Origin of the sequence: Paenibacillus ehimensis NBRC 15659 (assembly GCF_004000785.1) — a bacterium.
Lineage (GTDB): Bacteria > Bacillota > Bacilli > Paenibacillales > NBRC-103111 > Paenibacillus_G > Paenibacillus_G ehimensis.
On the sequence record NZ_BILX01000007.1, the window covers coordinates 55,851 to 113,521 of the forward strand.

Consider the following 57,671-nt stretch of genomic DNA (forward strand, 5'->3'; position numbering starts at 1 on the left):
TCCAATGCGCTTCTTCCCTTTGACAATTTTTTTAGTGTTTTATTTGCATTTTTGGATAATATAATCAATAACTTGATCGCGAGGTATACGATGTATTCTTCCCATTTTGATAGATTTTATATGTCCGTCTTTAAGCAGCCGATACACACTGTTACGGCCTAATTGCAACATTTCCATTAAATCATCAACCGTTAAAATATCACCATATTCATGAAACATATTCTTACACCAGCCTTTCTTTATATTACATTATTGTTGCTTTTGTTTCACCATTATTGATTATATTTGGTTATCTATATTCGGTATAAATTTAAAGAAAACATATGAATTAAGTTGCATATAGCGATATTTGAATAAAATTTTTGTCCGGGATTTGAGCGAATTTGGAATCGAACAAAAAAAGAGAGAGGTACTACCTCTCCCAGATAGACGTTCCGAAATTTCAGATCGTTTGCATTTTTATGCTTTTGTTGAACTGGAGCCTCTTGTTATATAACGAATGAATTTGAAGACATATGAAATCAAATAGAAGGGCATAACGGCCCATCCAGTAAATAAAGCTAGGATTGCTTTGACCACTATGTAATTTGAGATCGTGGTGAAGATGACAATGTTTCTTTGCAACTTCGATATAAACATCCAGCCAAATATAGCTGAAATTACGACATATAATTCCAAATCGGCATCTCCTCACTTAAATATGGGTTCAGTTATTTTCTGTTATGATGCTGTTGCCGTTTTAGCTTCCGAATTGTTTATCGCATCATAAATAAGTGGAATAATTGTTCTTGCTTCGTTAGCAAGGATAATTGGAGGAGCTGGCCGAAACAGGAATTTATACATAACCATCTTAGCAGATTGTAATTCCTCATAAATCGTAAGTTCTGAATCAGAAATGGTTAATCTGTATTTACATTTTTTCGTACGAACTACTACGCTTCCAGACTCAATATTAGCTCCAACAAAATACTTATGCTTAAGGTTCGTGTTAATCCGGTCAAGCATCTTATCAAGACTAATCGGTTCAGATAAAGCATACTTTTGATTTCGTCTTTTGTTTGTTTCAAATTTTGATTTAGTCGAAACAATTGTTGCGGATAATAACGCGCCTACTACTAATCCAAGAAGTAAAGTTGCGCCAGTTAATGAACCGGCAACTACGGAGAAAAAGATAATTGCAATTAATGAGCAAATAAAGAACCACTTTTTATACACTTTCTAGTCCCTCCTGATATTTATTATTCTACAATTTTCCACATATTTTGATTATATGGAGGCTAAGTTAGTGTGTCAATTACAATAGTACATATTTAAATGAGTAACTATAGTGCGTTGTTGGCATTCCTTTATAGTTTTATCGTTGTCTTAGAGGTGAGGGGATGTGAGCAAAGTTGCACAAAAGGTCGGTGAACGAATCCGGATTATTCGGCAACAGAGGGATATCAGTCAGGAACAACTTGCATTTAGAGCGGGTCTAACCCCATCATATGTTGGGCAACTGGAGCGAGGGCAGAAAAGCCCTACAGTTGACACTCTTGACAAGATATCATCTGCTTTAAATGTTACATTGGAGGATCTATTTAGCTTCGATTACCCTAATTTGGTCAATATTAATCAAAAAGTAATCGAGAAAATCGCCTTTCAACTAAGTGGTCGTACCGAGTCGGAACAAGAGGCTGTATACAATCTCATCAAACAAATTCTTATTTTTCGTGATAAAGGGAAATAAATTCTTAAAAATAGTGTTCTATGATCCGGGAACTATGTTCCCTCCCTCCTCCCGAAGACCGTTATCTAGCATAACGTCTATAGGAATAATATATAATTTCATCTCGTAATCCTGCGCATTCTGACCGTCCATTAATATTCGTCTGCTAGGAGCATTGTACAGTGGGTTTTGTCATCGATTACATAAATCTTGGTTGTAACGATTTGTTTGGTGCAAATGGCATACTCCTTCCGATAAGGAGGCTGTTCTTGGGTATGTACGATCTTCTGCTTAATTACGCCTTCCTCGAAAGTATCGCTTAACTGAAAAACCTGAAGGTAGTCTTTTTCTGAGACTTCCATCGTTTCGATCATGTACCATAGGATGTTTTGTAAAAATGCAGGAATTTCAGCGTTTATTCCTTGAGTAATGTATTTTGTTCCCGTAAACATCGTCTATCCCCTTTTCCTCAAAATAAAAACAATCAACGGCCAGATTAATTCCAGCCGTTGATTGTTTTTTATCATGCAAACCATTATGCGCTCGCCGCACTGTTCCTCTCATGTAGTTTCTTTTGCAATATAGACAGCATTTGCTGATCGGTTACGCGCTCTTGTTGCTTTTTCTGATACCATTCATCCAGTCCTTCCAAATTGCCGGCCAACTGTTTCCATATGTTTTGAATCTGTGACTGTAGGGAAGAGGGTTTATTCTTCAATTTTTGGGTCAATTCTGTTTTCTTGCGATTCGTTGCAGGATTTTTGTCAGTGGATAGCTGAGGGATTGAATCGGTTGATTTCGGAACCCATCCTTTTTCTTGATAATATCGTTGATAATGATCTGGAACTACAATCATCTGTCGTTGCTTGTCCCAAGTAATCATCCCTTTATAAAGGTCGCTCCCCACACCAATGCGGCTAGCACATTTTTTCATGGCATCAGTCAGCGCACTCTTTGTGGCATCACCCTCGTTCATGCCTGGCTTGATTTGTTCGCTACCTACATCGATAAAGGTAATCCATTCTTTTAACTCCGAATTATAAAAGCTAAATTCCACATAGATTTTTACCCGTGGATTTTTACCATTTGGTTCTTGAACGATCTTCTCGGTTTCATAGAGCCCTTGATATTTCCAAAAGCCTACTCCCAACACTTCGTTTAAGCGTTCTGTTACTGATTGGCCGGAAATGTAGCAGCGATCTCCGAAACTATCGTACTGATATTCAGAGTAGGGGAAAGGGGCGTTCAAGCGTTCGAATAAACTCATTGCTTCATCCGCCATGGTTTACTGTCTCCTTTTTGATGCTAAATTGTCGGAAATGCGTTTGTTTAGAACATTCTTCATGGATAGAAGGATAGCGTTCTTTCAGTTGTTTGCTGTCCACGCTGGTCCGATTGCGATTCTCCCACTTTATCTTGTACGTTCCGGCAATTCCGATTTCATGATTGCCAAGTAGGGATTTGAAATGATTTTCAATCCCTGTAATATGTTCTTCTAACTGCTTCAATTGAATTTTGAGCGATAAATATGTCTCCACCCGATCAGTTTCTTCTGATGGAAGAATAATACTGTTTCGCCCTTCGGGATAAAGGCGATTCAATAATGTTTTACAGGCTTCCGAACCATCTACAGGAGGGCATTTTCTTTCAAGTACGTAATGATGCCAAAAGTCACCGGCTAGCCGCACAAGCTGACCGATCAATTCATCATCTCGAAATACTTCATACTCCCGATACTTATTGCCGCCAATGAGTGTAGCGAAATAGCCCCAATCCAATCCACAGACATAGAGATACCATTGCAGTTGTACGTAATAATAGTCAGGAATTTGGAAATCTTCCCAATCATGACGGAGATATTCGCTTGCGGTTTTAATCTCCAAGATGCCGCGGCCGCGTTTGGGGCAAATAATCATGCGGTCAAGATTGCCTAATGCCCAGCGATGCTCGGGGTGGCAGTATATCACTTTTTTCTCCGTAATCGCCCATTCAGGATGTTCACTAGCAAACTTTTCGGCAATAAGCGGTTCAAGTCGAGTTCCCCATTCCGCGGCTTCGCTCTTTTGGTTTTCCGGTGCTTCTCCCAACTTTTCCAAGTAAACGTGAAGCGGAGTACGCCATTTAGAGAGACCGCAGATCGCCGCGATATCTGAACCGCCAATACCTTGGCGACGAAAGTCGATCCATTGCTCATAAGTTAAATTGTCGGTTTCAATAAAAACGTCTGCATGAAATTTCATAGCTGTTGCCATCTGTATTCCTCCCTAAAATAATGAGGGCTGATGAATGCATCACATCAACCCATGTTCTTTTAAACTGATGGATTTGTAATCACCGAATATGACATGATCAAGCACATCAATACCAATAATGATTCCTGCCTCAACCAAACGCTTCGTAATATCAATATCTTCGGGACTGGGCTCTGGATTGCCGCTAGGATGATTATGAGCGCAAATAATGGACGCACAGCTTCGTTTGATGGCAGGGCGAAAGACTTCTCTTGGGTGAACGATACTAGCGTTTAGAGAGCCTATTGAAATGATTTCTTTTCCGATCACACCATTCTTCGTATTAAGAAACAGACAAACGAACTGCTCTTGTTTTAGATGCCTAAAGTCTGGTTCCAACAGTTTGTATACGTCCATCGGAGAACGAATGGTTTTAATGGATGGTGTTGGGGCAGAGATGATTTGGGAGAGTTTGAGTGTAGCCACGATTTGTCTAGCCTTTGCTTTTCCTATTCCTTCTATAGCAAGCAACTCCTGTTCGGTCACATCGACAAGATCAGAAAATGTAGGAAATCGCTGAAAAATTTCCTCAACGATATAGCTTCCTGGCTTTTCACGAAGCGAATAGGCTAACAGTGATTTTAGATCAGCAGGACGATTTTTCATCTTGGGATCATATCTCCTTTGTGGCTTTAAAATAAATGGTTTTTAGCAAACAAAAAGAGCCAATCCTGTTGTGAGGTTGGCTCATTAAAAAACTAGCCTCTGTAATCGATAACGATTAGGCAGAGGCTAAAACGAGTTCGTATGCTTTGTCGATCAAAGGGTTTCCTTCCATTGTACGCATGAACAGATTTTCTTTGAATGACGCAGTTTCTCTCAGCGGCTTAGCGTGTGTGGCAAAATCTGATACAGCATTGATGAAGCGGTATCCATTCTTACCAACATGAGCAAGATCGGGAGCATCAAAATATCTGAGTTTCATATCGGATCGTAGATGTTGTATATTCTTTTCTTGAATCTTTGTTGCATTGTCTGGCATGGGGATAAGCATATCGATGTATTCCATAACTTTGTGATCGGGAATCTTGATCCGATTTAACCGATCCACTTCTGCTCCTAATTTGTCCATATAGAATTCAGCCAGCAGGAGCGTTTTCTTGGCTTCATCCAGCTTGGATTTGATATCTCCGGTATGAATCGTTGTCCAGATTCTTTTCGCATTGCTTAAGGCAAGATTAAGGGTGTTTTGGCACACCACTCGAATCGGAGTCATAGCGACTTTGATGCTGCCCGTTCCGTCATGGCTATTGGAGAAAACGAGATACGGACTGATGCGGTCTCCTGAAATAATGTAGTTATCCGGCAATTTTGCAAGCAGCCACACTTTTTTACCATTCTGTAGGCTTCCGGCTGTTTCGTACCGGACTCCTTCACCTAACAGGTCATCAGTAAAGGCAAAAGCCTCATGATTTTGTACGATCTTATAACGGTCGGTAACAACACCCAGTATTTGGTTATCTGATGCCCGGATGTTTGCTTTGTACCCTGTAATCTCCAATTGGTCTTCAGTCTGAATTGGCTTCTGAATTACCCTCCAATCTAACCCAGCTTCCCGTAAAGCCTCCTCGGAACAAAGTGCTTCTTCCACACGTCTTCCAAGTCCGTGCCATGGGGCTTGTCTCACATAGAACATACTTTCAACATTTGCTGTCATTTGAATCATCTCCTCATTAGTTTGAAAAACAATAAGCCGATGACGTGGGCAATACGTCATCGGCTTATTTATCTAAATATATAATATAGAATTATTATTACAAAAATTGCGAAAAGATTAATCAAGAAACATACTTTCCTTAGCTAATTGGGCTCTTTTAAGACCGTAATCCGTTTCTGTTGCATGCTTCCATTGAGCCTCAAGTATCAATTCTGACCACTGATCAATAGGCACGTTGTATTTTTTGTAAGCCCTTTTTAGAAGGAACTTGAGTTGACGCTCTGAATACAGGCCATCATAATAGTCGATGTATAGGGCCTCTAAATTTCTTTTTATCTCATCAACGTTCAATCGAATCAACACCTTTTTGTTAATAGTTCTTATATTATGCAGGGAATATATGTAACATCGGCGAATAAATCAATAGAGAACATATCTATTTATTTATAAAATTTTGGTTTAAGGAGGCTGCGAAATGAGCCGCCAAGTTCATTCGAACTGCTTAGTCAGTATATTGAAAAAGTGTAAGCAATCTTCGAAGGAAGCCGTAGATAATTTAGAATCGTTTGATTCCTTTAAACAATATATGCATATTCCTAGACCTGTAGAGTCTGAGTTAGAAAAAATAATTTTGAAATCCAGGCAGTCTGAAAGATCGCAATTAATATTAGTTTGTGGCGGTGTTGGTGATGGAAAATCACATACACTTTCTTTTCTTAAGAATAAATACACGTTTCTAAGTTCAGAATTTTACTTACATAATGATGCTACCGAGAGCTTTGATCCCCAAAAGACTTCAATTGAGACTTTAGCTGAGTGCTTCGATCATTTCTCAGATGAGGGGCTTGAAAGTAATAATGAAGTAAAAAAAGCAATCCTTGCCATAAACTTAGGGGCATTAAATAACTTTATTGATTCAGAACAGGGCAAAAGATTTTCAAGGCTAAATAAATACGTAGAATCTAAAAAAATACTTGAATCATCCAATGTTTCGAGTGAATATGATCCGAATAGTAATTTTCAGTTCGTTAATTTCAGCGATTATCATATGTTCGAATTAACTGAAAACGGAACTAAATCCGATTATTTATCAGGCTTGATTAACAAGCTGACCTCTCCTGAGGTTGATAATCCATTTTTTAAAAGTTATGAAGAGAATTGTTTAAAAAATTGTCCCGTATCAAGGCAGTGTCCAATTAAACAAAATTACGAGTTGCTTTCTCGAACGGATATAAAGAAGAAAATTGTTGATTTAATAATTAAAGCTATTGTTAGGGAGAAAATTATTGTATCAACTAGGGCATTTTTGGATTTCCTTTATGGTATTATTGTTTCTCCTACTTATGAAACATTATCAGATGAGTCTATTAAGGCAAAAATAGAACAAATACATTTTGATGAATATACTGAGAACTTACTTCCATACCTAGTATTTTCTCAACCTGATAGTTCATACATACAAAATACGTTAGTTAAACTCAGTCCAAGTTTATTGCGAAGCGAGCTCATAGATCAAGTATTAATTGATTTTAAAACAGTTCAAAGCAAAATGGAAGTTTTTTCACGCTATATCAATATTGATGCATTGCCATATTTTCAAGAAAAAATTGATGAGTTACAGAAGATTGAGCAAAGTAAACCTGAATTGAATGTACATTTAGGAAAGATATTCATCCTTTTGTCTTATTTTATGTCTAAGAATGAATGGGATTTTTATGAAGATCCGATTTTCGATGATTTTATACAATATCTTTATTGGTCAAATCAGGGGAATATCAGCCAGTTAGCAAAATTATATAATACAGAAATGCGTGAAGCCATATATAAATGGGACGGCGGTGGTTACGGTAATCTTATAAGTATTAATATCGGACAACCACAAAACCATTTTAAAACATTGCAAAAACTTGAAATTGAACCGTATCTTATTAAGTCAGTAACCGAACAACATAAAAAAGAATTGTCCAAATTCTTATTAAATATAAGTATCAGTTTTAAAGTGAAAAATTCTGACAATTATGCACAAGTTGATTTAGATTATGCCCTTTATGATCTTATTTCGAGAATAAGACAAGGTTACCGTCCAAATAAAAATGATAAATTGCAGTTCATTAAATTTGTTGATTTTATCAATAAATTAGGATGCTTAGGGAACCAATTAGAAGAAATTTTTGTTGAAGAGATACATTCATTGAATCGAGAAAAGTATGTATTAAATTATGATAAATTTTTCGAAAAATATAAATTTACGGTGGTATGAATATGGCTTATCAGTTGGATCTTTCTGAAATTAGAATTAATTTTAAATTCACAGAAAGTAGTGTTAGACATAATCCAAATAAAAGGACAAGATTTTTACCTTATACATCAAAGTTTAATGAAAATAAACTGAAAGATTTTTCCCAAGTAATCGGTGAATTTTTTCGACTTATTGAAGCTAAGAAACCAATTTCACAGATTGATCTCGATGAAACTCTAAAAAAGGTGTTAATGAGGGTTTCATTTGATAATGAAGTTCACAAAGATTATTTTGTAAGAATTGTAAGATCATGTTTTTTAACAGATGATAACCAGCTTTATCATTTTCACCCTTATATTTTCTTATACTTAAATTCAGATCCAGATAATAAAAAATTAGCTAACTTTCTTTACGATGTACTTTTTCATAATACTAATAAGAATGATAACAAATTTTGCATGAATTTTGAGCCGAATGATGTTCTATCAAAACTAATTTTTGAGGCTTTACCGAAATTAGATGAATACCGGATTAATGATGGACAAACTTTTAGCTCTGTGTTACCTCAAATATCTATGCTCTTTATGAAAGATTTCGTCTGGTTATTGAGTAATTCAAGTTTGTTTGTTGATCATATTGAAAAGTTATTAAAGTATTATTATTTTTTTTATGTTTCTCAATTCTCTTTAATGTGTCAAAGATTTTTGAATGATGAAGATCAAAAGATAGTACCTGTATTCTTTAATCTAGAGTGGGAAAGTATTTCTCACAATAGAATTAGCTATGAAAAGGGTTGGAAGATTCTTGAAACGCCAATATCAACTTTATTCTCGCATATTAACTGTTTAGAGTTTTTAAATCATCATAACCAAGGAAGTAAAGTCTATTTTTATAACGATATTAGTAGATTGATAAGGGATATTAATTCACTTGAACGTGAGCAGCTAGAAGGACAATTAAACAAATTGATGGACGAATATTCTAGCGCGTTAAAAGACGTGAATTGGGATGGATTTAAATATAAAAATATTTACAACGATTCGATCAAAGATCAAATTTATAAATTTTATAAAATGATAGATTTTCAGTTTAATCAAGTTAATTCTCGTAAAAGTCAATACAATCGGTATCAGGAGTGGTTTGTTTCCTTCTGTCAACGTAACTTTATTAAATTAAGAGGACGTCTAGGGCGTACATTAAATATGAATGCGGAGTATTTATTGTTTTTTACAAAGATGATAATTAAGAATGAACCCAAAATAAGACTTAAAAGTCTTTTCGAGGGTTTTGCACAAAGAGGAGTGCTCTTCGATAGGGATACGCAAAATTATATCGTAAAGTACTTTGAAGCGATCAACATTATTGAGAAAAAAAGTGATAGTGGGGATGCAATTTATGTTAAATCCTTTTTATGAATACTTGGCGAAGAAAATAGATGGTTATTTCTCTGGTTCGCTTTTATTACCCGGGGATAAATACCATGTTCCGTTCGATCGTGAAGAACAAGTTTTTGAACTGTTAAGACATTTAAAGAATCTCGATAATTCTGAGCCTTTTGAGATTGTAGACGATAATATTAATAGTATTAACTACAAAACATTCTGTTTGAACTATTATGGTGTAAAGCTGATCGTAGGTTCTACTATTGATGCTACCCCTGATTATTTAACTCGTGTGCGGAATAGTGTTGGTAATGGAACCTCTGGTATGCAGAACACCGCGTTTTTACTTTTACATAATTCCAGTTTGGATAGTCTAATCCATGGAATGGATTCTTTTTATAAAGAAGGTATGCCACTACACTTAAAGATAATTGAAAATGATATTAGAATTTTGTTAAAGAATACTTCATTAAGTGAAGTTGAAAAAAAGACGCTTGATTTTGTTATTACAAATAGAAAATCTCAAAAGACTTACTATGAACAAGCCTCTATATTCGATTTTGAGGATATTTTATGTGTTTTAAACCGTTCACAAATTATTAATAGTGACTACAATGCTTTCGGTCTTTTTAGGGACAATGATATGCTAGTCGCTGCCTTAAATGATAAGCAATTTAAGGAAAGATTAAACTTAAACCATGAATTGTTTAATAAAGTTGAGACTAGTCATAAAAATGGAAGTCTGGATTCTGAGCTTGAAAAATACTTTGATGATGAAGGGGTTGAAATTCTTTCATCTTCAACTTGGTCGGAGTCTGAATTTAGTGATGTTTTAACCTCTTATCAAAACAAGCAAAATGATAAGGGACTTGAATATATTGAAAGCACCAAAAAAAGAACACAGGAAGGGCTAATTTATTGGGAGCGTCCAGAAGGAGAGAGTAAATCTAAGCAAAAGATTAGAAATATCATAGTCTTTAACCCGGAAAAAAAAGCGGAAATAAGTCTTGAATTTCATTTTAATGATAATTTGAATAATAAATACACTCAATTGGTCAATAAGGTAATTGGAGTATCGACCGAAACTTACGGAAAAAAATTAAAAGTAAAGCTAAAGACAGAGCAAGGTTCAAGTAAATTTTGTAGGTTAACCTATAAAACAGACACTTCAAGTAAATTCGATTTTCGTATAGCAGTAGTTGAGGTGGACGAGCATTTCTTAAAAGGTATCCAAACGAAATACTCTGTAGCTGCAGGAAAAGATTCTTATTTATTAATCAATACGGAAGAAAATGAAATCGTTATAAATCCATCAGAAGACCATGATGGAATTTATGTAAACATAGATGGTAAAACGATACCGGTAATTGCCGCGGCCGAAGGTGAGCAAATCACAATCAACAAAGCGTTAGAAAATGATAATGAGGAAGAAATACTTCGTTTTGATATTATCAAAAACGACTCAAGGATACCCTTTGCATTACAAGATATAATTGAACGCCCTGCACCAATTACTGGGTATAATGTGTGGAAAACTAAAATACATAGGCAAGAACATTTTTATTATAAACTTGATAACGATAAGATGAAGATCGTTCTTGGAACAAGGGAAACATTTGCACAAGGGGACTTTAAGAAGAACCTTGAACGTGAATACCAAATTATTAATTCAGATGGTTTTTATTTTAAAGAATCAGTAGATGGACTATACAGTGAAGATATTGATGTCCCCGATACTATTAAAGAAGCGTATAACAAACTAAAGTATTACTTTAAAAATAATAACTTGTTACCGAGCTTGGCTTATCTTGAAGCAGAATATAAAGAACTTGCTGAAAGTTATATTCTCAGTTTTATAAGCGAATTGAGTAAATTAGAAAATGGTCAGCTGAGCGAATCTTATCGTAATATTGGTCTTGTCGGAACTATTGATAGATTAGGTGGAGAAAGAGAGTGGTTATTTAGTCCATTGCATCCTGTCAATTTGGCATATCAATTAGAAGTTAATAAATTTCTAAAGGGTAATGAAATTCCTGACGAATTACTAAAAACATTACGAGGGACATTCTTGGTTCCGCATGTTCGATTTGAAAACAATAAGCTTTATAAAGCGATTGAACAGGCAGATTCCCTAGAGTGGAATACTTATGTTGACTATAATTTACCTAGATATGAAGGCAATAGAATATTCGTGAATAAATTAGTATATGAAAAAGTTGAAGAATTCTTCGATCATTTCAAATACTTGTTTGATACTGACAAAAGATCTCCATTAAAACTTAATGTAGTAAACATGGGTGATTGTCGTGAGGTTTTACAAGGCATATTTGAATTTTATAAAAGGCAACTAAGAAAGAAAGTGAGTAAAGACGATCTAACTCCAATTACTATTAATATTTATTCTGAAGCCCAGACCCGAAATGCTTTTGAAGAGATTGCAGAAACTTATAATGTAGATGATATTGAAAATAGGTTTGATTTAAGGTTATCTGTAGATGATTATTTACCGGAAGAGATTTTAAATATATTTCTTGAGAAAGTATCTTTCTTTTCGAAGGATGTTAATTTAGAACGGTATGAATATAGTCACTTAACTTTCTACCAAATGAAAAAAATAGAGCAAATTGCTGATTGTAAGATGGCAGATATTCCAACTGGGGTATCTCTCATGGGCCTTAGTTCAGGCATACCCTCTGTTTTCATTAATGGTAATTATTTGACTGGGTTCGGTACAAAATCTTTCCCTAGTGAATATAGCTTACTTCATAGACTGATTCCAAAGATGAATGCTTTGTTAAGAATATCACGAAATTTATACAGTTATCAGGAAGATACAGCAATTGTGACCGCAATCTCTTCGAAAGAGAAACAAGTATTAGATCGAGTGTATGAGTCCACCCATTGGGTTACATTTGTAGAGCCGCGCGTTGATTTAAGTTTTTTTAAAAATGATTCAAAAAATAAAGACCTATTGGTTATTCACTATAGTGATCAATATACAACATCGAATGGCTTAGATGCTATAACTGTTACAAGACGATCTAAACAATACCAAGTATTAATACAAGAATTTTTAAAATTTCAAGGTGTAACTATTACGGAAGATTCAACAACAGATATTATTAACCTTTTTAATGCACTTAATGGAAATTGGTTGCTTAGATTGTTGGCCCAAAATAATTATTTTCCTAAAGAAAAAATTAGCATCCTTTCTGCAGTAAAGTTAGGACTTGCATTCCTTTGGCATTCAGCTATTCTTTGGGTACCTATTTCGATGGAGGAAGTATTGAGAATTTCTGGTGGTACCGGTCTAAAACAAGCTGAAGGTTTATTCTCTGCTAAAAACTTAAGGCAGTATGGTTCCTATAGCGATGATTTGCTATTTATTGGCATAGAAGTGAACGAAGATAAAATAAAAGTGCATTACTGTCCGATTGAAGTAAAAATCGGTATGAATAATGGAGCAGTGCAAGTTAAAGCTATCTCTCAAGTGAAAGAAACTTACCGACTCTTATATGAATTTTTAAGTGAAGCTACTACTCCTGCTGCAAAGATATACCGTAATTTTTTCATGCAACTAGCTTTGTCGAGTATTGAAAAAATGAAAATATATAATGTATGGCCAGAACAAGAATGGGAAAGTGTAATTAATCATGTAACTCAAGAAAAGCTTCTAAATGATGATTATGTTGTATCGAGCGATTTAAAGGATGTAATTGGCACGGGAATGGTTATTTCTTTTAAACAGGATGTCTTTTTTGCTGAAGCAAAGAAGATTGATAATGTAATGTATATTAACTATCCTGAAAAAAGCGGATATGATTTTTTAGCAATGCCAATAGAGGGATTGAAGCAAGCGTTGCATTTTGGAAATAGTAGTATTGATAAAAATTTACTCTTAACAAAAAGTTACCAACCGGTTGGGGGAGGAAAAATTGAACCGACTGAACTTGGCAAGAAATATGAATACCAACCTACACAAAATAACGAAATTCCAAAGGTGGCTGAAGGGTCAATCCCATTAGAAATAGTCTTCGGGACGAATAATGTCAACGGTAGTGAAGTTAAGTGGATGCCTACTTCAACAGATAAAGTTATGCATACTAATACTGGCATTATAGGAACGATGGGGACCGGGAAAACTCAGTTTACTAAATCTTTAGTGACCCAATTGAAAAATAACTCAAAATACAATCTGTATGGAACACCTATTAAAATACTGATTTTTGACTATAAAGGCGATTATATTAAAGATGATTTTGTTCAAGCAACAGGAGCAAATGTATATGAACTATATCATTTACCATATAATCCCTTGTCTTTGTTTGTAACCCAACCTATTAAACCATTATTACCAATGCATACCAGCAGCACTCTTACAGATACAATTAGCACAGCATTTAATTTAGGAACCGTGCAAACCATAACCTTAAAAGATTTAATAATGGAAGCTTACGTCAATAAGGGTATCTTAAAGGCTGATTCAAGTACTTGGAATAAACAAGCTCCTACCTTCTCAGATTTATTTGAACTTTTTGTACAGAAAGACGGATTAAAAATAGATAGTTTATACGCGGCGCTTAAAGAACTTTATGATACAGAAGTGTTTGAGCCGGATGCTTCAAAAACAATTCCATTATTCGATTTAATTGAGGGAATAACTGTAATTAATCTTTCCGGTTACAACGAAAGTATTCAGAATCTAGTAGTAGCCATTACGTTGGACGTCTTTTATAGTCAGATGCAAATGTCAGGACACAGTAGAATACAAGGTAATATTAGAGAAATTACCCGGATGATCTTAGTTGATGAAGCTGATAATTTCTTAAGCAAGGATTTTAAATCGATTAAAAAAATCCTAAAAGAGGGAAGAGAATTTGGTGTTGGAACTATTCTATCTACACAATTCCTAAGTCACTTCTCAACAAGTGACAATGACTATGCTAATTATATTTTAACCTGGGTTATTCACAATGTTTCGGAATTAAGTAGCAAAGAGATTAAAATGATTTTCAACACACAGTCAAAATCAGAAGAAGACAATATTATGGGACAAATAAAAAAATTAGAAAAGCATCACAGCGTAGTGAAGGGAATTGGCAATCAACCGATCTTAATGAGGGATAAAGCTTTTTGGGAATTATTCATCAATAATTAAATAATGCTCAAAAGATGCTCTCGATGGGCATCTTTTTATTTGTTGACCGCTTTTAGACATTTAAGGTACAATTAAAAAAACAAACTTCCAAACCAGTGAAACAAACTTCCAAACGCGGAGGCATAGACATGCAACAGCATCTCCCAATGTTTTATACGTTTCCAACTATTCGTGGTATTCAAGCCGGACGTGAATATTACATAACTATGTGTCCTTTAAAACTTATACCAAGAATATTCCTCTTTGACGAGGAAGATATTGAGCCAACTGTAAGATCACAACGAGTTCTAAACAAATCCCGAGTACCAGAAATAGCAGAATATCTTGTTAATAATTCTTCTGATTATGTATTTTCAGCACTTACGGCTTCAATAGATGGTCTTGTTGATTTTGTGCCTATTTCTGATGATCCTACAAATTACAACATTGGATTTATAAAAATCCCTATGTCATCAAAGATAGTAATAAACGACGGACAGCATAGACGAGCTGCCATCGAAGTGGCTTTAAGAAAAAAACCAGAACTTGGTGATGAAACAATTTCTGTTGTTTTCTTTCTTGACGAGGGATTGAAAAGATCACAACAGATGTTTGCAGATCTCAATCGGTATGCAATACGACCTTCTGGTTCTCTTAATATTCTCTATGATTATAGAGATCCAATTGCAGAAATTGCTAGGCAACTATCAATTGAACTTGATCTGTTTGAGGGACTTACGGAATTAGAGAAAACAACGATATCTAATCGTTCGACAAAACTCTTTACGTTAAGTGGCATTTATCGTGCGACAAGTGAGCTAATCAATAATCGTCTTGAAAAGCCCTATGATGATCTTAAAGAAATATCTTTCAGATATTGGAATGAAGTCGGTAAACATATTAAAGAATGGATTAATGTAAAAGAGGGAACAATCAAAGCCTTTGAATTAAGAAAAGACTATATCAATGCTCATGCTATTACGTTAGTGGCATTGGGCAAGGTAGGAAATTCTCTTTTGGAACAGTACCCTGAGACCTGGATAGATAAACTAATTAAACTACAATCAGTTGATTGGTACCGAGGCAATAAACAATGGGAAGGACGTGTTACCATAGGTGGTAAGATCTCTTTCTCGCGAAATAATTTAGTTTTATTAACCAGTGCGCTAAAGAACATTATTGGACTTTCACTATCTCCTGAGGAAGAAGAAGCAGAAAGGTCAATTATGATGTAGCGGATTATTGGAGGTATTACTATGGCAACTAGAATAAAAATTAATAAAGAATACTTACAGGAAATAAACGAACGAATTCAAGATCTGTATTTATCTGATCAAATTCCTTGGATAGTTGGTTACAGTGGAGGAAAGGATTCTACTGCAACTTTGCAACTGGTTTGGAATGCAGTTAAATCATTACCGGAAGAAAAAAGAAACCACAAGGCTATACATGTAATAAGTACAGACACTCTAGTTGAACAGCCAATTGTTGCGGCCTGGGTTAACAATTCTCTAAAACAAATGAAAAAAAGCGCTATTGAGAATGGGTTACCTATCACTCCTCATAGATTAACCCCTGATGTATCAGATTCTTTCTGGGTTAATCTTATTGGCAAGGGATATCCTGCACCACGTCCATCATTCAGATGGTGCACTAGCCGACTAAAAATTGATCCTTCTAACAAATTTACAACTGATATTGTAAAGGATTTTGGTGAAACAATATTGGTATTAGGAACTCGTAAAGCGGAAAGTACAAGAAGAGCTGGTACAATGAATAAATATGAAAAACATAGAATAAGAGAATGGTTGAGTCCAAATGGTAGTTTGCAAAATTCATGGGTATTCTCCCCCATTGAGGATTGGACGAGTGATGACGTCTGGTTATATCTCATGCAACATTCTAATCCTTGGGGTATCTCCAATAAAGATCTAATGGCTATGTATAGAGAAGCAACGAGTGATAATGAATGTCCATTGGTGGTTGATACATCTACTCCAAGCTGTGGTAACAGCAGGTTTGGCTGTTGGGTTTGTACGTTAGTTTCCTCTGATAAGTCTATGGAGGCAATGATTCAGAACGATGATGAAAAAGCATGGATGGAACCCCTGCTAAAATTTCGAAATGAGGAAATTGGAAAATTAGATGAAAACGGTAGAATAGATGACCATGATAAGAGAGATTTTAGAAGAAAGGGCGGAGCTATTACTCTAAAGAAAAGCGGAACAGATGTTACTCCTGGTCCCTACATAAAAAAACACCGAGAGCATTTGTTAAGACGGTTACTTGAAGTTCAACAAGAAGTTCGTCGTTTGATGCCCCCGGAAATGGAGGGGCTTGAGCTAATATCAATCGAGGAACTAAAACATATTCAAAGGATATGGGTTAAGGATAAAGCGGAATTTGATGACACATTACCCAGGATTTATGAAGAAGTTACAGGTGAACAATGGACTTTTAGTGAAAAATACAGTTCGTTTGGAAAAGAAGAGTGGAATATTCTTGAGGAAATAACCCAAGGGAATCATGTGGCTATGGATTTACATTCGTCACTTTTACTGATGGAAGAGCAACATACCACTTTAAGGGGACGAAAGGCAGTACTTAATGAAATCGAAAAACATATTAAGAGATGTTTTTATGAGGATGCTCAAGATGCATTAGCCTATAAATTAAGTCAAGTTGGTCTTCGAGAGAATGATGATCCAGATGACCTAGCTAGTTACTTGGAAACGGAGCCAGAAGATGATTATTAAGTCGATAAAATTATACAATTTTGGGGTATATGCTGGAGAGCAGAAAATCATCCTAGCCCATAAGAATATCAGTGGAGAGGGTGAAGTAATAACATTAATTGGGGGACTCAATGGTAGAGGTAAGACAAGTATCCTTGAAGCCCTATTGCTGGCCTTCTACGGAAGTCGATCTCCAAAAGTAAGAGAAAGTGGTAGGAGTTATTCCAATTACTTAGCGGAAATAATTCATGGTCGGGGCATTAGTCAGACAGAAAGTTGGGTAGAACTTGAAATCGAGATTCCTTTGGATAATTCGACGACCATTATTAAGTTAAGGCGTTCTTGGGGCAAAAAAAATGTTCGAGTAGTAGATTTTTTTCAGGTATGGCTCAATGAACGAGAGGATCCTTATTTAGCTGAGAATTGGGATAGCTATGTAGAGGAACTCGTGCCATCAGCAATTGCGGAACTTTTCTTCTTTGATGGTGAACGAATTAGTACCTTGGCGGAATCTGACGAAACAGTTGAATCATTGAAGAAAGCTATACAATCACTCCTTGGTATAGAAACAATTGATAGGCTTATAAAAGATTTAGATCTTATGATTAAAAGGAAAAAAACTTCGTTAGAAAATATTGACCTTAAGAATGAGTTGCTTCAAGTAAATGATTACTTACAATCGTTAGAAATTAAGTATAATAATTTAATTCAAGAGAAGAGCAGTTTTAATTCAAAAGTTCATTACCTCAAGCAACAATTAGAACAATTAAAAAGAACTTATTTTGAAGCGGGTGGGGGGTATTATGAGAATCAAGAAAAGCTCTACATCCGCCGCGGCGAATTAAATAAAGAATTGGATGAAATTAAAATCAGTATTGGTTCAATAATTGCCGGAGCTTTCCCCTTAACGCTTGTAGAAGAACAACTCAGAAAAGTTCGTGAGACTGCAAAACGAGATTTGATAAATAATCAAGCGAAAACATCGTTATCCTTGTTAAAGGAAATCTCAGAAGAGATTATGTCAGGTATTAATGAGCTAAGAATCGATAACGAAGATAAGGTTAAAATGCAGCAATTAATCTTTTCGAAAATAGGTGGAGTTGAGAAAAGAGCAAGTGAACCTCCATTATTCCCAGTTGGACTAACCATGTCAAATCAATTTGCTAACATATTTGACATACTTGAATCCGACAAAGAACAAGTAATGAATATCATAAGAGAGTATGAAGATATAGAATATGAACTTTTTCAAATAGAAGAAAATACTCCATCCGATCCTGATATCGATGTTCTTAAGGATTTATTAACCCAACAAAAAGATATTGAGCTAAAGATTAATGAATTTACTAAGGCGATATCTGATATAGATGAGGAACTGAAGCGCCTGAAATTGGAACAAGATAAAGCAAGAACTAAAGTGATTAAGCTGAGTACACTAAAGGCTGAAGCGGACGAGTCTGAACGCATAATTAAATATGCTATCCACACTCAGTTGAACATGAGGGTTTTTCGAGATCGAATAACTGAGCAGAAGGTAGAAAGATTAGCTAATTATATCTATGAAGCATTTAATATTTTAACTCACAAAAATAGTCTTGTAGCAAAAGTTAATGTAGACTGTGATGATTTTAAGATAAGATTATATGATATCAATAGTATAGAAATACCGAAGTTTAAACTATCCAGCGGTGAAAGACAAATGCTAGCTTTAGCTATTCTATGGGGATTAGCAAAAGCATCTGGTAAAACATTGCCTGTAGTGATTGATACTCCCATGGGCAGGCTCGACTCATTTCATAGGATTAACTTTGTGGAGAAATACCTACCAAATGCGAGTCATCAGGTAATTGTTCTTTCTACAGACACTGAGATTGAGGGGAAATATCTTCAAATTCTTTTGCCGCATGTAGGTAAAAAATATCTTTTAACTTATGACGAGACTATTCAGGCTACGCAAATATCGGAAGGTTACTTGCAATTTACCAATGACTTGGAGACAGTAGTATGATTGTAAAACAAATAACACTTTCTAACAAAGCCAAAGAGCAATTAATTCGAATAAAGGCTAGAACTGGCATTCAACAGTGGAATATATTATGTCGTTGGGCCTTGTGTCTTTCACTAAGGGAACCGACTCCCCCAACGGAAATTGAACATCCGGCGGATAGCAACGTTGAAATGACTTGGCAGGTATTCGGTGGGGAGTACCAAGATATTTATGAAGCCCTTATTATTCAGCGGTGTCTGGATGATGGGTTAGGTACTGATCCGGCTGTTCTTGCTAAACAATTCAGACTACACTTACATAGGGGTATTGGAAGGTTAGCAGCACATGGTAATAAACTCAAAAAACCTACAGATTTATTAAAACTAGGTTTAGGTGAACTTTAAGAAAGAAGAGATCAGTATATGCCAATTTATCTTGATTTTAATGCAACAAGTCCAATTCATGAAGAAGTATTAGAAGTAATGTTAGAGACGTATAAGAATAACTTTGGAAATCCTGCCAGCAGAACCCATCAGCATGGGCATCAGGCAAAACAACTTGTAGATAATGCACGAAAAACTATTGCAACGGTTCTAGGTATAAATGCGAACGAAATAATATTTACTAGCGGTGCGACTGAGAGTAATAATTTGTCTATTCTCGGATTGGCGGATTTTGCAAATAAACAAAATAAACGGCACATCATTTCCAGTGAAATTGAGCACAGTTCTATTTTGGAGCCTCTTGAGCAATTATCTAAAAAAGGATTTAAAATTGATTTGGTTCCTGTTGGCGCGTCAGGAAGGATTTCTGTCGATGATGTTTTAGACCGAATTACTGATGAAACGTTGCTAGTAACTATTATGCATGCTAACAATGAAACAGGAATTATTCAGCCTGTCAAAGAAATTGGAGATGCAATCTCAGGGCGAGATATATTCTTTCATGTTGATGCATCTCAGACCTTTGGCAAACTCGTGGATGAGCTTCGTGAAATTAAGTATGATCTTTTGAGTATTACGGCACATAAAATTTATGGTCCTCAAGGAATCGGGGCATTAGTACTAAAAAATAAAAATTATAAGCGTCCTCCGATAACTCCATTGATGTATGGAGGGAAACAAGAAAAAGGACTGAGACCGGGAACGTTACCGGCTGCATTAATTGCCGGATTCGGTAAGGCCGCTGAGTTGAGTTTGAAAAATTATCAAAACTGGAGTATAGTGGAACTTGATATAAAGCATAATATTTTGAATCAACTTAGTGAAATTGATTTTATTATAAATGGGGACAAAGATTATTGTTTACCTAATTGTATTAATATTAGCTTTCCCGGGATCGATTCAGAAGCATTAATGCTAAGTATTAAGGAGCATATATCACTTTCTAATGGGTCCGCGTGCACCTCATCTGAATATAAACCAAGTCATGTTTTGCAGGCCATGGGGGCTCTTGCGGAAAATGCTATTAGAATTTCATGGGGACCGTTTAACTTTGCTGTCGATATTACTCCAATTATAAATATGGTCAAGTCATTTAATAATTAGCTGAAAAAATAGAGGAAACCTTTAAATCGGGTTTACTCTATTTTTTCTTTGCGCCGAAGTTTTTACTTATCAATCTTTTCATTTACAAGAGTAAATTGAGACACATTTTTAGTTTCCAAGTTTTTTGTGTTGGTAAAGAGGGAGGCATAATCTCTGATTACCATTCGTTCAAGAAGAACTCTATGTTCCGCAAGTTCTGTTGGCAATACATTATATCGATAGAAATCCCACTCTGGTATCCGAGAATGTCCTTGTTTAAAGCGTTTTACCAGATCCTTTGCTTCTCCAACATAAAGTAATTTATTGTTGGTGTCAATGAGTGTATAGATAACGTTTTGAGCCCCTAGTTCGGTTTCGAATTCAGCGCGTGGTTTCCAATGCTGTTTATGGATCCTAATATCTGGTTTACAATGTAATTCATCATCAATGCTTCTCAGAACGGGTGAGTCAACCATTCGTTTAAATAACTCTGGAAAAATTGGTTTTTGCGTATAATGTGCAGTGAAATAGAACCGTCGATTAACATAGTCATACTCTATATCAAGGAATTCCCAAAATGGAATTTCTTCTTCAATTATAGATGCTTTAACTTTTCTCAAATTAGCTTCTATATCCCTCATGTAACTCATTAAAAAAACGTCTCTTAACCGATCAAGCAGGTCATCTGAAAACCACAATCTATAGATAGGAGTTCTCCTTATATTCTCACCTGAGATTGTTACGTTACCTTGGTATTGGTGGTTTTCAAAGACAATCATAACTTGTGAATCCTTAGTTGATTTTTTCTTGCAATTAATAAATTGATCAGCAATCATCCACATTGAGCATGCCCAGTTAGGGATAATTGTGCCCTTATGATTAAAGATTGTTGAATCAACTTTCTTTCGCCATAATGGAAACTCTATATTTGTTCGTTCTACTGGCATTGTTGTCAACTCCCCCATTTGTAATACTAAATGATAAAATAAGATTAATAAAGTATAATTAATTATTAGGTGGATTTACATAGTGTTATCGGGCGGTTTCCATGAATTAATAGAAAAAGGTTAGATCCTAAAAATAATTTGATATTTATATCAAGAGGTACACATGCATACAATAAAGATTATTGACGCAAGGGATATTGAAACTGGTATTGAAGTGTTACCGAATAAAAATGGGGTTTATGCATGGTTTAAAAGGCTGACATTTGATAGTGCCTCGCCAGAATCTTTTAAAAGAACAGTTGAAGAAAGTCTCGAACCACAATTCTTAATGCCACTTTACAGAGGAATTGTGAGACCCTTAAGCCAGGTACATACGGGCTCACCACTAATAAGAAGGAAATACTTGAGGACTTGGCAAATAATACAAGTGAATCATCAATATTGAGTCATTATGCTATTGCATTAAGTGCATTTCAACCACCCTTGTATGTCGGAAAGGCCAATAATTTAATTTTGTTGACTCCAAAGGCAAACGAATTGATTGAATATATTCTATCCATAACAAGTTTTCCGCCGTTTAACGGACGATACGGATGATATTTTGGAGGTAGGAAAAATGAATTTATCAAATTTTAAACCACCCAAAAATGTAGGAAATTGGACAAACGAATATGAATTTACCTCGGGCATATTTAATCTATCTAGCAGGACCTATGCAGTTCAAGTAATTAACTGGTAATACATCACCGGACAAAAATTGTCCAAAAAATTTCGAAAAATATCGCAAAAACCACTTGACTTTTCAGAATCACCACCATAATCGCGAAGGATACCTTTTTTACAGGGTATATCTTCCAGATTAAAGGTGGTTTACCAATGTCAGCGTTGCAAAAACCGAGATTTATAGAGCTCCATCATAGTGAATGTGCGGGAGCGCCCATTCTAAAAAGTTTGTGGGAACGTTTTGACTTTTCTCTGCTGCTCACTCAATCCGGCATCATGAAACGGAGTGGAACTCCGTCGTGGCTCATTTGCTTTCTCTATGTCATCGGTCTTGTTTCCAACTGTCCTTCTGTCGTCCAAATGGCGGAGCTGGTCAATAGGGATGCGCTGCTCAAAGCAATGTTTCAGCCCTGGAAACCTGCTCAATATACATTGAGCCGGTTTTTCACTAACAGCTTTGCATGGACGACGTTTGGAAAAAAGCGCATAGAGCGACTGCAGCAGGATCCTTTGACCCGGCTGACGGATGGAGACGTAATCAACCTTGATGATACCCACAGCGCCCATCCCTATGCCAGTCAGCTTCCGTTTCTCAGCCGGCTCTATGACCATTCCCTCAAAATCTATGTATGGGCGGCGAACCTCGTGGTTCTTCAAGCCGTGCTGAAAAGCGGATTAGAGTATCCGTATGGCACAAGCCGGCAGTTAAGGGCGGGGGCCTTACAAAATTGGATCTTGCCAGGCAGATGCTGCTGATGCTGCGTGAATCCGTCTCCTGCCGCTTATGGGTTGCAATGGACCGATGGTACCTGTGCAAAAATTTCTTCGCCTTTCTGGAGGCGAACAACTTTGATTGGGTCACCAAGGCTAAGCGCAATACGGCTTTATTCCGTAAAGTCATCGAACCCGGGACCCGCCGGGAACGCTTTGTTCCGCTGACTCCGGTCATGCTCATCCGTGAAGTGTTCAGGAATTTAACGCGCCAGGCATCATCCGGCTTGTGTTCCATCTCCATTCCGGATATTTACATGAAGCGCCCTTACACCACGGTTAATAAAAAAGGGGAGCAGGTCACCAGGCAGCGATTTGTTCCGGTCGCGGCTGTTGCCGCCATGCGGTTAAAAGAAGATGAACATCCCGAAACGAATTCCGCCGAAACAGAGGGGGAAGACGGACCTGCCACCTATAAAGGGGCGTACCTGCTCATCAGCAATCGGCATGATGTCCCGGAAGAAGCATTGCGTACATACGTCAAGCGATGGCGGATCGAAGTATTCTTTCGTACAGCCAAGCAGGAACTGGCTTTTGAAAAGTGCCATTCAGAATCCGAAGCGCATCATCATGCCCACTTCGAGCTGCTGTTCGCCGCTGAGACCTTGTTAGCGGTTGCCCTGTTTGAGCTGAACAAAGAAAAAACGAGTGATGAAGGCTGCACTCACGGCGAAATGGTTCGCGGCCTCTTCCACACTCGTTGTCAGATTCGCGTAAACAGCCGCAAAGGTTGTCCACGGATCTCCATTGATTGTGACACAAAGGTGCGGCAATTTTCAAGGCTTATTGAATTATTTTGGCCGGAGCATTATCTAATGTTTCTTTGGGTTACGCCTAAACCAGAAATTTACCTATATTTACCACGAGCTGCATAGGTCATGAAATGAACAACCATTTTGGACGGAATCCCAGAGGCATAGTTCTAGCGATAGCTATACTTGCGATTTTGATATTACGCCCTATGGACATGCTTTAGCTGAAGCTTGTGAACGAGACAGAGTCATCGTATCTTTTGAACATAAGAATTTTCAAAAAGAAACATTGGATATATTCAAAAATGGCTTCCTTATTACTTTGATAAATATAATTAATCCTGTGACACTCTCGAACTTGTTATGTGAAAACAAACTAATAACAGACCCTGCCATTTTTTGTCGCTATAGATATAATGGAACCAAGCTTTCTTTTGATTTGCTAGAGAGTGAATTTGGATTCAATGAATTGCAACAAGAAGAAATCAAAGCATTCCTGTCTTCATTTGAATTTTTTGTTGAACTATCGTGGGATGACATAGGAAAAAGTGACGGACTACAGTACAAGCCATACTCTCCTTCTTCCAAACATAATGATTGGTTTAGAAGCGTGGTGAAAAAGTGGCCGAAGAGTCGATAGAAAGTTGAACAGCGTCAGCGGTCGCCTTTGTAGACGGATTTTCCCCGCTTTAGTGGTTTAAAATGAAAAAAATCCGGCTACAAGAGCGAGTGGAAACTTCTATCGACCGCAGGCTACTCGTTTTTCACCGCCCTTTTAGAAATTCGCCATACAAGGGGAAGGATATCTATAAGTTTAGAACTAGTCAAAAATATCGTTGCTTTGGTTTCCGTGAAAATGAAGTGTTTTATGTTTTAAGGTTTGAGCGTGATCACGAATATAGTGACAACGGCTGACAATTTAGCATCTTAAAATGATAGATGTATAAACACTTGAAGACGCATGAAGATCGGAGATATCTATAAGTGGACATGCTGTTAATAATACAGCTCAAACAAAGAAATAACAACGTTCTAATTGGGGACGAAAGCTATCACTATAGAGCAAATGGCATCCAAACAGGACCATGCTGAAATGCAGAAAACCCTTATAAATCAAGGCTTTAGCCTGCCGCGGCAGATGGGAACCAAATAGCCTGTGTTCCCGCATACAACGAATATGTTTTTCTCAAGTGCATTGAGATTAAAATGATACCTGCCGTAAAACTGCCGCAAAAATCCGTGAAAAAGTCTAGTAAAGAAAAAAAATACTAAGATAACTGACTGCAAGAACATTGATTCTATGCGGGATTAAGTAATTATAACAGATGCCGCGGTAACGAGATTGCTTCCCGCATACGGTGCATGTATCGGCATTTATGGGAAATGTTCCAGGTCATTTAATGTAATCCATAATATGCAATGTTTGTTTTACTCATGGATAAATTGTCTTTATTCGCCGCGCACACTTTTTTATTATATTTAAAGTGACGTTGATGTATCCATACTATGTGTATTTTCTGTGTAACACTACCTAAAGCACATTTTTTCTTCTGTTGAATATTGCCTACTGATCTTGATTTTTCTTACTCCATCTATTTATTAAAGGCTCATAATATTCGTATATTTCAAAAATCACCGTATAACAGAGGGTCAGGGTTGCAATTCCCAAATGCGAAATTGAAATATCCGTTAAATAATAATCCAGAATATAGATGAATAAATAAGTTACGAGATACGTTGTTACCATATCGAATATATTTTTGTAAACCTCGCGCCCTTTAAATACACTTTCTTTAATTACTTCAAGGATAAAGCCAATAACCAAATTAAATGGACTAAAAATAACTATGGCAATTGAAAAAAGAAATCCAACACTATTTGTTTTAATTTGAATTCCCAGCAAGGGGATTTTTGATAAACCTATGATTAGTAAAAAATTCAAGCCAACAAATAACCCAATCGAACCTACTACAAGAATACATAGAAGAATAACGAATATTATCTTCCAGAAAATCGGAGTTTTTGTCAAAGTCATCGCTCCAATTGAGAAATCAAGCAAGCCCCGACGTATATCGAGGCTTGCCTAGTTGGTTAAGATTCTAAATTCTTCTGCTCTATATATTGGCTGGCGAATGAGTTGTGGAAAACGTTCAATATCCAGTCATATAGTTTGTTTTTTTTAGAATACGCGTTAATAACACACTAACCACTACACACATCTCATATGCGATGCGTGTAGTGGTATTGAAAAAAATTTTAATTACCTACTATAGCATTTATTCCTAAATCATTTTCTACCAGTGAAGCTTGAGAGTATATAGATTCGTTAGCGCCAGAAGCTTTCAGGACTCCAGCTAAGGCAGAGTTATATCCACTTTCTTTAAATACAGGACCTCCACTATCTCCTTGCTGGGAAAGGAAAGACGCGGATCGTAAATTAGTCATCCAAGGTCCAAATATTCCGGTTGACATAGTTTTGTTTTTTAAAGTACCGCATCGAATACTTTTCGATGTATCTCCAAAACTGCAAACATAGTCCCCAACCATGTCACTATATGCCTGTTGAACCTCTGTAAATGGTCTTACAGATAACGAACCGATGTATCTAGACGTTGTATTATCACTTGAAGTTTGAATTGCCATAGAATCTGAGTTATTGACATTATTATATTTTGTTACAGGGCCAATGGCTGAGCCATTATAGTACCATGTCTCCCCCAGTGTACCGCAGTGCCCCGCTGTGACGATATAATAATTGGAATCATATCTTCCTCTTGCGCTAAAAGCTGATGTGCAGCTTTTCGTATTACTTCTAATGCCAGATCCGCCAATAATCGCTCGGTCAACGGGGCTCCATGAATTATCTACTTTGAATTGTACAAAGTCTTTGCCAAACTTCTCGTTTACATCAGCAATTAGCGCTGGGTCGTTATCTTTAATGCTAATTACTAATTTATTTTCTTGAACGGACAGTTCTAAATAGTTGATTTTAGTTGGGTCCTTTGCAAAATACTTGTCCATTTCATTTTTCTTTTCTTCTAATTGAGCATAAGAGAATTGTGTATCATAAAATTCCACATTTTTATGTGGAAAGTTACTTTGAATAGTCTGTTTGATTTCATTTTTACTTGCGTTTTGGGTTATTCCAACTTTTAAAACTCCTCCGCTAGAATTATGTGAAAAATACATTCCTCCAAAAACGTCCTTTAAACTCTTTTGAATTATTCCATCCCTGAGTTTCTTTGCATCCTCGATGACTTGGTTCCGATTATTCAAATCTTTAAATTCCTCGTCGTTCAAAGCTATTCCAAAAAGCTTCTTCCTTTCAACAAATGCAGCACTTTTGTTAACATCTTTGATGAAATTATCATCGGTATTCAACCCTAGTTCGGCCCGAAACCTCTTTTCTTGCGAAATGTCCTCTATCTCATTTCCTTGAGCCTGGATGACTGAAGGAAGAAATAGAGTAATGGAGAGTGACATTGCCATGCAGATTCCTTTGATTTTTTTCATTCAATTGCCTCCTAAAATTTTTTTTGATTCAAGAAAGTATTAAAATTTATATATAAATACTCATTGAATCCATATTTTGAAAAGAAAAAGAGGAATAATGTAAATATCTATGGTCGTATAATAAAATATGGTAAAATGTACAAGTAGTAAAAAATCATTTAGGATGGTGCTGAAAAAATGAAAAAGTTAATCTCCGGTTTAACTGTGGGGGTAGTTCTATCAACATGTACGATTGCTTATTCCTCTGACACGATTCAGGCAACTTTATTCCCTGCAAAGCTAACATTTAATGGAGTAGAAAAAAAGCTTCCGCAAGACTACGCTGTTTTCAACTATAATGGGCACGCATATCTTCCTATTCGTTTTATTGCGGAAAATATGAATGCAGGGATTCGATACGACGAGAAGTCCAAAAGTATTTCCGTAAATTATTCAGACCCAAGAGAGAAGTTGGCTTTATTAAGCTCTATAAAACAAAAAGACCAGTATGTCCTTTCAATTCATTCGGCTAAAGAAACCTATAGCGAGGGAGATGCAATTAATGTCTGGGGAAGTCTAAGCTTTAGAGGAAATGAAGTAAAAATCAGCCATGGAGCCCCTTTGTTAACCTTTTCCCTAAAAGATGAGTCCGGTTATATACTTGAACAATATTCGGAACTAAGTTCAACAACCGATCAATTGAAGACAAATAACGAATATATGGTGTCCTTGCCTAATAACTTTGTTCGTGAATATTATTTTCAGAAAAATAATCTCAAAAATGAAGATGATTACAATAAAACTTCTTTGACTCTAGGGAAAGGAAAATATACCATAGGGCTCAGAGCGAATTTCTCTGATGGCACAGAACAAAATATCACAACTGAGATCGATATAGTCGTTCACTAGGTTGGGAGCAGATGAAAATGCGGTTCTTAATGAATAAAATTTGATGACGAACCGTACATACATAATTTAACATAAGAAACAAATATATTTTAATGAGTAAAAATATATAAATTTATAATTTATTTGGGATATATCCTTGGTTTTTTTGGGATTTATCCCATTTGTCTCTTATCAATAGCGAAAGTTACCTTTTAAATTATTTCAATAAGCGTTAAAATTGATCCCTCGATTAAATTCCTTAATTGCTGATCGTTAATCCTTTCTCTCCCGCAAAAGCCCAACTGTTTCCCCTTGTGTTTAATCAAAGAAGCAACAATATCAATATTGCCTTCCGATAACATCATCTTGAATGCCACGTTCTTTCAATTGTTCAATTTCTTTTTTAGTTCCGATTTTTTCAATAAACTTTGTTCAGTTTCTTTTATCTCAAGCAAGAATTAGGGGATATCATGATAAACGGTTAATTGTAAGATGAAACATACTTTGTTATAATTAACCATCGTATAATATTGAATAAAAAGGAAGGTATGTATTACGATGGATATTCATGCTAAGTTCCAGAATAAAACCATCTCAGATATCATCTTCCAACTTAGAAAAGAGAAAAACTTGACATATTCAGAGCTTAAGAACTAACAGGTGTCAGCAGAAGTGTGCTGTATCGAATTGATCGTGGGGAGACGAAACATCCTGGATTTAGAACTGTAAAAGCCATCGCCACAGTATTTCCCACTCATTATAAAGAAATTATGGAGTACTACATTCAAGACGAGGAACGAATAGATGTTTTGTTTGAGATACTTAGTGAAATAGTTAATATAGAGGAGCGCTCTTCTTTAGTGCCAATGGTTGCTTTGAAGATACTACAATCCCCTCAAGGTGAGACGGAGGATAACTTACAGCGTTTATATGATTTTACTGGCAAGATAAGCGATTCTGCTTTGAAAGTGATACTTTATAAAGCAATTGTTAAATATTCCAGAGAGCATGGAGTAATGCAATATTTAGCCAAAGGATTGCTACAAAAGCACTTAATAGAACGACTCGATTTAATGCGATTGGAACAATCTTATCAAGATGGTCAGGAAATTTTACATTACACCAACTTTTTATCTTTTGAGGAACAAATCACTTTATATATGAGAATGGGATTACTGGCTTTTGCAGTAAAAAAATACGATGACTGTATCCAGTTGTGCCAGACCGGAATTGTTATGGAGAATAAAGATACCGAATTAAAAGCAAGAGTGTATCTTGCAATGATTAACTCATATTTAATATTAAAAAACTATGAAGAAGTGGAAAGAAATCTAGATATTTTCGAAAAATTTAATTATGAATTTGTCTCAGAATCAGCGAAAATTACACGTGCCATAACAAAAGCGAGAAAAAAGGAGTACGAAGTAGCCTTACCTTTGCTTCAAAAATACTTGGAAGAACTGAGTAGGAGCTATAAGATTCATATAGCGGACGAACTTTTTGAAATTTACTTTGAGATGGGCGATTTGAATGCATGTGAGAAACTAATAGAAAGAGAAAAAGACTTCTTGCCAGTAGATACGAACGGTCCTCAAATATGCAAAGCGATTGGGAAATACTACTTGCAGAAAGGGGAGTATCAATTTACCCTTGGATTCATTGACGAGGGAATCCAAAGTATCCTGAAAAGTATGGATTCATATGGGAGAGTGAATGCATTTAAGGAAAGAGAAGAATGTATGAACAAAATTGTTAATTATTGCATAAAAAGTAGAAATACAATAAAATTAAAACATCTCCTTCTCATGAAGGAGGTATATAGTCGCAAATAAGGTCTTTGAATTAATCTTATTCGGAGGCGAGTGTTATGAAAAAGAAAGTGCTATTGGCAGTCTTGTCTTTAGTTTTTGTTATAACTTTGAGCAATTTTCCACCAGATGTAACTCAAAAACCGGGTCATATTATCCAATATAGCGAGGTTGAACCCGGCTTGTAAAAATGATACTGAACATAAATATGTTATGAAAAACAGGTGCTAGTTGGCACCTGTTTTTTTATTCCACAAATGTAAACAAATCGTGAATAAAAGGAATAGCTGATATGCTAATGCTATTACAGCCTAATCTGAAAGGGGAATTTTTCCATGGGTGTATTGGCATCTAGAAAGGAGGATCATGCCCAATACGATATTAGCCATTTCAGTGACGAAGCATTGCAAAACGTTATGGAAAACATCCTGAGCCAAATGGAAGAAGCAGTACAGCAAGGCAAAAGCTTAACGAGCGAACATATGGTCCAACTGAGCCAACAGTTAGATAAGTACATTTTAATCGTCCAAACTAGGAAGATGGGGTGTATAAGCTGAGCCACTTTTTGAATATCAGCTCAAATCAATACTGTTCATTTTGAGGTGTGTTGATGCAAGAGGGTAGAGTGACCGGGGTTGTTAGAGTGGTAGATGATTTCGGGAGAATTGTAATCCCTACGGAGGTTAGGCGTGTTTTGAATTTAGATCCTAATGTCAGGACAGAGTATTTCTATGATGACGAGAGAAAGGCGATTATGGTTTATAAATACCGCGCCAAAGAATGTTTGTTCTGTTTAGGCCAGCAGCAAATCATATATTTCAAAAAGTTCTATATTTGTATGCCATGCATTCAAAGCCTTCCGGCGCTTCAAGTTTTCCTTGAACGAGTGGAACGTGAACGGGCAGATGCGGCACAAAAAGCTCTTGCGAAAAAGAAAAGAATGACGGCAAGAAGGAAAGAAACCTTGGATCGCCTGCATCAAGCGATGAAGGAAAACCCGAAAGCTTCGCAAAAGGAACTTGCTGAAATCTTAGGAATTTCACAATCATGGATCAGTCAACTGCTCAGGAAGCATGGAGTTTCATAAATGTGCTAACTCTTTCGATAATTGCTTTTATTCGCTTATACCGAATGAGAAAATACATGGCAATTTTGCATATTGAAGACGGAATCTAAATTATTTCAACCGAAATATCTACAATGATTATGATAATGGAAACAGGTGGGTGAATGTCCATTAATCGTGTTCAAGATGTAAGCGAATTAATCAAGCTTACTGGCGAACGTGCAAAATTAGCCCATTTCCATCCATCGAGTATAGCTATATACTTATGTCATGGGCATGGAAATAGCCCTAAAACGGGGAAGGGAATGGTAGTATGAAACGAGCAAGCGAGTTAACCTCCTAAAATACGCACTTTACTATTTTAGGAGGTTATCCAATTGAACTTCACTGTAATCGATATGAACAAATGGGAAAGACGGGCGTACTTCGAACATTTTATGAATGTGACCAGATGTACATTCAGCATAACGGCCAACTTGAACGTTACCAAACTAATCCCAACCCTTCGGGCAAAAGGCATCAAGCTTTGTCCTGCGTTTCTTTATATGGTTACAAGAACGGTGAATGCGCACCGCGAATTTCGGGTTTGTTTCAATAAAGATGGGGAATTGGGGTATTGGAAAAACATGCAGCCCAGCTTTACCTTTTTTCATAAAGATGACAAAACGTTTTCTACCATGTGGACCGATTTTTCCAATGACTTCGGACTGTTTCATCAAAACTATTTGGATGATATGAACACGTATGGCGAAGTAAAGGGCTTATCTGCAAAAGGAAATGAGCCGCCGAATACGATCAATGTTTCATGTATTCCCTGGGTTAGCTTTACCGGGTTCAATCTGAATATTTATACGGATGGGCGGTATTTGCTGCCGATTACGACGTGCGGCAAATATTTTGAACAAGCCGGCGAAATTTTGCTGCCCGTTTCTTTGCAGGTTCATCATGCGGTTTGCGACGGATACCATGCCGGTATTTTTATGAATGAATTGCAGGAGATGGTTGATAATTGCGAGCAATGGTTGCTCTAACAATTCCAGCTATGTTAAGAGGGGCGTGCCCCCTCTTTTTTTGCGTTCAATTTATTTTGCTTCAGAAATAACTAACCAAATCTCCATCACGCAACACTTCAAGGGCTAATCTCTCCGTCATATTGCAACCTGGCCTAGTTTTTCATCCTTGTCGTTAAAGAAAGCAAGGTTGGTTCCAATCTCGGCTTTTCTAGACATTTTAACCGTTTGACACTTCCCTTGAATTATAATTAAGATATGAGTTAATCAGGGCTTTGCATTTTGGACTACGAAGGGAAGATAGGACCTTGATTCATATACTAGTTGATCCGACAGACAAAACAGCCTGGTATCCTAACTATTTATCCGGATTAAGAAAAGGACTTCAAGAAGCGAATGTTGATTTTAGATTCAGTCCAGATTTGCCTGAAAATCCAGATGATGTGGTCTTGATTACAAGATATACATTATTCGACTTGATTCGTCAGGCTAAGCCTACGCCAAAGCATCTCATTATTATGGAGCATGACGTATGGAATCCTTTTACCAATGTCGTTGATCCGGAGACATTATGGATTTTTCAACATCCATCTTGTAAGGCGATTCTGTATACCAATCCGTCGATGTTGGAATGGGGAGAAAGGTCAACGGGTCCTAACAGTTCCGTTAAAGTTATTGCAGCCGGCTTTCCATATGATCATGAGAAGATCAATGCAATTATTGACGAGACCAAACCAACGAAAGACCGAGAGAAATTGGTTGTATTTCCCGGACGATTGAATGAGTTCTATCAACCGTACCTATCGGTTAGAATGGCAATGGAACTCAAGGATAAGGGGTATCGAACCGTGATTACCTCTCCTGTTGAGCCGCAGATCCATTACCCTGTGAGCTTGTGGAGGGATTTGGGCATTGAAGTTGGGAAGTTACCCCAGCAAGAGTATTACCGACTTCTGTCAAAGGCAAAGGCTGCCATTTCAGTAACGATCGGCGGAAGTTTAACCTTAGCATTATACGAGGCATACTTGCTTGGGGCAAAACCCATCATTCCTATGGATGTAAATGGACGACCCCCCTTCACTGAAATTTATGAGCCAAGATATGATATCTTAAATCCGCGTGAAGCGTTACGAATGATTGATGATGATACAGAAATTCATATCGATAAAAAGTGGTTCGACTATAGACGCTATGTTGAGATATTGCTAGACACCATTGATTCTTGTTGTAAATAACGAACAAAGGAGACAGAGAGGTGAATAATGAATTTGAAAAATATCGAAGTGACATCCAAGGATCGGTTCAAGAACGAGTTAGAACCGCGCTTTGTAGCCCGGACTTAAGCATTGAACAAAAAAGGAAGATGCTAAAATTCATTAGGCCTGAGCAATTGGAGTTCTTCCTTAAAACAATCCCCAAAGAAATCCGAGAGCAGATTACTTAATTCACTCCTCGGCAAGCTGGCGTCAAAACTAAACTGTCGTCAGCTTGTTTATCTTGCTATGCTCCTTCTAAAACCCCATTCTGCCCCTGTACATAAATGATGCGCCCAAACCCACTGTCGTAATACTTTCGCCCTGTTCGGTGGCTCCAAACTATGGAATAATCATCCTCAGGAAGACAACGCCGCAAGGCGCGCAGCTTCCGGCAAAATCTCTTCAGGCTATCGCCATCCTTCCTTCTACACCTACCCTGATCTTAGGGTGGCGGCTTTCCTGAAGCGATTGACCATCAGGCTATCGCATCTCTTCCTTCTACCTAACCCTGATTTTAGAGATGCGAATTTCCTGATGATGATCTATCCGTTATGGAGAGGAGGCATCCGGGCTGCCGTATTTCTTTGCTTCCCGGAGTCTTATAATGAGAAACGTCATTTACCTGAGAAGAAGCCGAAAAGTCATCGTCCAACCCGGCCGTCACGTTCTTCCCGATAAATATATGGCAACCGCCTTGAAAAATATCGAGTACCTGGGCTTTACGTTCTCCAAATCGTTAATGGAAGTCCTTCGGACTCTGTCCATCGAAGAATTCACGGCGTTCTACCACCAGCTTGTGGCGGACTTGAAATCGCTCCTGGGAGCGAAGGTGAACTTCAAGCCGATGTACCCCAATTTTCCCGAGCAAATGATGCTGCTCAGCCAAGCCGAGCTGTATCTGAACGCCATCTATCACTACATCACCCTTGAACTGCCCGAGCACGAGGCTATCGAGAGACTCCCATTGCTGGATCAAGTGGATTTGAAAATCATCGATCTGGGAAGCCCGGAAGAGTTTGATCAAACGATCCGCAATCTTATCGCGGCGAACGGCTCGATTTCCGAGCAAGATAAGGAAGATATCGAATGGGTCATCGCAGCCTACGACGATCTGGGCGCCGTGCTGCCGGGCGAGATTCCTTTGAAAGAAAATGTAGGCTTTGTGGTCGGTGCACTGCTTAAGTACAATAAGGCCAGCCTTGACCTCGTCAGCAAATACGTGAAGACCGCAACGGACGTGCTGCGTTTGGCTGCGGCGCTCTCGGATGGGGATGTCAGTCTGGCGGCGAACACGAAGTTCCGCAAATTCAAGCGTGCCGAAAGGCGCTTGCTTCTCGGGCTGCTGAACCGGTGCGGCAATATCGTCGAAGATATGCTGCGCTATAAGCATCGCTGGATACGTCTTGGAGAAATTTTGCACCCCGCCGAATACAAAAACCGGTACGCTCGCTGCCAAGAGGCCTTCGATATTGTCCGCAACGATAAACCGTATGAAACGTTCAACGGAAAAGTGGAGCATGCGCTTCGCCGGAAGGATACGCTGCTCGCGGCAGCTTTGCTGAAAACGCGCGCGGGCGAATTTGCCAGACGGTTGGATCATCTGCTGCGGCTCTCCGAGGATACCGCGCAAGTGATCGGCCAGTTCGCCGAGGTTGCCGATCAGGCATCCACGCCGGTGCTGCTGCAGGTCATGGCTCATTTTAGCCATCGGCAGGAGAGGCGCGAGCTGCGCACCTTTTTCCCAAAAGGAAATGTGGCGAAGGCCGCGGCCATTCCGAATATACTGCCGGGTATTCATCCCGATGCTTGTGAAGCAGTGGTCGACACATGCAGACGTACCTTAATCCGCCGCTTCTCGGAGCTTCCGCCGCTAGGAGACGTTTATATCGACGAAAGCTTGAAGCAGTATTTGATGCCGTTCTCGCAGCGGTCGGCCAGCAAAGCGCTGCGTACCATCGTTCGAGGCAGCCGGGTTCGGATGCCGGAAGGGGATACGATCCGCTTTTTCCTCTGGTGGAAGGAAGGGATGGTCAACGGTAAGCATACGGAGCGCGTCGATATCGACTTGTCGGCGGTGATGTATGATAAGAATTGGCAGTATGTTGAGCATATTTCGTACACGAATCTGCGGTCCGACAAATACAAAGCCGCGCATAGCGGAGATATTACATCGGCTCCCCAAGGCGCTTGCGAGTTTATCGATCTGCATATTCCTTCGATCGTCCGGTATGGCGGCCGATTCATCGTCGCTTCGCTGAATTCGTTCACGGAGCAGCCCTATTGCAACTTGCCGGAATGCTATGCCGGTTGGATGATGCGGCAGTCCCCGAAGACCGGGGAGGTATTCGAGCCTTCGACCGTGGCCGATAAAATCGATCTCACCGCAGATACCCGGATCGCCATTCCGGTCATTCTGGATCTAATGGAACGAACCGTGATCTGGACGGATTTGGCTTTGAAGAAGTATCCGTATTACTACAACAATGTTGAGGGCAATCAAAAAGGGATGGTCGTGATGGGGAAAGCCATGACCACGCTGACGAAGCCGACCCTATATGATTTGTTCACGCTGCACGCGACGGCCAGAGGCCGTAAGGTAGAGCAGGCGGACGAGGCCGACACGGTGTTTGCCGTAGACCGGGGCGTTACGCCTTATGATATTAGCACGATTATGTCGGAGTTCGTGGTATGAATGGACGTATATTGGAACGCCTTATGGGGCGTTTCTTTTTTCTTTGAACCTCACGGCCTCCATATGATCTAATGTATAGCGCAACGCGGGGAGGCTGAACGCCGCATCGACTTTTTCCAAGACATAACGTCGAATATCAAAAAGACCGTTTATCCAAAATGAGATAATAGAGTGGCAATACCGGTTTAAGATTTTGCTTTTTCGAGCGAATGAAAAACTTCACGTTTCAACCTTTAGCAAATCGTATTCATGCAAGACGAGCTCCTTTCAGAAGCAAGCTGGCATGATTATGTTCACATGCTGTGTGTTATAATGAAGATGACGCAACTTCGAACCAGGGGTGAACACGAATGAAAAAGGGAAACGAACTAAAGGAAGTGCTCAAACATATGGAGCGGTCTGTTCAGATGAAGGCCAAAAAAGCCGGGGCTCCGCTATATTATATTGAGAACGGAAAACGTATTCGACAAGAACCATCCGGTGAAAAATTTGTCCAAATTATTGACTCGGATGGTAATCCGGCCGATATTAAGCTTTAAGAGGAGACCCTTATGCCTGAAATGACTGTGTTTGCGGGTTGTAACGGAGCCGGCAAGTCGACTCTCATTGAGCATTATGGCGAAGAGTTCGAAACTATTATTAACCCGGATCTCTTTGCAAGGGTATTAAATCCTGAGAATCCACGAAAAGCCGATCTCTCAGCCGGTAAGCAGGCACTGAAAGAGATCAGGGGTTGTCTGGATAGTGCCCGAAGCTTTGCAGTGGAAACGACTTTGGCTAGCGAATTTTACTTGAAGCGAATGGAAGAAGCGAAGTCGCGTGGTTATCGTGTCTACCTATATTACGTCGGTCTTCAAGATGTTCAGTTGCATGTTGACCGAGTTCGCACTCGTGTAATAGAGGGGGGCCATTTTATCGCTACCAATGACATTCTACGCCGTTATGATGCCTCTCTTTCAAATCTAAAAAGAGCGATTTCATTATCCGATTATGCAGTCGTTCTCGATAACACAGACCGCACTCCAAGAATACTTTTAGAGTGTACAGACGGTGTTATTACAGATCAAGTGAAACACTGGCCGGCTTGGTTAATAAACGCATTGGGCCAAACGTAGTGGCCTGCCGTTCTTCTTTTTTGTGGGAGTTGTTTCTTTTTAAACCTTCCTTGCACTCCCGATATCCTGCCATGCGATAATTCCACGTTTCCAGATAGAAGGACCAACAAAATGAATAAGAGACCTGCTTTATCGCCCCCGCATCCCCAGGATCATCATCTTCTTGCGGTCGTACTGGTCGGCAAGCCCCCCCGGGTAAACGAAAGCATAAGAAACGACGGCAAAAATGAGAGATCATTGCCGACTGGTTCTGCTGCATTCAGGCCGGCCAGCTGCGACCTTTTGTATGATCGCCTCCACGTTCCGTATCCATATCCCTTTTTACGAAAAAGGATCGCCTCCCCCGCTGTCGAATCTATAGTCATCATCTTGGAGAGAAGGAATGTCGTATGAGCAACTACCCTGTCGATGTCAGCCATTTTCATGATACCTTACTGCGGTTAAAAGGAATTGTCAGCGTGGAAAGCAGCGTGGAGAATTTGGAGCCGGTCGACGGCGAAATGCTTTCCTTGTCTGAGTATGCCCACCTGCCGCACGGCACTTTAAGGCGCACCAACGGCGGACTGGAGAACGAGGTGTTCCTCCAGTTTGAATTTGAGATCGAACGGTCCGAGGAGGGCCTAGTCGCCCTGGAGTTTATTGCATGGTTTGTCCGAGACCAAGCCAGAGGCGGGAATACCATCCAGTTGCGTCCTTTTGCGCTTCCGCCGGAAACGCCGTATGGAAGGCAGCTCGGAACGACCTTGAAATTCCATATCGATTTGTTTGTCGATGATGTCGTCGATACGCTCGAACCGGCTTTTGCGAGAATCAGAGAGATGAACGCTTCCTTAAATCTGGCTATACGGCTGTATCAAATTCCAGTTAAACCCAGCGCTATATGACGATTGTCATACCCTCGATCTGACGTTTATGACTATTGCCGGCGGGGCGCATTTTCTATAATGGACAATAGAAAACCTGCGTCCGACGTTCTATAACGTTCCCCGCGCGTCTTATCGAGGAGGAAGTCAACGAATGTACCAAGAAAGTATTGCCCATTTGAAAAAGAACGTCGGTCCCTTTGAGAAAACCGATACGAAATCAAGCCTATGGCAGCTTGTGAATACGCTGGGGCCGCTGTTGCTGCTCTGGTATGCGGCGTATGCCAGCTTGTCCGTTTCATACTGGTTAACGCTTCCTCTGACCATCGTGGCCGGTGGCTTTGTGGTCCGGACTTTTATTATTTTCCATGACTGTTGTCACCAATCGTTCTTCAAAAGCAGGCTCGCAAATGATATACTCGGAACTATCACGGGTGTCATGACGCTCTGTCCGTACGAGCAGTGGAAATACAGCCATTCGATCCATCATGCCACAAGCAGCAACCTCGATAAGCGCGGCGTCGGGGACATCTGGATTCTTACCGTGGACGAATATGTCGCCGCTCCGTTATGGAGACGGATCGCTTACCGGATTTACCGGAATCCGCTGGCGATGTTCGTCGTAGGGCCGGTCTACGTGTTTCTGCTTCAATACCGCTTTAACCGCAGGGGAGCGAGACGCAAAGAGCGGATCAACACCTACGTGACGAATCTGGCTATTGTTGCTCTGTATGCGCTGCTGATCTGGGCGATCGGCTGGAAGGCGTTTGTTCTGGTCCAAGGTCCGGTCTTTTTCGTCTCCGGCTTGCTGGGGATCTGGATGTTTTACGTGCAGCATCAGTTCGAGGATTCCTACTTCGAGAACGAGGAGCAGTGGAGCTACGTGAAAGCGGCCGTGGAAGGGAGCTCTTATTACAAGCTTCCGAAGCTGCTGCAGTGGATTACCGGCAATATCGGGTTTCATCACGTGCATCATTTGAGCCCGAAGGTGCCGAACTATAACCTGGAGAAGGCGCATGAGGCCACGCCCGAGCTGAAGAAGGTCACGACGCTTACGATCGGCACTAGCTTGCAGTCGCTGCGTTTCCGCTTATGGGACGAGAAGGGCAAGACGTTTGTGGGCTTTAAAGACATCAAGCATTTGCTCCGCAAGCCGGCGGCGGCCAGCCAGGTGAAAAGCCCCAGTCCGAGCTTGCAAGGAAAATAAAAGCCTGTTTCCAAAGACAAGGGTGACGCCATGCGCAAGTGGATTCAAATTATTCACAAAAATACGGGACTTAGCCCCTATGTATGGGTCGTCTTTTATATTCTTCCGTTTTATTTCATTTTCAGCTCTTCTTCGACGTATGAAGTAGCCGTCGGCATTACGATGATCATCGGCTTTTTTATATGCTATGTGCTTACCTTTGTGTCCAAAGGGTGGCTGGTGTACTTCTGGACCAGCGTGCAGATCGGCATTTCCATTACGATGAGCCTGCTGTTCGGCTATGTATATTTCTCGTTGTTTCTGGCGTTTTTTATCGGCAATATTCAGCATCGGGTCGGATTTTTCACGTTGTATTCGATCCATCTGGTCAGCACGCTGGTCACGATCAATTACGGCTTCGTGACGCAAAATCCGGTCATTATTACGCAGCTGCCGTTTGTGCTGGTCAGCTTGATCGGCGTGATTCTGCTGCCGGTGAACACGTACAACCGGAATAAGCGGGAGAAGCTGCAGGACGAGCTGGAGGTGGCGAACAAGAAGATCTCCGAGCTCGTCAAGCTCGAGGAACGCCAAAGAATCGCCCGCGACCTGCACGACACGCTTGGCCAGAAGCTCTCGCTCATCGGCCTCAAGAGCGATCTGGCCGGGAAATTGATCGGCAAAAACCCGAGCCGCGCCCAAGCCGAGCTGAACGACATTCACCAGACTGCCAGAAGCGCGCTGAAGGAAGTGCGGGAGATGGTCACTCAGATGCGCGGCACGCGGCTGGAGGATGAAATGTTTCGGGTCAAGCAGATGCTGAAAGCGGCGCAGATCGGTTTTGTCCTGGAAGGCAGCCCGAAGCTGACCAACACCTCGCTGCTGAACGAAAATGTAGTCAGTATGTGCATCAAGGAAGCTGTTACCAATATTGTCAAGCACAGCGGCGCTTCCACCTGCTGGATTGCCATCAAGCCGTCGCGGACGGAGCTGGTGGTCCGGGTGCGGGACGACGGATGCGGCCTGGGAGCGCAGGCGGATTGCCTGCGGGGCAACGGACTGGGAGGCATGAAGGAGCGCCTCGAATTCGTGAACGGGAGCCTGGAGATCGGTCCGGGTCCGGGAACGATGATCGTGATCAAAGTGCCGAATGTGTTCAAACAACCGGAAAAGGAGGCGGGAGGATGATTCGCATTGTCATTGCCGAGGATCAGCGGCTGCTGCTGGGCGCGCTGGCTTCCCTGCTCGACTTGGAAGAGGACATGACGGTCGTCGGACGGGCCAGCCATGGCGAGGATGCGGTCAAGCTGGTCCGCCTTCATAAGCCGGATATTTGCATCATGGATATCGAGATGCCGGGGAAGAGCGGGCTGGAGGCGGCCGAGGAGCTGAAAGGCCTCGGCTGCAAGGTGATCATCCTGACGACGTTTGCCCGCTACGGTTATTTCGAGCGCGCGCTGAAGGCCGGGGTGCACGGGTATTTGCTCAAGGACAGCCCCAGTGAGGAGCTGGCGGATTCGATCCGCAGCGTCATGGCCGGCCGGCGCATCTACGCCTCGGAGCTGGTCGACGAGGCGGACGGGGAGGAGAATCCGCTGACCGAGCGGGAGCAGGAGGTGCTGCACCTGATCGCCGACGGGAAGAATACGAAGGAAATTGCCAGTCAGCTGTATATTACCACCGGGACCGTCCGCAATTACATTTCCGTCATTCTGGATAAGCTCGGCGTCAGCAACCGGATCGAGGCGATCATGCGGTTTAAGGAAAAAGGATGGTTCAAATAACCGCTGTACAAGTCACAAGGAGGCCGATACCGTGAAAAGCTTGCTTGTAACGGGCTACAAGGCGTCGGAGCTTGGTATTTTTTCCATGAAGCATCCCGGGATCGGGATTATTAAGAAGGCGCTGAAAAGCCGGTTCGCCGCTATGCTGGACGAAGGGCTCGAATGGGTGATCGTCAGCGGCCAATGGGGCGTGGAGCTGTGGGCGGCCGAGGCGGCGCTCGAAATGAAGTCGCAGGGCTTCGAGCTTAGGCTCGCTGTCATTACCCCGTTTCTGGAGCAGGAGGAGAACTGGAGCGAAGAGAAGCAGGCCGCTTACCAGCAGGTGCTGGCGGGCGCGGACTATGTGAACAGCGTCACGAAAAGCAAATATAGCGGGCCGTGGCAGTTTCGGGCGCGGGATCAATTTTTGCTGCGCAATTCCGACGGTCTGCTGCTTGTCTATGACGACGAGAACGAAGGCTCGCCCAAGTTCATCCGGGAGGAAGCGCTGCGTCTGGCGGATCAGGAGTATTATCCGATCCAGAGCATCACGGCGTACGATCTGCAGAGCGCGGCGGAGGAAGAGGCGCTGCTTCACCAATATGACGAATAAGACGTACACGAACGTCAGGTCGATCTTTTGCGGCTTGGCGTTTTTTCGTATTGTCATGGGTAATGAGAAACGATCCGCCGCTTCCCAAGCTATGGTAAGATGAAGGCAAGGAGGACGAATGTTCTCCTTTTCACCTTCGGTTCGGGGAGGACTTCCCATGCGGACATGGATTCAAGCGCTTTCGCTGCGCGGCAAGCTGATGGCGGGCATCGTCGTGTGCTTATTGCTGCCGGCTGTCGTTTCCTTTTTTGTTTCCAACTGGTTTACGCAGGACGTGATGAAAGAGCAAGTAGCCGGAAACTCGCAGGAATCGTTAAAGATTGTGGACCAGTACGTAGGGAATCAACTGGATCGGATGCTGTATATTTTGAATCTGCTGCAGTTTGATCCGGACCTGCATTTATTCGTTACCGAGCTCGGCCAGATGGACCCGCTCCGCCAGCCGTACGAAACTGTTCAAACCAAGCTTAAGCTGAACAAAAGGCTGGACGCCATTCTCGCTTCCTTCGATCCGCTGTATTTGACGATTCTTTTGCCGAATGGGGACTTTTGGGCCAATTACAGCAGCTTTGACTTCGACCCGAAGCAATTGTTCGACAAGCCTTGGTACCAGGAAACGAGCGAATTGGCGCATTATCAGACCCGCTGGGTGGGCGGGGAACCGAACTATGTGCGCAATACGGATGGCGTCCGCCACCCTTACGTCCTTACGCTCGCCAAGTCTATTCGCTCCGGCGATCAGCTCAGAGCGGTGGCTGTCGTCAGTCTGGATGCGGCCGCTTTGCAAAAGCTGTTTTCCAGCTCGAAGAAGGAAGAGACGCTTCTCATTACGGACCGGGAAGGCCGGATCGTATTCGACAAGGAGATGGACCGTATCGGCACGCTGTTTCCGTTTCGCGACCAATTGCCATCCGAAGGACAGGCCAGCTTGATCGAGGTCGACGGCGAAGCCAATCTTCTCATCGCGGAAGAGCTCAATCCGCAATGGCGGCTCGTCAGCATGAGTCCTTATAAGCAGGCGTCCAAGCCGATCCAGGCGATTCGCCGCATCGATTTTCTTGTTCAAACACTGTGTTTAAGTGTGTTCGCCGGAGTTCTGCTCTATTGGACAGGAGCTTTGACCACCCCCATTCGAAGGCTGGCGCAGACCGTAGTCCGCATCGAATCCGGGCATCTGGGCGAACGATCCGGTATCCGGGGCCGGGACGAGGTAGGCCGGCTTGGGTTTGTCTTCGACCGGATGCTGGATCGGATCGAGACGATGGTCCAAAGCATCATCCGCGAGCAAGAGCATAAACGAAAAGCGGAGCTGGCCATGCTTCAGGCTCAAATCAATCCGCATTTTTTATTTAATATTTTGAACTCGATCCGCATGAGAATTCTGCTGCGCGGAGACGCGGAAAATGCGGACCTCATCAGTTCTTTGTCTTCGCTGCTGAGAATGACGATTAACCGCAACAACGAGTTCATCAGCTTGCATGAAGAGATCGAGATGATTGGGCAGTATGTCCGGCTGATTAATGTCCGGCTCGGAGACCGGCTTCATTTGAAGCTGTCGATCGCTTCGGACGCCGTGCTGGCGGAAGTGCCCCGGTTTGTGCTGCAGCCGATCATCGAGAACGCTTATCTGCATGGATTCGCCCGCAAAGGAGGAACGATCACGATTCATGCCCACCTGCTGGCAGACGGACGTCTGAACATCGCGGTTGCGGATTCCGGCGTCGGGATCCCGATGGAGCGGCTGGAAAGGCTTCGCGCCGATTTGCGGGGAGGAGAGGAAGCGAAGGAACGGGCGTCCGCGGGGCTGTCGGGCATTGGGCTCCGAAACGTTTATGAGCGGCTTCGGCTCATCTATAAGGAGCAGTGTTCTTTTGTCATGGATTCCGAGCTGGGCCAAGGCACGACCGTGACCTTGATTGTACCGCAGCAGCGAGAGGAGGAGTAAGGGATGTATACCGTCTTTGTTGTCGACGACGATCTTCCGGTTTTGCAATATCTGAAGGAATCGCTGCCATGGGAAGCGGTTCAATGCCGGTTGGGCGGCTGCTTTCAAGATCCGGAGGAAGCGCTATCTGCTGCCGGGGAAGCGCAGGTGGATATTCTGGTGACGGACATCGGGATGCCGGGAATGGACGGGATGGCGCTGATCCGGGCGATGCGCGCGCTGCATCCGGGGCTCAAGGTCGTCATTCTCTCGTGTCACGACGAATTTGATTATGCCCGACAAGCGCTCAAGCTTCATGTGACCGATTATGTGCTGAAAGAAACGATGACGGCCGGACTGATCGGAGATTTGCTTAAGCAGATGAAGGAGGTGCTTGATGCGGAGAGAAGCTCGGAAGCCGAGAAACGGGACATGGAAGCGAAGGTGAAGCAGAACGACAGCTTGCTTCGGCAAGCCTTCATGCTCCAGACCATACAGAGTCCCCTTCTTGATGTCAAGGAATGGGAGCGGCGGGCGCAGGAATACGGGATCGGCTTTTCCCAAGGGGAGTGGGTGCCGGTGCTGGCCTTTCCCGATCGTCCCCGGGAAGCGGTCGCGCGGTTTCGTACCCCCGAGCTGCTGCGGGATACGGCGGAGAATATATTGGCGGAAGCGCTCGGCACCGGAGCCTGCAAGGTGTTCCCTTACCAGCAGGGGGAGCTGCTGCTGCTGTTTCCTTTTTCCTCCGAACATCGCATCGGGAGCTGGAAGCAGGTGGAGGAGCTGCTTCGTACCCAGCAAAAGTGCCTGCTTCAATACGCGAAAGTGTCTTATTCGTTTATAGTCGGGCTGCCCTGCAAGGAGCCGCTCCGTCTCAAGGAGAACCTCGCGGCGCTCGTCGAGCTGGGAAAAGAACGGTTTTACATGCCGCACGGATCGGTCGGACGAATCGAGCAGGCGCTGCCCGTCGGAGGCTTGGGAGATGAGCTGTTGGCCCAGTATGTACCGGCATTGGAGGATTTCCGGCAGCTTGTTCTGCAAGAGAAAACGGATTCCATCGTCTCAACCGTCGGTAAATGGATGGGGGTTATGAGTGAAAACCGGTTTCACCCTGTGGAAGTGAAGGAATGGATGCTCAAAATCGTGCTGGAGATCCGCTTGCGGCTGAAGTCTCTTCAAATGACACAAACGAGCTTTGCCTCCGAGCTTCTGCATCATGATGTCATGGAGCTGGCCAGCCTGCAGGAGCTGGGCGAGTGGCTCCAACACTTCCTGAACCAAGCCGTGGAGTGCGCCGGAAGGATAAGAAAGGAATCGAAGCGCCGCGAGGTGCTGGAATGCCAGCGGTTTGTCGCCAGCAAGTGGCAGGAACGGGTCGGCCTTGAGGATGCGGCCGCGCATTTGCACCTCCACCCCAACTATTTGAGCCGGTTGTTTAAACGCGAGACCGGAGAAAATTTTGTCGAGTTCGTCACCCGGACGAAGATGGAGAAAGCGCAGGAGCTTCTGGAACGGACGGACAAAACCGTCGAAGAGATCGCCGCCATGCTCTCGTATGAGAACAAAAATTATTTTACGAAGCTGTTCAAAGCCCATACCGGCGCTTTGCCGAGCGCTTACCGTTCGTCCAACAAAGGATGAGACCGCCGTCTTGCGTCCGGCCCTGGGCAAACGGATTAAAAAATGAGTAAAAGTGGTATAAATCGTGCCTGTTAGGGGAGGGCCATGCCCAATAATATGGGGTTAGCGGACGGAAACGGAGGGATGAAAATGAGTGCGCTTTCTTGAAATAGCGTTCGCTAACAGCGGGAAATTATTTTAGACGAAAGGCGGGTATTTCATCATGAGCCTTCCCCGTAAAAGATCAAGCTTTGCTGTACTCCTCATTGCAGCCATGCTGCTGCACATGGCAGGAGTATTGTACGTCGCCCCTGAGCCTGCGCATGCGGCCGGAACGACTTACTATGTGGACTCGGCGGGCGGAAACGATACGAACCCAGGAACAAGCGCTTCCGCGCCATGGGCGACTTTAGCCAAAGTCAACGGCACGACATTTCAGCCCGGCGACAAAATTTTGTTCAAGTCGGGCGGCGTCTGGACCGGCCAGCTGTGGCCGAAGGGATCGGGAACGAACGGGAATCCGATTGTGATCGACAGCTACGGAAGCGGCGCCAAGCCGATTATTAACGGAGCGGGCACGAGCTATCCCGCGAACACATCGGGCGCTGTCATGCTGTACAATCAAGAATATTGGGAAATTAATAACCTCGAGGTGACCAATTTCAGCTCGTCCATTGTGTCCTCAAGGGCCGGTATTCTGGTATACAACAATCAGCCGGGCTTGAAAAACCATATTTATGTGAGAAATTGCTACGTTCACGATGTGAATTCGGATGTGAACGGCAACAAAAACAGCGGCGGAATCATCTTCTTCGGCACGCATATTGACAAAGACGGGAAAGCTACGGTAGGCTTGCAGGCCGGATTTAACGATGTGCTGGTGGAGAACAATCATGTCGCCAATGTGACCAAGGAAGGGATCCGCACGAAATCGGATGCGGGCAACGGGTATCCGAAGATCAGCACGAATGTCGTATTCCGGGGCAACTTTGTCGAAGAGGTGTGGGGAGACGGCATGGTGCTTGCGGAGGTGCTCTCCGGCGCTCTGGCTGAATACAACACGGTGAAAAACCATAGCAAAACGTCTTCCGGCAATTACGCGGGCCTATGGACGCACTATACGACGGGAGCCGTCGTCCAGTTCAATGAAGTGTACGGCGGAAGCGGTGGCAACAACGACGGGGAAGCCTTCGATTCGGACAACAATTGCGTCGGAGACGTGTTTCAGTATAACTACAGCCACAATAACTCCGGCGGGCTTTTGTTGGTCATGCCAAGCGCGAGCAATTTGAAATTCAGGTACAACATCAGTGAAAACGACGGTTACCGTTCAGGCCAGGAAATCTTTTTCTATCACAGCACCAATGCCGGAAACGAAATTTACAACAATACCGTTTATGTGGGACCCAACGTGACGACCCAAATTTTTGATAACGATTCCAATATGGTCAAATTTTATAACAATATCATTAAAGCGGACGGAACGATTACGAAGTTCGCGGAGAAGGCCTGGAGCACGTCGGCCGTATTCAAAAACAACAGCTTCTACCCGGCAACCATCGACGACATCAATGGTCCTGCGTCGCACCCCGGTTTGGTAACGGCCGATCCGCAGCTCGTCAATCCCGGGGCCGGCGAAACGAATATCAACATGAACGATCCGAACCGGTTGAACGGCTACAAGCTTCAGCCGACGTCGCCGCTCATTAACAGCGGGGTCTCCGTAGCCAATAACGGCGGCAGAGATTTCTGGGGCACGGCTCTGTACAACGGCAATCCGGATATCGGCGCTTTCGAGTATGCGTCGGGCGGTCCGATCCCGCCTTCGGTAAGCTATGAGCCAATTGCCGATTCCTATGTCAGGGACGGAGCTTACGCGGGTACGAATTACGGCACGGAGGCGACAATGATGGTCAAGGCCGACGCGTCCGGGTATGCGAGAAAATCTTATGTCAAGTTCAATTACGGAACCTTTGGCGGTTCCAGCGCAGCCTCTGCCAAAGTGAAGGTGTATGTGCCGGCCGTCAATACGGACGCTTCAAGAACGGTGAAGCTATACGGCACCGCGGATGAAAGCTGGAGCGAGACAGGCATCACCTGGAACAACGCTCCGGCTGGTACGACACTCATTGGCAGCGTGGTCATGGGCAATACGGTCGGGACATGGTATGAATTCGATGTGACAAGCTATATTAACAGCCAAATGTCGGACAAGCTCGTGTCGTTCTTGCTGGTGAACGAAGGCGCGGCCAGCTCGAAGGGAGACGTTTCTTTCAATACCAAAGAGGCCGCGAGCAATAAGCCGCAGCTCGTATTGACGCAGTAACCTCCCTTACTCAGAGGGATTGTCAGGATCATCGGGAAATAGCAGCAGCCTGCTGGATGATGGAGTCTCTGCTATTTCCTTGATGTTTTAGGAGGCTTTTCGCATGAAGAAACGGATGCCGCTTTTCCTTGTGCTGCTCGCAGCTTTGTTTGTTGTAGTGATCTTCTTGTTCAAACCGTCGTCCCGCCCCGATTCATATGCGGAGGTCTTGACGATCAACGGCGAACCTGTTGTATTGGGCGAATTTGAAATGGTTCTGAAGGATCGGGTAGCGGAAGTGTACGGATATTTCATGAAACCTATGGCGTGGAAGATCGCGCGGAATTTTGGACGACAAGCTTCAACGGAGAAATTCCAATCGAGATGGCGAAGAAAAAAACGCTGGAAAAGCTTAAAATCATAAAGACGGAGCAGCTTCTGGCCAAGCAATACGGACTGACGGGCGATGTCAGCTACAGAAGCTTTAAAGAGAAGCTGGCCGAGGAAAACGAAAGCAGAGCAGAAGCTGTGAAGAAGGGCCAGCCAGTATTCGGCCCCCGCGAATATAGCGAGATCGCTTATTTTAACCACACCCACGATAAAATCAAACGGCTGCTTCTTGACTATGTGGCGAACCATGAAGCTCGGGCCGCGAGCGAGGCGCTGTATGCAAAGTATGAGTATATGCGAAAGAAAGGGGAACTCAAGAAGCCCGACCGTATTCGTACGCAAGTCGTTGAACTGGCTTTTGGAAGCGAAGACGGCTCCAGTTTCTTAACAAGAAGCGCCGCGATGGAGACGATGAATGGAATCCGATCCGGGCTGGCGGGCGGTAAAGATGCTTCTGAGGTTGTCCGGCAGCTTGCGGTAAACGCGTCGGTGAAGGAAAGAATATTTGACGAATCGACCTATGCTGTGGATAGCAGTGAAGAAGAAGAGAAGGTGTTTGCTGCTGTCCGAAAGCTGAAGCCGGGCGAAGTCAGCGAACGATTCGAAACGGCCGGATCGGTATTCGTCCTTCAATGTACGGACCGCACACCGGGCGGGGACCTCGGATTTGAAGATGTCCAAGACCGGCTGAAATGGAAGTACGCCGAAGAGCAGTTGGAAAAAAAGGTCATCGAGACGGCGGAAAATGCGCATCTTGTCATCCATCCTAAGGTGTATGACGAGATTGCCGTGCGTTAGCTTGCCCCCATATGCCAATAAGTCAAAATAATGAACACATCCGGTAAAAATCATGCAAATCTTTTGCAGGCGCTCCGTGCTACGATGGTTCGTAGGAATGCAACCAGAGATGATTTTGAGGGCGGAGGGAGCTTATGCTGTATCCACAATCAAGTAGTTCCAGAGCGGTGCTTTCGCTAGACGGATTTTGGAAATTTGCACCGGATGTTAACGATGACGGGGAACAACGGGGATGGCCGATTCAAGTGCCGGCCGACAGGGAAATCGCGGTGCCGGCCAGCTGGAACGAGCAGTTTCAAGATTTGATGTACTTTTTCGGAACGGGCTGGTATGAGCGGGAGGTGGAGCTTTCCCGACAGCTTCGCACGGAACGGATCTGGCTGCGCGTCGGCTCGGCCAATTACTTGTCGACCGTCTGGGTGAACGGGACGGAAGTCGGGCGGCATGAAGGCGCTCATCTTCCCTTCGTGTTCGAGATTACCGACCAAGTCCGTTGGGACGGCCCGAACCGCATTACGATCCGGGTGGACGCCGCCATCGCGGCCGACCGTCTTCCGCCGGGAGACGTGGAACACGAGCAGATCGTCGGATTTAAAGGACAGTATCCGAACAATTACTACGACTTTTTTCCTTACGGCGGCATTCATCGTCCGGTGATGTTGTTTACGACCCCGGTGTCCTTTGTCCGCGACATTCGGATTACGACGGAGATCGACGGTGCGGACGGCAAAGTCAAAGCCCGGGTCGGTCTAAGCGAAGGCTTCGAAGGAGCTTGCACCGTTAGCATACGGGGCACGCAATGCCGTTCGTCCGTGGAGATTCGTCGGGACGGAAAGGTCGGGCCTTCGGTTGTTTTTGACTACACCGTTCCGGCGGCCAGACTTTGGTGTCCGGAGGACCCCTTCCTGTACGAATTGGAAGTCCGCTTGACGGACAGGGACGGCCAGGTGATAGATCAGTACGTGCAAGCGTTCGGCATCCGAACCGTGTCGATTCGGGGCACCGAGCTTTTGCTGAACGGCAAGCCGGTCTTTCTCACCGGCTTCGGCATGCATGAGGATTTCCCGGTACTCGGCAAAGGCATCTCGCCAGCGGTCATCGCCAAAGATTTCAACCTGCTGAGCTGGATCGGAGCGAACTCGGTCCGCACGTCGCATTATCCGTACAGCGACGAATTTCTGAGCTATGCGGACAAGCACGGCCTGCTGGTCATCGGCGAAACGCCTTTCGTCGGCTTCGTCCGCAGCCATTATCAGGGAACCGCCATCCTGAATAAAGCGAAGCGGGTGATCACCGAAATGATCGAACGCGATGTCAATCACCCGTGCATTATCGCCTGGAGCCTGGCGAACGAAGGAGATACGTTGGCACCGGAGGCGGATGCTTTCTATGAAGCGCTGTACAGCCATGCAAAATCGCTGGACGATACGCGCCCGGTTACGATCGTCAATTGCGTCGATGTGGAAAAGGACGTCGCGCTGAAGCATTACGACTTTGTCAGTCTCAACCGGTATCACGGCTGGTACGAGCAGGCCGGCCGCTTGGACGAAGGCTGCCGCGTGCTGGAGGAGAAGCTGGACCGCTGCTACGAGGTTCTCCGCAAGCCGGTGATGGTGACGGAGTTCGGAGCGGATGCAGTCGCCGGCGTGCATGTCGACCCGCCGGAGGTATTTTCCGAGGAGTATCAGGCGGAAATGGTTACCCGGCAGTATGAAATCATCCGGCAAAAACCGTATACGATCGGAGCTCATGTATGGTCGTTCGCCGATTTTAAGACAAGCCAGACCCCTTCGCGGGTCGTGGTCAACCGCAAGGGCGTGTTCACACGCGACCGGCAGCCGAAGCTTTCGGCGCACAAGCTGAAGGCGCTATGGAGCGGGGGAGCGCGCTGAGTTGAAGCAAGCCCGCCAGAGCCAATTCATATAAACGCCAACGCCAAGCCGCAAAATATTTTGCAGCTTGGCGTTCTTTCATTAAGCAGCGCGAAGACAATTGTCCTATAGAATGAACGACTTCCTAGGCCATACGCAAAACGGAACCGGGCGCTTTCGAATAGAAAGTCAAAACCCGTCCGCAAATCATGCCGAACGCCCCAAACGGATCGACGTGGTTAAACGTGAGGCAGATTATTTTACTTAAAAGGAAGTATTTATATATAGACCCTTAGACTTGTACATTTTTTGTACAGATTGGGTTGATATACTGATGTAGGCAGGGAAAATGTAGAAATCCGCCGGGTGTTGTTTTCGGCAAATGGCCGTTACAGCACCGGATGCGGAAAAGTGAGGAGGATGGATAAAGCGTGTTTTTACGAAATCAGTTTTACTGGAGAAAGCGGATGGCCCTGCTGCTCATTGTGGCGCTGGTGTTCGGGAGCTTCTCCGGCGGAATCGCCCCGCTGAAAGCGGATGCGGCTCCAGGGAATGTCCTCCCTTCATGGGCGGACAAAGCGGTTTTATGGCTTAAAGCGGATGCGGGTGTCACTCCTGCGACTTCCGATCCGGCCTCCACGCTAACCGGCTGGGAGGATCAGACGGGCACGGTCGGTTTTCAAGTCTACGGAACGCCGGGCTATCGGGCCGGCGGCGTCAACTTTAATCCCGTCGTTACCTTTTCGAACAAGGACGCTCTAGATGGCTATTTGAGCGGTAAGCAAAAGGTTAATTATGCCGATGGGTACGCCGTATTCAAGGGAAGCGGCACCGTCGTAGGCTCCGTGTACAATTTGTCGAACTATGGAGCTGCCGTTTTTGGAAGTCAAGACAATAAGCTTTATGTAGGTAATGGTACGAATTACACGTACTATCAATATTCTTTTAACACCGGCACTTCTAAGGCCAGCCATCACTTGGCCGGATATGACATCTCAACCGGCTCCAAGAAATCTAAAGCTGATGTGAGTGTGAACGGGAAAAGCGGAGAGGCGAGCTTAAATAATGGAAGCTATCCCGTGCCGGCTTCGTTAGAATTCGCTCCAATGATTGGAGGCACTAGCAGCGGCTGGTCGAATTATGACGGAGAGATTGCAGAGGTAATCCTTTTTTCCGAAAGCACCGCTGCAAACCGAAGCAAAATTGAAAGCTATCTCGCGTTGAAATATGGTATTACCTTGAACGGAGGCCAGTCGGACTACGTTGACAGCGCAGGCAGCCCATTTTGGTCTAAAGAGGCGAATGTCGGTTACGGCAATCGCATCACAGGCATCGGCAAAGATTCCGGCAGCGGGCTGGAGCAAAAGCAGTCCAAGTCCCAGGATAACGGAGCTCTGGTTACGATTGCGGCAGGAACGGAAATCTTGGCCTCCAATAAAGAATTTGCGAGCGGCAGTATTGTTAATGACACATCCTTCTTGATGTTCAGCGATAATAATGGCGCTGCAACTTACAGTAAGGATGTCGACAATTCGAATCTGAAGCGGATGGAACGTGTCTTCAAGTTCGCTAAAACGAACTGGGCCGATCGAGAAATCACCTTGCAGCTGGATGGGATCGGTACGAAGCCGACCTATTTGGTAATCAGCGATAATTCCGGATTCACGGGGACGACGGCTGCTTTTCCGCTGGATGCAACAGGAAAAGTGACGATCAACAGCGACGCGCTAAAAGACGGTTCGTACTTTACATTCGCTGAGGGAGAGCGTATCACGAATGCCCCGGGAGGAGTAAGCGGCGCATCGTTATGGCTGAAAGCGGATAAAGACGCCGCGGCGGCGGGAGGACAACTGACCGGCTGGACCGATCAGACGAATACGAACCAATTTACGATTGTAGGAACACCGGAATATAAGACTGGCGCAGTCAATTTCAATCCGGCTGTCACGTTTGAGAATACGGCGAAAGCCAGTCAAAATCCGAATGAGGTTTTAATCGGCAGCAAGGAAATTCGTTTCAAAGAAGGGTATGCGGTTTTCAAGCAGAGAGCGGGGACGGTCGTAGGTTCCGCAGCTCCTCGTCCAGGCGGTTATGGAGCAGGTCTCTTCGCGGGCTGGAGCAATAAATTGTGGATCGGTAACGGAGCGCTCGTCACTTATCACGGTTTTCCGTTCCGCGATGCAAGCCGATATCATTTGGCCGGTTTTGATCTGGCCAATTCGGGGGACTCTCAGGGCAGACTGGATGGCGTGCCCCAACCCATGACCAGAAACAAGACATTCAACGAGATTACATTTACCCCGGTCATCGGAGGCACTTTCGGCGGGGGAAGCACGAACAATTGGGATCATTACAAAGGCGATGTGGCTGAGGTTGTCCTTTTTCCCGCAAGCAAAACCGAGCTTGAGAAGCAGCGGGTTGAAAGCTATCTGGCACTGAAATACGGTTTGACGCTGAATAAAGGCAAAACGGATTATGTAACCAGCAACGGGTCGGACAAGATATGGACGGCTTCGAGCAATGCGGGTTACGGCAACCGGATTACCGGCATCGGCCGCGATAATGGAAGCAATTTGCTGCAAAAGCAATCCAAATCTCAGGAAGAAGGCGCTTTGGTAACCATTGCTTTGGGCAATGAGATTAAAGCGACGAATGCGGAAAATACGAATTCCGTAGCGGACTTATCCTTCTTCGCGTTCAGCGACAACGGCGGAACGATCAAGTATGACGATGTCATCAAGGAAAATCAACAAACGCAGCAGCATGATTTGAAGCTGATGAAGCGGGAATTCAAGGTAGAGAAAACGAACTGGCAGGACGCGGACATCACGTTGAAGCTGGATACGGCAGCGGACAACCCGGCTGTCCGGTACTATCTGGTCATCCGGGACGCAGCCGGGACGACAACAGAGCTTATTCCGTTGAATACGGCGGGTGAAGCGACGATTGACAGCAGCAAGCTTGCCAATGGCTCTCTGTTCTCTTTTGCGAAGGTGAACAAAGACAAGCTGCAAGTCAATATCAGCGGGGTTCAGGGCCTGACCAAAGAAAGCTACACCCCGGAAAGCTGGACTGCGCTGCAGAACGCTTTGACGTCGGCAGCAGCCGTACTGGCTAACCCGAACGCTACCCAAGAAGAGGTCGATGCGGCGCTGGCTGCTTTGGAAGCCGCACGGCAAGGCTTGGAGAGCACCTATGCCAAGCTGCAAGCCAAAGCGGACGAAATCAAGGGCGAGCTTGATCTCGGAAGCTTGAAAGAAGGAGATTATACGGCCGAAAGCTGGGGACAGTTGACGACCGCGTTGTCCGAGGCGAACGCTTTGTTGAAGAAAACGCCGTCGGCAACCCCGAGCGAGCTGGGACAAACGTTGTCGAAGCTGGAGATGGCAAGAAAGACTTTGGTAGACTTAAGCCAATTGCGCGACAAAGAGGCCGAGATTACGGCCGAAAAGCTGCCGGCAGACGGCTACACCCAAGCGAGCTGGCAAGCGCTGCAAGATGCGTTGACCAACGCACGGAACGTATTGGCTAAGACGAATGCGACCCAGGCGGAGGTTGATGCTGCGAAGGACGCGCTGATAGCAGCAAGAGCGGCATTGGAGGCCGTTGGAAAAGACGTTCTGCAAGCGAAAGTCGACAACATCAACAGCGAAGGCTTGGCAGAAGCGAACTTCACTCCGGAAAGCTGGGCAACTTTGCAACAGGCGCTGGCGAACGCAGCGGCTGTGCTGAACGATCCGAACGCCACGCAAGCGGAAGTTGACGCGGCCCTGGCTGCGTTAGAAGCGGCAAGAGCCGGCCTTGTCCCTGTAGATGCAGGAGTGAACAAAGCCGCGCTGCAAGCGAAAGCGGATGAAATTCACAGCGAGGGCCTGGTAGAAGCGAACTTCACTCCGGAAAGCTGGCAGGCCTTGCAAAAGGCACTGGCCGAAGCCAAGGCGGTGCTGAGCAATCCGAACGCTACACAAGCGGAAGTTGACGCGGCCTTGGCTGCGCTGGTAACTGCACGAAATCAATTAAACCGGTCGGATGCCGTGCTTGGGAAGCTGGATGTGGTCGATTCGAAGAACGGCAATCCAATCGCGTTGTCTCCGGTGTTTGACGGGAATAAATCCTTGAATTATGAGGCTGTGGTATCGAATGCCGTCTATGGTGTCGGCATCGCTCCGCAAGCGCTCAATCCGAATAGCAAGATTACGGTCACCTTGAACGGCCAAGAGGTTAACGCAGCGGCTTGGGATAACCTGCCTCTGAAGGAAGGCCGGAATGTGATCCAGGTGGAAGTGACCGACCCGAACGGGAAGAAAAATAGTTACACGATTGAAATTTTGCGCGTCTCCAGCAAGCTGGCTTCGCTGACGCCTTCTACCGGAAGTCTGAATCCGGCCTTCGATCCGGACAAAGAAGCCTACACGATGAGCGTACCGAACAGCGTTTATCAGCTTGGATGGACACCGGTGGCGCTGGATCCGAATGCAATCATCGAAATCAGTGTCAACGGTGGGGCGTTTACAGCCTTGACTAACGGAAAGGCCAGCCCGGACTATGCGCTGAACGTTGGCGCCAACACGATCGTCGTCAAGGTAACCGACCGGAACGGCGAAGTGAAGCAGTATACGATTACCGTAACAAGAGCGTCCGACTCCACCACATCAAGCGGAAACGGTGGGGGCTCGTACTGGGGAGGCGGAGTAGCTTCTAACCCGGCAGGTATCGAAACGAGCGTGAACGGTAAGGACGCTTCGTTTGCTACGGGAACGACGGAGCAATCCGACGGCCGTACGCGTACGACGATTCAAGTCGACGCAGGCAAGCTGAACGATCTGTTGTCGCAAGGCCAAGGACAGAAGCTCGCCATCCGCATTCCGAAGGAAGGCGATGTCCGGGTGGATGGCTTGACGGCTGAGATGGTCAAGCGTCTGGCCGATACCGGCTCGCGCCTGGAAATCAGCAGTTTGCTCGCGATTTATCCGGTTCCCGGCAAACAATTGGACTTGGATGCCATTGCGAAGCAATGGAATCATGCAGCGCTTGGCGATATTGCGGTCCATGTTGATATTAAGCGTTCTTCGGCCACACAGATCGAAAGTGCCCGCAGCAAGGCGACGGCAGAAGGATACGAGCTGCTCGTCGATCCGGTCGATCTCGATTTGACCTTTACCCGCGAGGGAAGGACGGTCAGAGCGGGACAATTGAGCGGATATGCCGCGAAATACATTGCGCTGCCTGAAGGCATCGATCCGAATCGCATCACGACAGGCGTTATCGTCAACCCGGACGGAACCGTGTTCCACGTTCCGACGGTCGTTACGAAAATGAACAACCGATATTTTGCCATGATCAACGATTTGCGCAGCCATGGCACGTACTCCGTCATCTGGAATCCGCAGGACTTCGATGATGTGAAGAACCATTGGGCGAGAGCGGAAGTGAACAATATTGCAGCGAGACTGGATCTTGCGGGAACGGGGAACAATACGTGGTCGCCGGATCGCAGTGTGAACCGTTCCGAGTTTGCGGCCATCGTCGTCTCCGGTCTGGGTCTCATGCGCCAGGATGCGCCGCAGAGCACATTCCATGATGTTTCTTCGTCGGCTTGGCACCATCATGCCGTGACCATTGCCAATGAATTCGGCATCGTGCTTGGCTATGAAGATAGCTCATTCCGACCCGAACAGCAGATCACCAGAGAGCAGGGGATTGCCATGATTGCCCGCGCGTATCGTGTGATCGATCCGCAAAAAACGATTGCTCCGGGTGAGCAGGATCCGCAACTCTCGTCGTTCGGTGATGCGAAGAACGTCTCTTCTTGGGCGAAGGAAGCTGTAGCTATGATGGTTGCAGCCGGCATCGTCGAAGGAAAAGACGGGCAGCTGCTGAAGCCGCAAGACAGCATGACGCGTGCGGAAACCGCCGCACTTATTCAAAGGCTGTTAAGAACAACGCATCTTATCGATTGATTTGTAAGCTAAACGACCACTGCCGGGCTTCAAGACCGGGGGTGGTTGTTTTTTTGAAAGTGTTGATTGCGCCATGGTCTTCAAATTTTATTGGCCGTTAATCTTTTCTTGACACGTCTAATCATTAGGCTTAGTATAAGGGTGTGGGCAATTGGGTGATCCAATTATCCGAAAGTAACGTTATTCATGGAAAGGTAATGGACAATGACCATTAAAAAAATAAAATACCACCGGGTCTATGAAGATGTCATTGAGCAGATTGAAAATATCATTCTCGAAGGCAACCTTGCTCCGGGGGACGTGCTGCCTACGGAACGGGAGCTGGCCCAAGCGTTCGGCATCAGCCGCGGCACGCTGCGCGAAGCTTTCCGCATTCTGGAGCGGGAGGGATTGATCGAAACCCGTCCGGGAGGCGGCCGTTTCCTCAGTAAAAACCTGGCGAAGGCGGAAGATACGAAGCGCATCCTCGAAAATATCGAGCGGGCGACGATTATCGAGCTGCTGGAGGCAAGGGAAATTTTCGAGACAGGCATCGTGGAGCTGGCGGCGGTCCGGGCGACCGAGCAGGATATTGCGGAAATTGAAAGCGCTCTAGAGCGTTGGGGGACGATCGACAGCGACTCCGACGATCCCGTCAATCCCGATCAGGCGTTCCATCTCTCGATCGCCAAAGCGACGCACAACGTCGTGCTGGTGAACCTGATCGACCTGCACATGGACCTTTTGCAAAAAACGCTGACCAAGACGGTCGATATCCCGGGCCGCAAAAGCGAAGTGTACAAGGAGCATGACGCCATTCTTCAAGCGATCAAGGAAAAAGATCCGGCAAAAGCCAAAGCGGCGCTCCTGCATCATCTCCAGCAGGTGAAGCAAAATGTTTCTGCGAACAAAGCGGAGTCAAACGGATGATCAGCATCCTTTTGACGTTTAAATTGGACCACCCAATTACCCAATATCCAAAATATGTGTGAGATGGTGGAATACAGATAAACGTAGCGGATAGGACGGAGGAGTCATATGGCAAAGGACGAGTTCAAAATTTTGGCCCCTTGCGGGATGCTGGGCTACGGGTTTCCGAAGTCCTCCTTTATGAACGGGATGGCTTGCGGCCCGGATGCGATTGTGGTGGACGCCGGCTCCACCGACGCGGGGCCTCATAAATTGGGCGCAGGCACGGCGATTGTCAGCAAGCAGGC

The 57,671-nt window shown here is 43.6% G+C and carries 47 protein-coding genes (2 of these 47 cut by a window edge); 35 read left to right on the forward strand and 12 right to left on the reverse strand.

Translation table 11 applies throughout. The features are described from left to right. The 3 genes from PEH01S_RS06300 to PEH01S_RS06310 all read right to left on the reverse strand — a co-directional run. Positions 1 to 5 carry the 5' end (the start) of a hypothetical protein gene (locus PEH01S_RS06300; protein ID WP_127484288.1) on the reverse strand. It extends 1,303 nt beyond the left edge of the window, so 5 of the gene's 1,308 nt are visible here — the first part of the coding sequence; it begins with the start codon at positions 3 to 5; its stop codon lies off the left edge, out of view. A 34-nt stretch (positions 6 to 39) separates the two neighbouring features. Then, the gene (locus tag PEH01S_RS36110) at positions 40 to 219 is read right to left on the reverse strand and encodes a helix-turn-helix domain-containing protein (RefSeq protein WP_127484289.1); all 180 of its coding nucleotides are present in this window, start codon (positions 217 to 219) and stop codon (positions 40 to 42) included. 501 nt (positions 220 to 720) lie between these two features. Continuing rightward, positions 721 to 1,215: a hypothetical protein gene (locus PEH01S_RS06310; protein WP_127484290.1), complete on the reverse strand. Its 495-nt coding sequence runs from the start codon at positions 1,213 to 1,215 to the stop codon at positions 721 to 723. A 166-nt stretch (positions 1,216 to 1,381) separates the two neighbouring features. On the opposite strand from PEH01S_RS06310, the gene PEH01S_RS06315 reads away from it, so the two are divergent. Continuing rightward, entirely contained in the window at positions 1,382 to 1,729 is a 348-nt protein-coding gene (locus PEH01S_RS06315) for a helix-turn-helix domain-containing protein (RefSeq protein ID WP_127484291.1), read from the forward strand. Positions 1,730 to 1,860: 131 nt separating this feature from the next. On the opposite strand, the gene PEH01S_RS06320 is transcribed toward PEH01S_RS06315, so the two are convergent. From PEH01S_RS06320 to PEH01S_RS06345, 6 genes are all read right to left on the reverse strand, one after another. Then, positions 1,861 to 2,160: a DUF960 family protein gene (locus tag PEH01S_RS06320; RefSeq protein ID WP_127484292.1), complete on the reverse strand. Its 300-nt coding sequence runs from the start codon at positions 2,158 to 2,160 to the stop codon at positions 1,861 to 1,863. Between the two features lie 83 nt (positions 2,161 to 2,243). Beyond that, positions 2,244 to 2,990 (reverse strand): Rad52/Rad22 family DNA repair protein, encoded by a 747-nt coding sequence (locus PEH01S_RS06325; RefSeq protein ID WP_127484293.1) that lies wholly within the window; start codon positions 2,988 to 2,990, stop codon positions 2,244 to 2,246. Continuing rightward, positions 2,980 to 3,960, reverse strand: a complete 981-nt coding sequence (locus PEH01S_RS06330) for a YqaJ viral recombinase family nuclease (RefSeq protein ID WP_127484294.1) — start codon at positions 3,958 to 3,960, stop codon at positions 2,980 to 2,982. The genes PEH01S_RS06325 and PEH01S_RS06330 overlap by 11 nt, the downstream gene beginning before the upstream one ends. Positions 3,961 to 3,999: 39 nt before the next feature. Next, complete coding sequence (radC, locus tag PEH01S_RS06335) at positions 4,000 to 4,605, reverse strand: RadC family protein (protein ID WP_127484295.1); 606 nt, start codon at positions 4,603 to 4,605, stop codon at positions 4,000 to 4,002. A 115-nt stretch (positions 4,606 to 4,720) separates the two neighbouring features. Further along, a complete protein-coding gene (locus tag PEH01S_RS06340) occupies positions 4,721 to 5,656 on the reverse strand; it encodes a DUF932 domain-containing protein (protein ID WP_127484296.1) in 936 nt (311 codons plus the stop codon). Between the two features lie 117 nt (positions 5,657 to 5,773). Next, positions 5,774 to 6,007: a hypothetical protein gene (locus PEH01S_RS06345; RefSeq protein WP_127484297.1), complete on the reverse strand. Its 234-nt coding sequence runs from the start codon at positions 6,005 to 6,007 to the stop codon at positions 5,774 to 5,776. A gap of 124 nt (positions 6,008 to 6,131) precedes the next feature. On the opposite strand from PEH01S_RS06345, the gene dptF reads away from it, so the two are divergent. The 8 genes from dptF (at position 6,132) to PEH01S_RS06385 (ending at position 20,683) form a co-directional block, all read left to right on the forward strand. After that, entirely contained in the window at positions 6,132 to 7,916 is a 1,785-nt protein-coding gene (gene dptF / locus PEH01S_RS06350) for a DNA phosphorothioation-dependent restriction protein DptF (RefSeq protein WP_127484298.1), read from the forward strand. A 2-nt stretch (positions 7,917 to 7,918) separates the two neighbouring features. After that, a complete protein-coding gene (dptG, locus tag PEH01S_RS06355; protein WP_164827702.1) occupies positions 7,919 to 9,310 on the forward strand; it encodes a DNA phosphorothioation-dependent restriction protein DptG in 1,392 nt (463 codons plus the stop codon). Next, positions 9,291 to 14,435 (forward strand): DNA phosphorothioation-dependent restriction protein DptH, encoded by a 5,145-nt coding sequence (dptH, locus tag PEH01S_RS35115; protein WP_218032693.1) that lies wholly within the window; start codon positions 9,291 to 9,293, stop codon positions 14,433 to 14,435. The genes dptG and dptH overlap by 20 nt, the downstream gene beginning before the upstream one ends. A gap of 128 nt (positions 14,436 to 14,563) precedes the next feature. Continuing rightward, the gene (gene dndB, locus PEH01S_RS06365) at positions 14,564 to 15,649 is read left to right on the forward strand and encodes a DNA sulfur modification protein DndB (RefSeq protein WP_127484301.1); all 1,086 of its coding nucleotides are present in this window, start codon (positions 14,564 to 14,566) and stop codon (positions 15,647 to 15,649) included. A gap of 21 nt (positions 15,650 to 15,670) precedes the next feature. Further along, entirely contained in the window at positions 15,671 to 17,170 is a 1,500-nt protein-coding gene (gene dndC / locus PEH01S_RS06370; RefSeq protein ID WP_127484302.1) for a DNA phosphorothioation system sulfurtransferase DndC, read from the forward strand. Continuing rightward, the gene (gene dndD / locus PEH01S_RS06375) at positions 17,160 to 19,157 is read left to right on the forward strand and encodes a DNA sulfur modification protein DndD (protein ID WP_127484303.1); all 1,998 of its coding nucleotides are present in this window, start codon (positions 17,160 to 17,162) and stop codon (positions 19,155 to 19,157) included. Before dndC ends, dndD begins: the two co-directional genes overlap by 11 nt. Continuing rightward, a complete protein-coding gene (gene dndE / locus PEH01S_RS06380) occupies positions 19,154 to 19,540 on the forward strand; it encodes a DNA sulfur modification protein DndE (RefSeq protein ID WP_127484304.1) in 387 nt (128 codons plus the stop codon). Before dndD ends, dndE begins: the two co-directional genes overlap by 4 nt. A gap of 18 nt (positions 19,541 to 19,558) precedes the next feature. Beyond that, positions 19,559 to 20,683, forward strand: a complete 1,125-nt coding sequence (locus tag PEH01S_RS06385) for a cysteine desulfurase family protein (protein WP_127484305.1) — start codon at positions 19,559 to 19,561, stop codon at positions 20,681 to 20,683. 62 nt (positions 20,684 to 20,745) lie between these two features. Here PEH01S_RS06385 and PEH01S_RS06390 read toward each other — a convergent pair whose 3' ends face one another. Then, entirely contained in the window at positions 20,746 to 21,609 is an 864-nt protein-coding gene (locus PEH01S_RS06390; protein ID WP_127484306.1) for a GIY-YIG nuclease family protein, read from the reverse strand. Positions 21,610 to 22,485: 876 nt separating this feature from the next. Here PEH01S_RS06390 and PEH01S_RS06395 point away from each other — a divergent pair. Together PEH01S_RS06395 and PEH01S_RS06400 are read left to right on the forward strand one after the other, a co-directional pair. Beyond that, entirely contained in the window at positions 22,486 to 23,088 is a 603-nt protein-coding gene (locus PEH01S_RS06395; RefSeq protein WP_127484307.1) for a hypothetical protein, read from the forward strand. Next, positions 23,079 to 23,978, forward strand: a complete 900-nt coding sequence (locus PEH01S_RS06400; RefSeq protein ID WP_127484308.1) for a transposase — start codon at positions 23,079 to 23,081, stop codon at positions 23,976 to 23,978. Before PEH01S_RS06395 ends, PEH01S_RS06400 begins: the two co-directional genes overlap by 10 nt. A gap of 1,441 nt (positions 23,979 to 25,419) precedes the next feature. On the opposite strand, the gene PEH01S_RS06405 is transcribed toward PEH01S_RS06400, so the two are convergent. Together PEH01S_RS06405 and PEH01S_RS06410 are read right to left on the reverse strand one after the other, a co-directional pair. Next, positions 25,420 to 25,884, reverse strand: coding sequence for a hypothetical protein (locus PEH01S_RS06405; protein WP_127484309.1), 465 nt, complete (start codon positions 25,882 to 25,884; stop codon positions 25,420 to 25,422). Between the two features lie 227 nt (positions 25,885 to 26,111). Beyond that, entirely contained in the window at positions 26,112 to 27,368 is a 1,257-nt protein-coding gene (locus PEH01S_RS06410) for a S1 family peptidase (protein ID WP_127484310.1), read from the reverse strand. A gap of 177 nt (positions 27,369 to 27,545) precedes the next feature. On the opposite strand from PEH01S_RS06410, the gene PEH01S_RS06415 reads away from it, so the two are divergent. The 24 genes from PEH01S_RS06415 to PEH01S_RS06525 all read left to right on the forward strand — a co-directional run. Next, positions 27,546 to 28,256: a copper amine oxidase N-terminal domain-containing protein gene (locus PEH01S_RS06415; protein ID WP_127484311.1), complete on the forward strand. Its 711-nt coding sequence runs from the start codon at positions 27,546 to 27,548 to the stop codon at positions 28,254 to 28,256. A 653-nt stretch (positions 28,257 to 28,909) separates the two neighbouring features. Continuing rightward, positions 28,910 to 30,067 (forward strand): tetratricopeptide repeat protein, encoded by a 1,158-nt coding sequence (locus PEH01S_RS06420; RefSeq protein WP_246062807.1) that lies wholly within the window; start codon positions 28,910 to 28,912, stop codon positions 30,065 to 30,067. Between the two features lie 35 nt (positions 30,068 to 30,102). After that, entirely contained in the window at positions 30,103 to 30,231 is a 129-nt protein-coding gene (locus PEH01S_RS35780; protein WP_281281425.1) for a hypothetical protein, read from the forward strand. Between the two features lie 147 nt (positions 30,232 to 30,378). Continuing rightward, positions 30,379 to 30,600 carry a Spo0E family sporulation regulatory protein-aspartic acid phosphatase gene (locus PEH01S_RS06425; RefSeq protein WP_127484312.1) on the forward strand — a complete coding sequence of 74 codons (222 nt, stop codon included), beginning with the start codon at positions 30,379 to 30,381 and terminating at the stop codon, positions 30,598 to 30,600. A gap of 137 nt (positions 30,601 to 30,737) precedes the next feature. After that, on the forward strand, positions 30,738 to 31,130 hold the full coding sequence (locus PEH01S_RS06430; protein ID WP_307720075.1) for a helix-turn-helix domain-containing protein: 393 nt from the start codon (positions 30,738 to 30,740) through the stop codon (positions 31,128 to 31,130). Positions 31,131 to 31,486: 356 nt separating this feature from the next. Further along, on the forward strand, positions 31,487 to 32,140 hold the full coding sequence (catA, locus tag PEH01S_RS06435; RefSeq protein WP_127484314.1) for a type A chloramphenicol O-acetyltransferase: 654 nt from the start codon (positions 31,487 to 31,489) through the stop codon (positions 32,138 to 32,140). 287 nt (positions 32,141 to 32,427) lie between these two features. Then, positions 32,428 to 33,354: a hypothetical protein gene (locus PEH01S_RS06440; RefSeq protein ID WP_127484315.1), complete on the forward strand. Its 927-nt coding sequence runs from the start codon at positions 32,428 to 32,430 to the stop codon at positions 33,352 to 33,354. 625 nt (positions 33,355 to 33,979) lie between these two features. Next, positions 33,980 to 36,067, forward strand: coding sequence for a TerD family protein (locus tag PEH01S_RS06445; protein ID WP_174807107.1), 2,088 nt, complete (start codon positions 33,980 to 33,982; stop codon positions 36,065 to 36,067). Between the two features lie 350 nt (positions 36,068 to 36,417). Then, entirely contained in the window at positions 36,418 to 36,606 is a 189-nt protein-coding gene (locus tag PEH01S_RS06450) for a hypothetical protein (protein WP_127484317.1), read from the forward strand. Between the two features lie 12 nt (positions 36,607 to 36,618). After that, complete coding sequence (locus tag PEH01S_RS06455) at positions 36,619 to 37,182, forward strand: zeta toxin family protein (RefSeq protein WP_127484318.1); 564 nt, start codon at positions 36,619 to 36,621, stop codon at positions 37,180 to 37,182. Positions 37,183 to 37,571: 389 nt separating this feature from the next. Next, positions 37,572 to 38,066, forward strand: a complete 495-nt coding sequence (locus PEH01S_RS06460) for a hypothetical protein (RefSeq protein WP_025848648.1) — start codon at positions 37,572 to 37,574, stop codon at positions 38,064 to 38,066. 133 nt (positions 38,067 to 38,199) lie between these two features. Then, positions 38,200 to 39,252 (forward strand): Delta(5) desaturase DesA, encoded by a 1,053-nt coding sequence (desA, locus tag PEH01S_RS06465; RefSeq protein ID WP_025848646.1) that lies wholly within the window; start codon positions 38,200 to 38,202, stop codon positions 39,250 to 39,252. Positions 39,253 to 39,282: 30 nt separating this feature from the next. Continuing rightward, entirely contained in the window at positions 39,283 to 40,419 is a 1,137-nt protein-coding gene (locus tag PEH01S_RS06470) for a sensor histidine kinase (protein ID WP_025848645.1), read from the forward strand. Then, positions 40,416 to 41,015, forward strand: coding sequence for a response regulator transcription factor (locus PEH01S_RS06475; RefSeq protein ID WP_025848643.1), 600 nt, complete (start codon positions 40,416 to 40,418; stop codon positions 41,013 to 41,015). The genes PEH01S_RS06470 and PEH01S_RS06475 overlap by 4 nt, the downstream gene beginning before the upstream one ends. 31 nt (positions 41,016 to 41,046) lie before the next feature. Beyond that, entirely contained in the window at positions 41,047 to 41,607 is a 561-nt protein-coding gene (locus PEH01S_RS06480; protein WP_127484319.1) for a DUF1273 domain-containing protein, read from the forward strand. A 157-nt stretch (positions 41,608 to 41,764) separates the two neighbouring features. Further along, complete coding sequence (locus tag PEH01S_RS06485; protein WP_164827704.1) at positions 41,765 to 43,552, forward strand: cache domain-containing sensor histidine kinase; 1,788 nt, start codon at positions 41,765 to 41,767, stop codon at positions 43,550 to 43,552. Positions 43,553 to 43,555: 3 nt separating this feature from the next. Then, complete coding sequence (locus PEH01S_RS06490) at positions 43,556 to 45,172, forward strand: response regulator transcription factor (RefSeq protein WP_127484321.1); 1,617 nt, start codon at positions 43,556 to 43,558, stop codon at positions 45,170 to 45,172. A 202-nt stretch (positions 45,173 to 45,374) separates the two neighbouring features. Next, positions 45,375 to 47,477 carry a CBM96 family carbohydrate-binding protein gene (locus PEH01S_RS06495; RefSeq protein ID WP_127484322.1) on the forward strand — a complete coding sequence of 701 codons (2,103 nt, stop codon included), beginning with the start codon at positions 45,375 to 45,377 and terminating at the stop codon, positions 47,475 to 47,477. A gap of 103 nt (positions 47,478 to 47,580) precedes the next feature. Continuing rightward, positions 47,581 to 47,880, forward strand: coding sequence for a hypothetical protein (locus PEH01S_RS06500; RefSeq protein ID WP_127484323.1), 300 nt, complete (start codon positions 47,581 to 47,583; stop codon positions 47,878 to 47,880). Next, on the forward strand, positions 47,841 to 48,644 hold the full coding sequence (locus tag PEH01S_RS06505; RefSeq protein WP_127484325.1) for a peptidylprolyl isomerase: 804 nt from the start codon (positions 47,841 to 47,843) through the stop codon (positions 48,642 to 48,644). The genes PEH01S_RS06500 and PEH01S_RS06505 overlap by 40 nt, the downstream gene beginning before the upstream one ends. Positions 48,645 to 48,778: 134 nt before the next feature. Then, positions 48,779 to 50,536, forward strand: a complete 1,758-nt coding sequence (uidA, locus tag PEH01S_RS06510; protein WP_127484327.1) for a beta-glucuronidase — start codon at positions 48,779 to 48,781, stop codon at positions 50,534 to 50,536. A 410-nt stretch (positions 50,537 to 50,946) separates the two neighbouring features. Further along, complete coding sequence (locus PEH01S_RS06515) at positions 50,947 to 56,475, forward strand: S-layer homology domain-containing protein (protein ID WP_127484329.1); 5,529 nt, start codon at positions 50,947 to 50,949, stop codon at positions 56,473 to 56,475. Between the two features lie 204 nt (positions 56,476 to 56,679). Further along, entirely contained in the window at positions 56,680 to 57,384 is a 705-nt protein-coding gene (locus tag PEH01S_RS06520; RefSeq protein ID WP_127484331.1) for a FadR/GntR family transcriptional regulator, read from the forward strand. 108 nt (positions 57,385 to 57,492) lie between these two features. Continuing rightward, positions 57,493 to 57,671 carry the start of an acyclic terpene utilization AtuA family protein gene (locus tag PEH01S_RS06525; protein WP_127484333.1) on the forward strand. The gene runs 1,189 nt beyond the window's last position, so only the first 179 of its 1,368 coding nucleotides appear in the window; its start codon is at positions 57,493 to 57,495; its stop codon lies off the right edge, out of view.

What these genes read in the sequence shown, in the direction of transcription:
- PEH01S_RS06450 (WP_127484317.1), top strand. Translation starts at nt 36,418, where the DNA reads ATGAAAAAGGGAAACGAACTAAAGGAAGTGCTCAAACATATGGAGCGG.
- PEH01S_RS06495 (WP_127484322.1), top strand. Translation starts at nt 45,375, where the DNA reads ATGAGCCTTCCCCGTAAAAGATCAAGCTTTGCTGTACTCCTCATTGCA.
- PEH01S_RS35780 (WP_281281425.1), top strand. Translation starts at nt 30,103, where the DNA reads ATGAAAAAGAAAGTGCTATTGGCAGTCTTGTCTTTAGTTTTTGTTATA.
- PEH01S_RS06500 (WP_127484323.1), top strand. Translation starts at nt 47,581, where the DNA reads ATGAAGAAACGGATGCCGCTTTTCCTTGTGCTGCTCGCAGCTTTGTTT.
- radC (WP_127484295.1), bottom strand. Translation starts at nt 4,605, where the DNA reads ATGAAAAATCGTCCTGCTGATCTAAAATCACTGTTAGCCTATTCGCTT.
- PEH01S_RS06455 (WP_127484318.1), top strand. Translation starts at nt 36,619, where the DNA reads ATGCCTGAAATGACTGTGTTTGCGGGTTGTAACGGAGCCGGCAAGTCG.
- dndE (WP_127484304.1), top strand. Translation starts at nt 19,154, where the DNA reads ATGATTGTAAAACAAATAACACTTTCTAACAAAGCCAAAGAGCAATTA.
- dndC (WP_127484302.1), top strand. Translation starts at nt 15,671, where the DNA reads ATGGCAACTAGAATAAAAATTAATAAAGAATACTTACAGGAAATAAAC.
- PEH01S_RS06505 (WP_127484325.1), top strand. Translation starts at nt 47,841, where the DNA reads ATGGCGAAGAAAAAAACGCTGGAAAAGCTTAAAATCATAAAGACGGAG.
- PEH01S_RS06330 (WP_127484294.1), bottom strand. Translation starts at nt 3,960, where the DNA reads ATGGCAACAGCTATGAAATTTCATGCAGACGTTTTTATTGAAACCGAC.
- PEH01S_RS06390 (WP_127484306.1), bottom strand. Translation starts at nt 21,609, where the DNA reads ATGCCAGTAGAACGAACAAATATAGAGTTTCCATTATGGCGAAAGAAA.
- PEH01S_RS06340 (WP_127484296.1), bottom strand. Translation starts at nt 5,656, where the DNA reads ATGACAGCAAATGTTGAAAGTATGTTCTATGTGAGACAAGCCCCATGG.
- PEH01S_RS06485 (WP_164827704.1), top strand. Translation starts at nt 41,765, where the DNA reads ATGCGGACATGGATTCAAGCGCTTTCGCTGCGCGGCAAGCTGATGGCG.
- PEH01S_RS06325 (WP_127484293.1), bottom strand. Translation starts at nt 2,990, where the DNA reads ATGGCGGATGAAGCAATGAGTTTATTCGAACGCTTGAACGCCCCTTTC.
- uidA (WP_127484327.1), top strand. Translation starts at nt 48,779, where the DNA reads ATGCTGTATCCACAATCAAGTAGTTCCAGAGCGGTGCTTTCGCTAGAC.
- dndB (WP_127484301.1), top strand. Translation starts at nt 14,564, where the DNA reads ATGCAACAGCATCTCCCAATGTTTTATACGTTTCCAACTATTCGTGGT.
- dptF (WP_127484298.1), top strand. Translation starts at nt 6,132, where the DNA reads ATGAGCCGCCAAGTTCATTCGAACTGCTTAGTCAGTATATTGAAAAAG.
- PEH01S_RS36110 (WP_127484289.1), bottom strand. Translation starts at nt 219, where the DNA reads ATGTTTCATGAATATGGTGATATTTTAACGGTTGATGATTTAATGGAA.
- dndD (WP_127484303.1), top strand. Translation starts at nt 17,160, where the DNA reads ATGATTATTAAGTCGATAAAATTATACAATTTTGGGGTATATGCTGGA.
- PEH01S_RS06520 (WP_127484331.1), top strand. Translation starts at nt 56,680, where the DNA reads ATGACCATTAAAAAAATAAAATACCACCGGGTCTATGAAGATGTCATT.
- PEH01S_RS06415 (WP_127484311.1), top strand. Translation starts at nt 27,546, where the DNA reads ATGAAAAAGTTAATCTCCGGTTTAACTGTGGGGGTAGTTCTATCAACA.
- PEH01S_RS06385 (WP_127484305.1), top strand. Translation starts at nt 19,559, where the DNA reads ATGCCAATTTATCTTGATTTTAATGCAACAAGTCCAATTCATGAAGAA.
- PEH01S_RS06320 (WP_127484292.1), bottom strand. Translation starts at nt 2,160, where the DNA reads ATGTTTACGGGAACAAAATACATTACTCAAGGAATAAACGCTGAAATT.
- PEH01S_RS06475 (WP_025848643.1), top strand. Translation starts at nt 40,416, where the DNA reads ATGATTCGCATTGTCATTGCCGAGGATCAGCGGCTGCTGCTGGGCGCG.
- PEH01S_RS06395 (WP_127484307.1), top strand. Translation starts at nt 22,486, where the DNA reads ATGTCAGCGTTGCAAAAACCGAGATTTATAGAGCTCCATCATAGTGAA.
- PEH01S_RS06460 (WP_025848648.1), top strand. Translation starts at nt 37,572, where the DNA reads ATGAGCAACTACCCTGTCGATGTCAGCCATTTTCATGATACCTTACTG.
- PEH01S_RS06470 (WP_025848645.1), top strand. Translation starts at nt 39,283, where the DNA reads ATGCGCAAGTGGATTCAAATTATTCACAAAAATACGGGACTTAGCCCC.
- desA (WP_025848646.1), top strand. Translation starts at nt 38,200, where the DNA reads ATGTACCAAGAAAGTATTGCCCATTTGAAAAAGAACGTCGGTCCCTTT.
- PEH01S_RS06445 (WP_174807107.1), top strand. Translation starts at nt 33,980, where the DNA reads ATGAGAAACGTCATTTACCTGAGAAGAAGCCGAAAAGTCATCGTCCAA.
- PEH01S_RS06400 (WP_127484308.1), top strand. Translation starts at nt 23,079, where the DNA reads ATGCTGCTGATGCTGCGTGAATCCGTCTCCTGCCGCTTATGGGTTGCA.
- PEH01S_RS06425 (WP_127484312.1), top strand. Translation starts at nt 30,379, where the DNA reads ATGGGTGTATTGGCATCTAGAAAGGAGGATCATGCCCAATACGATATT.
- PEH01S_RS06410 (WP_127484310.1), bottom strand. Translation starts at nt 27,368, where the DNA reads ATGAAAAAAATCAAAGGAATCTGCATGGCAATGTCACTCTCCATTACT.
- dptG (WP_164827702.1), top strand. Translation starts at nt 7,919, where the DNA reads ATGGCTTATCAGTTGGATCTTTCTGAAATTAGAATTAATTTTAAATTC.
- dptH (WP_218032693.1), top strand. Translation starts at nt 9,291, where the DNA reads ATGTTAAATCCTTTTTATGAATACTTGGCGAAGAAAATAGATGGTTAT.
- PEH01S_RS06490 (WP_127484321.1), top strand. Translation starts at nt 43,556, where the DNA reads ATGTATACCGTCTTTGTTGTCGACGACGATCTTCCGGTTTTGCAATAT.